54 protein-coding genes (2 of these 54 cut by a window edge) are annotated in these 56,849 nt (G+C 72.2%); 31 read left to right on the top strand and 23 right to left on the bottom strand.

The window, feature by feature from the left end:
* The 6 genes from rimO to ACWC24_RS27310 form a co-directional block, all read left to right on the top strand.
* Positions 1 to 1,465 carry the 3' portion of a 30S ribosomal protein S12 methylthiotransferase RimO gene (gene rimO / locus ACWC24_RS27335; RefSeq protein WP_450665527.1) on the top strand. The gene continues 11 nt to the left of window position 1, outside the view, so 1,465 of the gene's 1,476 nt are visible here — the last part of the coding sequence; its start codon lies beyond the left edge, outside the window; its stop codon occupies positions 1,463 to 1,465.
* Positions 1,462 to 2,382, top strand: coding sequence for a CDP-diacylglycerol--glycerol-3-phosphate 3-phosphatidyltransferase (gene pgsA, locus ACWC24_RS27330; protein WP_450665526.1), 921 nt, complete (start codon positions 1,462 to 1,464; stop codon positions 2,380 to 2,382). The genes rimO and pgsA overlap by 4 nt, the downstream gene beginning before the upstream one ends.
* The gene (locus ACWC24_RS27325; RefSeq protein WP_450665525.1) at positions 2,379 to 2,924 is read left to right on the top strand and encodes a CinA family protein; all 546 of its coding nucleotides are present in this window, start codon (positions 2,379 to 2,381) and stop codon (positions 2,922 to 2,924) included. The genes pgsA and ACWC24_RS27325 overlap by 4 nt, the downstream gene beginning before the upstream one ends.
* A gap of 109 nt (positions 2,925 to 3,033) precedes the next feature.
* Positions 3,034 to 3,414, top strand: coding sequence for a helix-turn-helix domain-containing protein (locus ACWC24_RS27320; RefSeq protein WP_152893338.1), 381 nt, complete (start codon positions 3,034 to 3,036; stop codon positions 3,412 to 3,414).
* Positions 3,415 to 3,640: 226 nt separating this feature from the next.
* Positions 3,641 to 4,111 (top strand): Dps family protein, encoded by a 471-nt coding sequence (locus ACWC24_RS27315; RefSeq protein WP_450665524.1) that lies wholly within the window; start codon positions 3,641 to 3,643, stop codon positions 4,109 to 4,111.
* Between the two features lie 128 nt (positions 4,112 to 4,239).
* Positions 4,240 to 4,524, top strand: a complete 285-nt coding sequence (locus tag ACWC24_RS27310; RefSeq protein WP_450665523.1) for a hypothetical protein — start codon at positions 4,240 to 4,242, stop codon at positions 4,522 to 4,524.
* Here ACWC24_RS27310 and ACWC24_RS27305 read toward each other — a convergent pair.
* From ACWC24_RS27305 to ACWC24_RS27295, 3 genes are all read right to left on the bottom strand, one after another.
* Positions 4,472 to 5,236, bottom strand: coding sequence for an SDR family NAD(P)-dependent oxidoreductase (locus ACWC24_RS27305; RefSeq protein WP_450665522.1), 765 nt, complete (start codon positions 5,234 to 5,236; stop codon positions 4,472 to 4,474). The genes ACWC24_RS27310 and ACWC24_RS27305 overlap by 53 nt on opposite strands.
* A gap of 32 nt (positions 5,237 to 5,268) precedes the next feature.
* A complete protein-coding gene (locus tag ACWC24_RS27300; RefSeq protein WP_450665521.1) occupies positions 5,269 to 6,111 on the bottom strand; it encodes an Fpg/Nei family DNA glycosylase in 843 nt (280 codons plus the stop codon).
* Positions 6,112 to 6,172: 61 nt separating this feature from the next.
* Positions 6,173 to 11,110, bottom strand: a complete 4,938-nt coding sequence (locus ACWC24_RS27295; protein ID WP_450665520.1) for an ATP-dependent helicase — start codon at positions 11,108 to 11,110, stop codon at positions 6,173 to 6,175.
* A 108-nt stretch (positions 11,111 to 11,218) separates the two neighbouring features.
* On the opposite strand from ACWC24_RS27295, the gene ACWC24_RS27290 reads away from it, so the two are divergent.
* The 3 genes from ACWC24_RS27290 to ACWC24_RS27280 are packed head-to-tail and all read left to right on the top strand — an operon-like array spanning position 11,219 to position 13,262.
* On the top strand, positions 11,219 to 12,157 hold the full coding sequence (locus tag ACWC24_RS27290; protein ID WP_450665519.1) for an AraC family transcriptional regulator: 939 nt from the start codon (positions 11,219 to 11,221) through the stop codon (positions 12,155 to 12,157).
* Positions 12,154 to 12,957, top strand: coding sequence for an AzlC family ABC transporter permease (locus ACWC24_RS27285; protein ID WP_450665518.1), 804 nt, complete (start codon positions 12,154 to 12,156; stop codon positions 12,955 to 12,957). Before ACWC24_RS27290 ends, ACWC24_RS27285 begins: the two co-directional genes overlap by 4 nt.
* Positions 12,954 to 13,262 (top strand): AzlD domain-containing protein, encoded by a 309-nt coding sequence (locus tag ACWC24_RS27280; RefSeq protein ID WP_450665517.1) that lies wholly within the window; start codon positions 12,954 to 12,956, stop codon positions 13,260 to 13,262. The genes ACWC24_RS27285 and ACWC24_RS27280 overlap by 4 nt, the downstream gene beginning before the upstream one ends.
* 11 nt (positions 13,263 to 13,273) lie before the next feature.
* On the opposite strand, the gene ACWC24_RS27275 is transcribed toward ACWC24_RS27280, so the two are convergent.
* Entirely contained in the window at positions 13,274 to 14,218 is a 945-nt protein-coding gene (locus tag ACWC24_RS27275) for a hypothetical protein (RefSeq protein ID WP_450665516.1), read from the bottom strand.
* A gap of 81 nt (positions 14,219 to 14,299) precedes the next feature.
* Between ACWC24_RS27275 and ACWC24_RS27270 the strand changes: the two genes are divergently transcribed.
* Positions 14,300 to 14,491 (top strand): DUF3046 domain-containing protein, encoded by a 192-nt coding sequence (locus tag ACWC24_RS27270; RefSeq protein ID WP_152893815.1) that lies wholly within the window; start codon positions 14,300 to 14,302, stop codon positions 14,489 to 14,491.
* Positions 14,492 to 14,551: 60 nt separating this feature from the next.
* Positions 14,552 to 15,859, top strand: coding sequence for an AI-2E family transporter (locus ACWC24_RS27265; RefSeq protein WP_450665515.1), 1,308 nt, complete (start codon positions 14,552 to 14,554; stop codon positions 15,857 to 15,859).
* Between the two features lie 27 nt (positions 15,860 to 15,886).
* On the opposite strand, the gene ACWC24_RS27260 is transcribed toward ACWC24_RS27265, so the two are convergent.
* Positions 15,887 to 16,645 (bottom strand): hypothetical protein, encoded by a 759-nt coding sequence (locus ACWC24_RS27260; RefSeq protein ID WP_450665536.1) that lies wholly within the window; start codon positions 16,643 to 16,645, stop codon positions 15,887 to 15,889.
* Between the two features lie 488 nt (positions 16,646 to 17,133).
* On the opposite strand from ACWC24_RS27260, the gene recA reads away from it, so the two are divergent.
* The 3 genes from recA (at position 17,134) to ACWC24_RS27245 (ending at position 20,243) form a co-directional block, all read left to right on the top strand.
* Positions 17,134 to 18,267 (top strand): recombinase RecA, encoded by a 1,134-nt coding sequence (recA, locus tag ACWC24_RS27255; RefSeq protein WP_450665514.1) that lies wholly within the window; start codon positions 17,134 to 17,136, stop codon positions 18,265 to 18,267.
* Positions 18,268 to 18,270: 3 nt separating this feature from the next.
* Complete coding sequence (gene recX, locus ACWC24_RS27250; RefSeq protein ID WP_450665513.1) at positions 18,271 to 19,029, top strand: recombination regulator RecX; 759 nt, start codon at positions 18,271 to 18,273, stop codon at positions 19,027 to 19,029.
* Positions 19,030 to 19,271: 242 nt separating this feature from the next.
* On the top strand, positions 19,272 to 20,243 hold the full coding sequence (locus ACWC24_RS27245) for a sugar ABC transporter substrate-binding protein (RefSeq protein ID WP_450665512.1): 972 nt from the start codon (positions 19,272 to 19,274) through the stop codon (positions 20,241 to 20,243).
* A gap of 151 nt (positions 20,244 to 20,394) precedes the next feature.
* On the opposite strand, the gene ACWC24_RS27240 is transcribed toward ACWC24_RS27245, so the two are convergent.
* From ACWC24_RS27240 to ACWC24_RS27185, 12 genes are all read right to left on the bottom strand, one after another.
* Positions 20,395 to 20,844 carry a hypothetical protein gene (locus tag ACWC24_RS27240; protein ID WP_450665511.1) on the bottom strand — a complete coding sequence of 150 codons (450 nt, stop codon included), beginning with the start codon at positions 20,842 to 20,844 and terminating at the stop codon, positions 20,395 to 20,397.
* 3 nt (positions 20,845 to 20,847) lie between these two features.
* Positions 20,848 to 22,491, bottom strand: coding sequence for an aa3-type cytochrome oxidase subunit I (ctaD, locus tag ACWC24_RS27235; protein ID WP_450665510.1), 1,644 nt, complete (start codon positions 22,489 to 22,491; stop codon positions 20,848 to 20,850).
* A 382-nt stretch (positions 22,492 to 22,873) separates the two neighbouring features.
* Positions 22,874 to 23,539 (bottom strand): vitamin K epoxide reductase family protein, encoded by a 666-nt coding sequence (locus ACWC24_RS27230; RefSeq protein WP_450665509.1) that lies wholly within the window; start codon positions 23,537 to 23,539, stop codon positions 22,874 to 22,876.
* Positions 23,536 to 24,129 (bottom strand): hypothetical protein, encoded by a 594-nt coding sequence (locus ACWC24_RS27225; RefSeq protein WP_450665508.1) that lies wholly within the window; start codon positions 24,127 to 24,129, stop codon positions 23,536 to 23,538. The genes ACWC24_RS27230 and ACWC24_RS27225 overlap by 4 nt, the downstream gene beginning before the upstream one ends.
* A 307-nt stretch (positions 24,130 to 24,436) precedes the next feature.
* Entirely contained in the window at positions 24,437 to 24,868 is a 432-nt protein-coding gene (locus ACWC24_RS27220; RefSeq protein WP_450665535.1) for a rhodanese-like domain-containing protein, read from the bottom strand.
* Entirely contained in the window at positions 24,859 to 25,410 is a 552-nt protein-coding gene (locus tag ACWC24_RS27215; protein WP_450665507.1) for a cysteine dioxygenase, read from the bottom strand. The genes ACWC24_RS27220 and ACWC24_RS27215 overlap by 10 nt, the downstream gene beginning before the upstream one ends.
* Positions 25,411 to 25,489: 79 nt before the next feature.
* A complete protein-coding gene (locus tag ACWC24_RS27210) occupies positions 25,490 to 25,561 on the bottom strand; it encodes a putative leader peptide (protein ID WP_324617296.1) in 72 nt (23 codons plus the stop codon).
* A gap of 130 nt (positions 25,562 to 25,691) precedes the next feature.
* Positions 25,692 to 27,293, bottom strand: a complete 1,602-nt coding sequence (locus tag ACWC24_RS27205) for an FAD-dependent monooxygenase (RefSeq protein ID WP_450665506.1) — start codon at positions 27,291 to 27,293, stop codon at positions 25,692 to 25,694.
* Positions 27,294 to 27,525: 232 nt separating this feature from the next.
* The gene (locus tag ACWC24_RS27200; RefSeq protein WP_450665505.1) at positions 27,526 to 28,434 is read right to left on the bottom strand and encodes an amino acid ABC transporter permease; all 909 of its coding nucleotides are present in this window, start codon (positions 28,432 to 28,434) and stop codon (positions 27,526 to 27,528) included.
* On the bottom strand, positions 28,431 to 29,099 hold the full coding sequence (locus ACWC24_RS27195) for an amino acid ABC transporter permease (RefSeq protein WP_351603772.1): 669 nt from the start codon (positions 29,097 to 29,099) through the stop codon (positions 28,431 to 28,433). Before ACWC24_RS27195 ends, ACWC24_RS27200 begins: the two co-directional genes overlap by 4 nt.
* 121 nt (positions 29,100 to 29,220) lie before the next feature.
* Positions 29,221 to 30,063, bottom strand: coding sequence for a glutamate ABC transporter substrate-binding protein (locus ACWC24_RS27190; RefSeq protein ID WP_450665504.1), 843 nt, complete (start codon positions 30,061 to 30,063; stop codon positions 29,221 to 29,223).
* Between the two features lie 88 nt (positions 30,064 to 30,151).
* Positions 30,152 to 30,928, bottom strand: coding sequence for an amino acid ABC transporter ATP-binding protein (locus ACWC24_RS27185; protein ID WP_450665503.1), 777 nt, complete (start codon positions 30,926 to 30,928; stop codon positions 30,152 to 30,154).
* A gap of 295 nt (positions 30,929 to 31,223) precedes the next feature.
* On the opposite strand from ACWC24_RS27185, the gene ACWC24_RS27180 reads away from it, so the two are divergent.
* On the top strand, positions 31,224 to 31,910 hold the full coding sequence (locus ACWC24_RS27180) for a response regulator transcription factor (RefSeq protein WP_450665502.1): 687 nt from the start codon (positions 31,224 to 31,226) through the stop codon (positions 31,908 to 31,910).
* A gap of 10 nt (positions 31,911 to 31,920) precedes the next feature.
* Positions 31,921 to 33,327 carry an ATP-binding protein gene (locus tag ACWC24_RS27175; RefSeq protein WP_450665501.1) on the top strand — a complete coding sequence of 469 codons (1,407 nt, stop codon included), beginning with the start codon at positions 31,921 to 31,923 and terminating at the stop codon, positions 33,325 to 33,327.
* Here ACWC24_RS27175 and ACWC24_RS27170 read toward each other — a convergent pair.
* Complete coding sequence (locus ACWC24_RS27170) at positions 33,317 to 34,315, bottom strand: TAXI family TRAP transporter solute-binding subunit (RefSeq protein WP_450665500.1); 999 nt, start codon at positions 34,313 to 34,315, stop codon at positions 33,317 to 33,319. The two genes, ACWC24_RS27175 and ACWC24_RS27170, sit on opposite strands and share 11 nt — an antisense overlap.
* 121 nt (positions 34,316 to 34,436) lie before the next feature.
* On the opposite strand from ACWC24_RS27170, the gene ACWC24_RS27165 reads away from it, so the two are divergent.
* Entirely contained in the window at positions 34,437 to 34,844 is a 408-nt protein-coding gene (locus ACWC24_RS27165) for a pyrophosphohydrolase domain-containing protein (RefSeq protein WP_450665499.1), read from the top strand.
* A gap of 108 nt (positions 34,845 to 34,952) precedes the next feature.
* On the opposite strand, the gene ACWC24_RS27160 is transcribed toward ACWC24_RS27165, so the two are convergent.
* Entirely contained in the window at positions 34,953 to 36,200 is a 1,248-nt protein-coding gene (locus ACWC24_RS27160; RefSeq protein WP_450665498.1) for a cation:proton antiporter, read from the bottom strand.
* A 2-nt stretch (positions 36,201 to 36,202) separates the two neighbouring features.
* The gene (locus tag ACWC24_RS27155) at positions 36,203 to 36,688 is read right to left on the bottom strand and encodes a cation:proton antiporter regulatory subunit (protein ID WP_450665497.1); all 486 of its coding nucleotides are present in this window, start codon (positions 36,686 to 36,688) and stop codon (positions 36,203 to 36,205) included.
* Between the two features lie 175 nt (positions 36,689 to 36,863).
* On the opposite strand from ACWC24_RS27155, the gene ACWC24_RS27150 reads away from it, so the two are divergent.
* From ACWC24_RS27150 to ACWC24_RS27135, 4 genes are all read left to right on the top strand, one after another.
* Positions 36,864 to 37,901 carry a HAMP domain-containing sensor histidine kinase gene (locus ACWC24_RS27150; protein ID WP_450665496.1) on the top strand — a complete coding sequence of 346 codons (1,038 nt, stop codon included), beginning with the start codon at positions 36,864 to 36,866 and terminating at the stop codon, positions 37,899 to 37,901.
* Positions 37,902 to 37,960: 59 nt separating this feature from the next.
* Positions 37,961 to 38,629 (top strand): response regulator, encoded by a 669-nt coding sequence (locus tag ACWC24_RS27145; protein ID WP_450665534.1) that lies wholly within the window; start codon positions 37,961 to 37,963, stop codon positions 38,627 to 38,629.
* Positions 38,630 to 38,744: 115 nt separating this feature from the next.
* Positions 38,745 to 40,271, top strand: coding sequence for a tRNA (N6-isopentenyl adenosine(37)-C2)-methylthiotransferase MiaB (miaB, locus tag ACWC24_RS27140; protein WP_450665495.1), 1,527 nt, complete (start codon positions 38,745 to 38,747; stop codon positions 40,269 to 40,271).
* A 128-nt stretch (positions 40,272 to 40,399) separates the two neighbouring features.
* Complete coding sequence (locus tag ACWC24_RS27135; RefSeq protein ID WP_450665494.1) at positions 40,400 to 41,113, top strand: class III extradiol dioxygenase subunit B-like domain-containing protein; 714 nt, start codon at positions 40,400 to 40,402, stop codon at positions 41,111 to 41,113.
* 138 nt (positions 41,114 to 41,251) lie between these two features.
* Here ACWC24_RS27135 and ACWC24_RS27130 read toward each other — a convergent pair whose 3' ends face one another.
* Complete coding sequence (locus tag ACWC24_RS27130) at positions 41,252 to 41,524, bottom strand: antitoxin (protein WP_450665493.1); 273 nt, start codon at positions 41,522 to 41,524, stop codon at positions 41,252 to 41,254.
* A 25-nt stretch (positions 41,525 to 41,549) separates the two neighbouring features.
* Positions 41,550 to 41,840, bottom strand: a complete 291-nt coding sequence (locus ACWC24_RS27125; RefSeq protein WP_450665492.1) for a hypothetical protein — start codon at positions 41,838 to 41,840, stop codon at positions 41,550 to 41,552.
* Between the two features lie 125 nt (positions 41,841 to 41,965).
* Here ACWC24_RS27125 and miaA point away from each other — a divergent pair, with 125 nt between their 5' ends.
* From miaA to hflX, 6 genes are all read left to right on the top strand, one after another.
* Positions 41,966 to 42,904: a tRNA (adenosine(37)-N6)-dimethylallyltransferase MiaA gene (miaA, locus tag ACWC24_RS27120; protein ID WP_450665491.1), complete on the top strand. Its 939-nt coding sequence runs from the start codon at positions 41,966 to 41,968 to the stop codon at positions 42,902 to 42,904.
* Between the two features lie 108 nt (positions 42,905 to 43,012).
* Positions 43,013 to 43,516, top strand: a complete 504-nt coding sequence (locus ACWC24_RS27115) for a hypothetical protein (RefSeq protein WP_450665533.1) — start codon at positions 43,013 to 43,015, stop codon at positions 43,514 to 43,516.
* Positions 43,517 to 43,585: 69 nt separating this feature from the next.
* Positions 43,586 to 44,479, top strand: coding sequence for a diaminopimelate epimerase (gene dapF / locus ACWC24_RS27110; RefSeq protein WP_450665490.1), 894 nt, complete (start codon positions 43,586 to 43,588; stop codon positions 44,477 to 44,479).
* 297 nt (positions 44,480 to 44,776) lie between these two features.
* Positions 44,777 to 46,963: a RelA/SpoT family protein gene (locus ACWC24_RS27105; RefSeq protein WP_450665489.1), complete on the top strand. Its 2,187-nt coding sequence runs from the start codon at positions 44,777 to 44,779 to the stop codon at positions 46,961 to 46,963.
* Between the two features lie 130 nt (positions 46,964 to 47,093).
* Entirely contained in the window at positions 47,094 to 48,620 is a 1,527-nt protein-coding gene (locus ACWC24_RS27100; RefSeq protein ID WP_450665488.1) for a M1 family metallopeptidase, read from the top strand.
* A 174-nt stretch (positions 48,621 to 48,794) separates the two neighbouring features.
* Entirely contained in the window at positions 48,795 to 50,288 is a 1,494-nt protein-coding gene (gene hflX / locus ACWC24_RS27095; RefSeq protein WP_450665487.1) for a GTPase HflX, read from the top strand.
* 87 nt (positions 50,289 to 50,375) lie between these two features.
* On the opposite strand, the gene ACWC24_RS27090 is transcribed toward hflX, so the two are convergent.
* The gene (locus ACWC24_RS27090) at positions 50,376 to 51,602 is read right to left on the bottom strand and encodes a trypsin-like serine peptidase (RefSeq protein WP_450665486.1); all 1,227 of its coding nucleotides are present in this window, start codon (positions 51,600 to 51,602) and stop codon (positions 50,376 to 50,378) included.
* A gap of 291 nt (positions 51,603 to 51,893) precedes the next feature.
* On the opposite strand from ACWC24_RS27090, the gene ACWC24_RS27085 reads away from it, so the two are divergent.
* The 4 genes from ACWC24_RS27085 to ACWC24_RS27070 all read left to right on the top strand — a co-directional run.
* Positions 51,894 to 53,360: a diaminobutyrate--2-oxoglutarate transaminase family protein gene (locus ACWC24_RS27085; protein ID WP_450665485.1), complete on the top strand. Its 1,467-nt coding sequence runs from the start codon at positions 51,894 to 51,896 to the stop codon at positions 53,358 to 53,360.
* 145 nt (positions 53,361 to 53,505) lie between these two features.
* Positions 53,506 to 55,572, top strand: a complete 2,067-nt coding sequence (locus tag ACWC24_RS27080; RefSeq protein WP_450665484.1) for an IucA/IucC family protein — start codon at positions 53,506 to 53,508, stop codon at positions 55,570 to 55,572.
* Positions 55,573 to 55,597: 25 nt separating this feature from the next.
* Positions 55,598 to 56,404 (top strand): GNAT family N-acetyltransferase, encoded by an 807-nt coding sequence (locus ACWC24_RS27075; protein ID WP_450665483.1) that lies wholly within the window; start codon positions 55,598 to 55,600, stop codon positions 56,402 to 56,404.
* 184 nt (positions 56,405 to 56,588) lie between these two features.
* Positions 56,589 to 56,849, top strand: the start of a protein-coding gene (locus tag ACWC24_RS27070; protein WP_450665482.1) for an ATP-dependent DNA helicase. The gene runs 1,725 nt beyond the window's last position; only the first 261 of its 1,986 coding nucleotides appear in the window; it begins with the start codon at positions 56,589 to 56,591; its stop codon lies beyond the right edge, outside the window.

Genomic DNA, 56,849 nt, shown 5'->3' with positions numbered 1-56,849 from the left:
CCGTACCGTCGCACTCGTCACCCTTGGCTGCGCCCGTAACGAGGTGGACTCGGAGGAGCTCGCAGGCCGCTTGGAGGCGGACGGCTGGGACCTCGTGGAGGACGCCGCGAACGCGGACGTCGCCGTCGTCAACACCTGCGGCTTCGTCGAAGCCGCCAAGAAGGACTCCGTCGACGCCCTCCTGGAAGCCAACGATCTCAAGGGCCGGGGCAGAACCCAGGCCGTCGTCGCGGTCGGCTGCATGGCCGAGCGGTACGGCAAGGAGCTCGCCGAGGCCCTCCCCGAGGCCGACGGGGTGCTCGGCTTCGACGACTACACCGACATCTCCGACCGCCTCCAGACCATCCTGTCCGGCGGCATCCACGCCGCCCACACCCCGCGCGACCGGCGCAAGCTGCTGCCGATCAGCCCGGCCGAGCGGCAGGACGCGGGCGCCGAGGTGGCCCTTCCCGGGCACGGCGCCCCCACGGACCTCCCCGAGGGCGTGGCCCCGGTCTCCGGGCCCAGGGCGCCCCTGCGCCGCCGTCTGGACGGCTCCCCGGTCGCCTCGGTGAAGCTCGCCTCCGGCTGCGACCGCCGCTGCTCCTTCTGCGCCATCCCGTCCTTCCGCGGCTCCTTCATCTCGCGCCGCCCGAGCGACGTGCTGAACGAGACGCGCTGGCTGGCCGAGCAGGGAGTCAAGGAGATCATGCTGGTCTCCGAGAACAACACCTCGTACGGCAAGGACCTGGGCGACATCCGGCTGCTGGAGTCGCTGCTGCCCGACCTCGCCGAGGTCGACGGCATCGAGCGGGTGCGGGTCAGCTACCTCCAGCCGGCCGAGATGCGGCCCGGCCTGATCGACGTGCTGACCTCGACCCCCAAGGTCGTGCCCTACTTCGATCTCTCCTTCCAGCACTCGGCGCCCGCGGTGCTGCGCTCGATGCGGCGCTTCGGCGACACGGACCGCTTCCTGGAGCTGCTCGACACCATCCGCGGCAAGGCGCCCGAGGCCGGTGTGCGCTCCAACTTCATCGTGGGCTTCCCGGGCGAGTCCGAGTCCGACCTGGCCGAGCTGGAGCGTTTCCTCAACGGCGCGAGACTGGACGCCATCGGCGTCTTCGGGTACTCCGACGAGGAGGGCACCGAGGCGGCGACCTACGACAACAAGCTCGACGAGGACGTCGTCGCCGAGCGGCTGGCCCGGATCTCCCGGCTGGCCGAGGAACTCGTCTCGCAGCGGGCCGAGGAGCGCCTCGGCGAGACCGTGCGGGTCCTGGTGGAGTCGGTGGACTCCGAGGACGGCGCGTACGGCCGCGGGGCGCACCAGGCCCCGGAGACCGACGGACAGGTGCTGCTCACCAGCGGCGCCGGACTGAGCGTCGGCCGTATCGTCGAGGCGAAGGTGGTCGGTACGGAGGGTGTCGACCTGGTGGCCGAGCCGCTCGTCGGCTCGCCCGCGTGTCCTGAGGAGGCGGGCAGATGACCGGTGTCCCGGCAGCAGCGGCGGGCGGCCCCGCGAGGGCGCGCACGGTGAACGAGCCGTCCGGGAAGGGCGCCGCGTCGGCGGTCGGGTCCGCAGCCGGTCGTGACTCCGCCGCGGGCCGTGAAGCCGCTGCCGGTCGCGCACCGGGCGCGGGCCGCGGTCCTGCCGCCGGTCGCGAGTCCGGTGCGGTCCGCGACTCCGTCGCCGCTCGTGGGTCCGGCGGCGATCGTGAATCCGATGCCAGACGTGAACCCGGTGCCGGGGGGCAGGGCGAGCACGAGGGCGTGCGGTCGGCACGGCGCGAGAAACTGACGGCCGCGGCCGTCAACCAGGCCAGCGTCTGGAACATCGCCAACCTGCTGACCATGCTCCGGCTGATCCTGGTGCCCGGCTTCGTGGCCCTGATGCTCGCCGACGGCGGCTACGACCCGGCGTGGCGTTCGCTCGCCTGGGCGGCTTTCGCCATCGCGATGATCACCGACCTGTTCGACGGCCATCTGGCCCGCACCTACAACCTCGTCACCGACTTCGGGAAGATCGCCGACCCCATCGCCGACAAGGCGATCATGGGTGCGGCGCTGATCTGTCTCTCCTGGCTGGGCGACCTGCCCTGGTGGGTGACCGGTGTCATCCTCGGCCGGGAGCTCGCGGTCACGCTGATCCGGTTCCTCGTCATCCGGTACGGCGTCATCCCGGCGAGCCGGGGCGGCAAGCTCAAGACGCTCGCCCAGGGCATCGCCGTCGGGATGTACGTCCTGGCGCTGACGGGATGGCTGGCCACCGCGAGGTTCTGGGTGATGGCGGTGGCGGTCGTCCTGACCGTGGTGACCGGGCTCGACTACGTGCGACAGGCCATCGTGCTGCGCAGGCAGGGAATCGCCGAGCGCAAAGCCGCGGCGGAGGAGGCGGGGGCGTGAACTCCGCAGCCGCCGACGTGGTGCGACTACTCACGGTGAAGGGCGAAACGGTCGCCGTCGCCGAGTCGCTCACCGGCGGTCTGGTCGCGGCGGAGATCACGGCGGTCCCCGGGGCCTCCAAGGCGTTCCGGGGGTCGGTGACCGCGTACGCCACCGACCTCAAGCACGGGCTGCTGGGCGTCGACGTCACTCTGCTGGCCGAGCGCGGTGCGGTGGATCCGCAGGTCGCGGCCCAGATGGCGGCGGGAGTCCGCAAGGCGCTGGGCGCCGACTGGGGCCTTGCGACCACCGGCGTCGCCGGCCCCGAACCACAGGACGGCCAACCGGTCGGGACGGTCTTCGTGGCCCTGGACGGCCCCTCCACAGCGCATTCCGTTTCCGCCGGCGGCGGAAAAGTGATGGCGCTGCGGTTGAACGGCGACCGCGCGGAAATCCGTATGGAGAGTGTACGGAGCGTACTCGCACTGTTCCTGAGGGAGCTCGCGAGCGAACAGACCGGGAATGAGCGGGCACAGGATACGGAACAGAACGGGGGGTTTTGATGTTTGCAGCCCTGAGTGAACACGACATCGCTCCCCGCACGGCCGCGGCGCAAGGCGGTACGGTGGGGCGTGAAGGATGCGGCTACGCGGTCCGAGGAGGGAGCCACCGATGATTCTGCTCCGTCGCCTGCTGGGTGACGTGCTGCGTCGGCAGCGCCAACGCCAGGGCCGTACTCTGCGCGAAGTCTCCTCGTCCGCCCGAGTCTCACTCGGCTATCTCTCCGAGGTGGAGCGGGGGCAGAAGGAGGCATCCTCCGAGCTGCTCTCCGCCATCTGCGACGCGCTGGACGTACGGATGTCCGAGCTCATGCGGGAAGTCAGCGACGAGCTCGCTCTCGCCGAGCTGGCCCAGTCCGCTGCGGCCACCCCCAGCGAGCCCGTGCCCACCCCGGTGCGCGCCATGCTGGGTTCCGTTTCGGTGACCGGCGTGCCACCGGAGCGTGTGACCATCAAGGCACCCGCCGAAGCGGTGGACGTGGTCGCCGCGTGACACCCACCACCGTGGGTGTGTGAACCGACGCACATGTGATGAGCCCCGGCCGGGGCTTCTCCGGACAGACCATCCGGAGGGGCGCTGCCGGGGCTTTCGCGTATCCCCGTGCCTTTCCGGGCCTGTCTCCCGTGCCTTTCCGTGCCCTTTCCGGGTCCGTTTGCCGGTGTCCGGCGGGGCGGTCATGGTGGAGGGACGTGGCCGGACGAGCCCGCGGAGGAGATGTATGAACGTCGTGAAGAGCCCGTTGTCCGACAACGACCTGAAGACGGTGTCCGAGGCGCTCCAGGGTGCGCTCGTCGACCTGGTGGATCTGTCGCTCGTGGCGAAGCAGGTCCACTGGAACGTCGTCGGCGCCCGTTTCCGGTCCATCCACCTTCAGCTCGACGAGGTCGTGGACAGTGCGCGCCTGCACTCCGACACGGTCGCGGAACGGGCCTCGGCGCTGGGCGTGTCGCCCGACGGACGCGCCGCCACGGTGGCCGGCGGCAGCGGTATCGGCGCCGTGCCCGAAGGCTGGATCAAGGACACGGACGCCGTGAGCACGCTCGTCGCGGCACTGGGCGCGGTGATCACACGGATGAGGGAGCGGGTGGCCGCCACCGGCGACGCCGATCCGGTCAGCCAGGACATCTTCATCTCGGTCACGGCGGATCTGGAGAAGCACCACTGGATGTTCCAGGCCGAGAACGTCTGAGAGGCGCTGACAGGCGAGGTGCGCCTGTGTGCTGTCGGTGCGCCCTCCCGGTGTCGAGGGAGGCGTTCTAGCGTCGTCCCGTAGGGGCCGGTGGGTTTCCGGCATCGGGCTGGAGGTGGTGGCGGACCATGGCAGGGCGGATACGGGCGGTGCGCTGGGGGGCGGCTCTCGGACTCGGGGCGCTGTGGTGGTGGGCCGTGCTGCGGCTCGTGCTCGCGCCGGACTCGGGTGTGCTGGAGGGCACGGTCGCGGCCGGGGGCTGGGGGTTGAGCCTGCTGCCGGTCCACTGCATGCCCAAGGCGGCGGCGCCCGCCGCGCTCGCGGCGGGACGCTGGCGCCGGGCCTGGCGGGGCGCTCCGGTCACCACGGCATCGCCACTCCGCCGTTCGGACGCAGAATCTGGCCCGTCGTGAAGGACGACGCGTCGGAGGCCAGATGGAGCACGGCATGGGCGACGTCCTCGGGCGCGCCGACCCGGCCCAGCGGTGACATCCGGCACATCAGCGCCTCGGTGTGGGCCTGGGCCGCGGCATCGTGGCGGTCGGTCATGGGCGTGCGGATCCAGCCCGGGGCGACCGCGTTGACGCGGATGCCGTGCCCGCCCAGCTCGGTCGCCAGCGTCTTCGTCAGCTGGACGACGGCCGCCTTGGCCGCGCCGTAGCAGAGCAGACCGGCACCGCCCGTGTCGACGGCGCCCGAGGCCATGGTGACGATGCTGCCGCGGATCTCCTGCGCGAGCATCAGGCGGGCCGCCTCCTGGCAGGCGTACAGCACGCCCTTGAAGTTGACGCTCATCACCCGGTCCAGGTCCTCGTCCCGGGTTTCCAGGACCGGACTGCTGTGCATGATGCCAGCGATCGCGGCCATGACGTCCAGACGGCCGCAGGACTCCACGGCCCGCTGGAGCCGGTCGCGGTCGGTGACGTCGAGATGATGGACGTGGGCGGTGCCGCCCCGCTCCTTGATCATCGTCGCCGTCTCGTGCAGGCCCTGCGCGTCCCGGTCCGCGCCGTGCACGGTGGCGCCCGCCTCGGCGAGCAGCACGGCGGCGGCGCGGCCGATGCCGCCCGCGGCGCCGGTGACGAATGCGGTGCGTCCGGTGAGGTCGTACGCCTTGACGGGCATGAGGGGACGGTACGAGCGGATCTGACGGGTCGTCAATCGGTGGCGCGGGACCGGAACCCTCCGGAGGCCGGGGCGCCCGGCGTCGGGGCCGGTCCCGGCTGGCAGGCGGGACACCAGTAGGTGGGGCGTTCCCGGGAGCCGTCGCCCTGGTCGGCCGCGCGGATCGGGGTGCCGCAGCGCAGACAGGGGCGGCGCGCCCGGCCGTACACGAACAGCTCCTGGCCGCGGTGGCCCGTGGTGCTGCGGACCGGGCGTTCGCGGTTGGCCTCCAGGAGTCTCTTGGCGAGCGCGGGGAGCCGTGCCGCGCGCTCGTCGGGCAGGGCGCCGACGGGGAGCCACGGGGTCACACCGAGCAGGAAGCAGAGCTCGCTCTTGTAGACGTTGCCGATGCCGGCGAGATTGCGCTGGTCGAGCAGGGCCTCGCCGAGGGCGCGGGCGGGGTCCGTGCGGAGGTTGGCCAGGGCCCGCTCGGGGTCCCAGTCCGGGCCCAGCAGGTCGGGGCCCAGGTGGCCGACGGCGCGGTGTTCGTCGGCGGTGCGCAGGAGCTCGAGCACCGAGAGGCGGTAGCCGACGGCCGTGTGCTCGGTGGTGCCCAGGATCGCCCGGATCTGGTGGGCCGGACCGCCGGTCCAGCGCGCACCCGGGGCGTAGATCTTCCAGGAGCCGTCCATCCGCAGATGCGAGTGCAGGGTCAGCCCGCCCTCGACGCGCGTGAGGAGGTGCTTGCCCCGCGGGGTGACGTCCAGGACGGCGCGGCCGGTGAGGTCGGCCGTGGCGAATTTCGGTACCCGCAGATCGGACCGGATCAGTACCCGGCCCGCGAGGGCGATGTGCAGACGCCGCGCGGCCTGCCAGACCGTGTCACCTTCGGGCATGGGTCAAGGGTGGCACGGTGGAGGCCTTGCGGAGTGCGGGGAAGGGTGGCTTCGGGCCGGCTCAGGCCCGTAGCCGCAGGCCCCGGGGTGTGGCGATGAAACCCGCTCCTTCCAGCAGTGTGCCTATGGGTGAGGTCAGGGCCGAGGCACCGTTGACGCGTTCCACGGTGACCGTGCCGAGGGAACCCGCCCGGGCGGCAGCGGCGAGTGCCTGTGCCGCCTCCCGCAGGCGGGGGTCGTCGGTGGCCTTGCCGTCCGGATTCTCGGGCCAGGCCAGCAGTGTCTTGCCGCCGCGCTCCATGTAGATCGCCGGCTCGCCGTCGACCAGCACCACCAGGGAGCCCGCCTTGCGGCCGGGCTTGTGTCCGGCGCCGCTCGGGGGCTCCGGCCAGGAGAGGGCGGCGCCGTAGGCGTTCGCGGGGTCGGCGGCCGCCAGGACCACGGCTCGGGAGCCGGGGGCGGGGCGGGCGCGGCGGTTCGGAAAGGCGGATCCGGCGCTGTACGGGACGCCGGGGCCACCTCGGGGGCGTCCCGCGCCGGGTCCGGCGAAGGCGTCCTGTCCGGCGAAGGCGTCCGACGCGGCGAGGGAGCCGAAATCAGCGGTGCCGAAATCAGCGGTGCCGAAATCAGCGGTGCCGAACTCCGAGGAGTCGAACTCCGAGGAGTCGAAGCTCGGGGAGCCGGGGTCGTCGCCGCCCGTGTAGGCGAAGCCGTCGGGGGAGCCGGGGACGGATGTCTGGTCCGACAGGCTCTCGCCGCGTTCGCGGGCGTTGGCCACCGCGCGCAGGCGGTCCACCGCGCCGTCCATCGCGAACTGGGCCGCGCCGAGCCCCTCGACGACATAACCGCGCCGTGCCTGACCGCTGTCCTCGAAGGCGGACAGAACGCGGTAGACCGCGGAGAACCCGCCCTCGACGCCTTCCGCGGCGACCGCCCCCCGGGTCACCACCCCGTGCCGGTCGAGAAGGGTGCGGGCCAGCGCGTGGGCACGCACGGTGGACTCCGGTTCGCGCTGCGGGAGCAGCGACCAGCGGCCGGCGACGGTCGGCGGGCCGCCGCGGGAGGCGGGGCGGGCGGCCGCCGTCAGCGAGCCGTAACGCCCGCGCGGCACGGTGCGTTTGGCGCGGTGCGCGGTGGAGCCCGCGGTGCGTCCCGAGCCGAGGAGGGAGCGCATGGGCGCGAGCGTGTCGTTCGTGAGCCGGCCGGACCAGGCCAGATCCCAGATCGTGTCGGCCAGTTGGGGATCCGTGGCGTCGGGGTGGGTGGTCGCCCGGACCTGGTCGGCGATCTGACGGAAGAACAGTCCGTAGCCCCCGGAGAGGGTGTCCAGCACGGACTGGTGGAGCGCGGTCGGTTCCAGCGGGTGGGGCGGGGGCAGCAGCAGCGGGGCCGCGTCCGCCAGATACAGGGAGATCCAGCCGTCCTTGCCGGGCAGCGCTCCCGCTCCGGCCCACACCACCTCGCCGGCGGAGGTGAGTTCGTCGAGCAGCGCGGGGGTGTAATGCGCAACGCGGGACGGCAGGATCAGTTTCTCCAGGGCGGACGCGGGCACCGACGCGCCCTGCAACTGCTCCACCGCACGCACCAGTCCGTCGATGCCGCGCAGCCCGTGCCCCTTGCCGATGTGCTGCCACTGGGGGAGGAACTGGGCGAGCGCCGGTGGGCTCACCGGCTCCAGCTCGTGCCGCAGCGCCGCGAGCGAGCGGCGGCGCAGTCGGCGCAGGACGGTCGCGTCGCACCACTCCTGGCCGATCCCGGCGGGATGGAACTCGCCCTGTACGACCCGCCCGGACGCCGCCAGTCGCTGGAGGGCGCCCTCGGTGACCGCGACGCCCAGGCCGAAGCGGGCCGCCGCCGTGATGGAGGTGAACGGGCCGTGGGTGCGGGCGTAGCGGGCGAGGAGGTCGCCGAGGGGGTCCTTGACCGGCTCGGTGAACGCTTCGGGGACACCGACCGGAAGCGCCGTGCCCAGGGCGTCGCGCAGTCGGCCCGCGTCCTCGATCGCCGCCCAGTGGTCCGCTCCGGCGACGCGGACCCGGATCGCGCGGCGGGCGGCGGCCAGTTCCGGCGCCCACCGCGGTTCGGCGCCGCGCTCGGCCAGTTCGGCGTCGGTGAGCGGCCCGAGCAGGCGCAGCAGGTCCGCGACGCCCTCGGCGTCCTTGACCCGCCGGTCCTCGGTGCGCCACTGGAGCTCGCGCTCCAGCTCGGTCAGCACGTCGGCGTCGAGCAGTTCCCGCAGCTCCGCCTGGCCGAGCAGCTCGGCCAGCAGCCGCGAGTCCAGCGAGAGCGCGGCGGCGCGGCGCTCGGCGAGCGGTGAGTCGCCCTCGTAGAGGAACTGGGCGACGTAGCCGAACAGGAGGGAGCGGGCGAAGGGGGACGGCTCCGGGGTGGTGACCTCGACCAGGCGCACCTTCCGGGACTCCAGGTCGCCCATCAGCTCGACGAGGCCGGGGACGTCGAAGACGTCCTGGAGGCATTCGCGGACCGCCTCCAGCACGATCGGGAACGAGCCGAACTCGCTCGCCACCTCCAGCAGTTGGGCGGCGCGCTGGCGCTGCTGCCAGAGCGGGGTGCGCTTGCCCGGGTTGCGGCGAGGCAGCAGCAGGGCGCGCGCCGCGCACTCGCGGAAGCGGGACGCGAACAGGGCCGAACCGCCCACCTGGTCGGTGACGACCCGGTCGACCTCGCCCTTGTCGAAGACGACGTCCGCCGCGCCGACCGGGGCCCGGTCGGCGTCGTACTCCGTACCCGCCTTCATCGGTGCCTGGTCGAGCAGGTCCAGGCTCATCAGGTCGGCGTCGGGAAGGCGCAGCACGATGCCGTCGTCGGCGTGCATGACCTGTGCGTCCATGCCGTACCGCTCGGTGAGGCGGGCGCCGAGGGCGAGCGCCCACGGGGCGTGGACCTGGGCGCCGAAGGGGGAGTGCACGACGACCCGCCAGTCGCCGAGCTCGTCACGGAAGCGCTCCACGACGATCGTGCGGTCGTCCGGGACATGGCCGCAGGCCTCGCGCTGCTCGTCCAGGTAGGTCAGCACGTTGTCCGCGGCCCAGGCGTCCAGGCCCGCGGCGAGCAGGCGCGGGCGGGCGTCCTGCTTCGGCAGCGAGCCGACCTCGCGCAGGAACGCGCCCAGCGCGCGGCCCAGTTCGAGCGGCCGGCCCAGCTGGTCGCCCTTCCAGAAGGGCAGCCGGCCCGGTACCCCGGGGGCGGGGGAGACCAGGACGCGGTCCCGGGTGATGTCCTCGATGCGCCAGGAGCTGGTGCCCAGCGTGAAGACGTCCCCCACCCGGGACTCGTAGACCATCTCCTCGTCCAGCTCGCCGACCCGGCCGCCGCCCTTCTTCGGGTCGGCGCCGGCCAGGAACACGCCGAACAGACCGCGGTCGGGGATCGTGCCACCGGAGGTGACGGCGAGGCGCTGCGCACCGGGGCGGCCGGTGATCGTGCCCGCGACCCGGTCCCACACCACGCGCGGGCGCAGTTCCGCGAAGGCGTCGGACGGGTAGCGGCCGGCGAGCATGTCGAGGACCGCGGTGAACGCCGACTCCGGCAGCGAGGCGAACGGGGCGGCGCGGCGGACCGCGGCGAGCAGGTCGTCGACCTGCCAGGTGTCCATGGCCGTCATCGCGACCACCTGCTGGGCCAGCACGTCCAGCGGATTGGCGGGGACCTTCAGGGACTCGATGGCGCCCACGCGCATCCGCTCGGTGACCACGGCGGCCTGGACCAGGTCACCGCGGTACTTCGGGAACACCACACCGGTGGAGACGGCGCCCACCTGGTGTCCCGCGCGGCCGACGCGCTGGAGGCCGGAGGCGACGGACGGCGGTGACTCGACCTGGACCACCAGGTCGACGGCGCCCATGTCGATGCCGAGTTCGAGACTGGAGGTGGCGACGACCGCCGGGAGCCGGCCCGCCTTCAGGTCCTCCTCGACGAGGGAGCGCTGTTCCTTGGACACCGAGCCGTGATGGGCGCGCGCGATGACCGGCGGGGCGCCCTGGGCCGCTCCCGAACCGCCCATGAGTTCGGCGGGCGCGTGGTGTTCGGCCAGGGGCTCGCCGGTGGCCCGCTCGTACGCGATCTCGTTGAGCCGGTTGCACAGACGTTCCGCGAGGCGGCGGGAGTTGGCGAAGACGATCGTGGACCGGTGGGACTGGACGAGGTCGGCGATCCGCTCCTCCACGTGCGGCCAGATCGAAGGGCGCTCCTTGCCCTCGGAGCCGTCGGCGACCGGGGAGCCGCCCAGCTCCGCCAGGTCCTCGACCGGGACGACGACCGAGAGGTCGAACTCCTTGCCCGACTTCGGCTGGACGATCTCGACCTTGCGGCGGGGGGAGAGATAGCGCGCGATCTCGTCGACCGGGCGGACGGTCGCCGAGAGGCCGATCCGGCGGGCCGGCCTCGGCAGGATCTCGTCCAGCCGTTCCAGGGAGAGCGCCAGGTGCGCGCCCCGCTTGGTGCCCGCCACCGCGTGCACCTCGTCGAGGATCACCGTCTCGATGCCGGTCAGCGCGTCGCGGGTGGCCGACGTCAGCATCAGGAAGAGGGACTCCGGGGTGGTGATCAGGATGTCCGGCGGCCGGGTGGCCAGCGCGCGGCGCTCGGCGGGCGGGGTGTCGCCGGAGCGGATGCCGACCTTCACCTCGGGCTCGGGCAGGCCCAGGCGCACGGATTCCTGGCGGATGCCGGTCAGCGGGCTGCGCAGATTGCGCTCGACGTCCACCGCGAGGGCCTTCAGCGGGGAGACGTACAGCACCCGGCAGCGTTTGCGGGGGTCGGCCGGGGGCGGCGCCGAGGCGAGCTGGTCCAGGGCGGCGAGAAACGCGGCCAGCGTCTTTCCCGAGCCGGTCGGGGCGACCACCAGCACGTCCGAGCCCTCGCGGATGGCCTGCCACGCGCCCGCCTGGGCCGCGGTGGGCGCGGAGAACGCCCCCGTGAACCAGCCGCGGGTCGCGGGGGAGAAGCCGTCGAGGGCTCGGTGTGCGGAGCTGACCATGCGTCCATCCTGCACCCGGCCACTGACAATCGCCCTGACCTGCGCGGATGCCCTCGGCTCGCGGACCCGGCGATCGTCGCGCGACCGGCCGTGGCGGAGAATGGGCCCATGGTGGGTTCGGGCGAGCGGGCGCGGCACTGGCAGTACGCGGAACTGCCGGGAGTCGATCTGCTGCGCGCCCGCTACGTGCGCAAGACCTTCGTGCGGCACACCCACGAGAACTTCGTGATCGCCGCCATCGCCGAGGGCGTGGAGGTCTTCCACCACGGCGGCGGCGACCAGTACGCGGGCGCCGGGGCGCTCGCCCTGGTCAACCCCGACACCCCGCACACCGGACGGGCGGGTGTGCCCGAGGGCTGGCGGTACGGGGCCGTGTACCCCTCGCCGGAGCTGGTGGCGGAGATAGCGGCCGAGACGACCGCTGTCCGGGGCACCCCGGGATTCGTCAGCCCCGTCCTCGACGATCCGTACACCGTCGCACTGGTGCACCAGGTGCTGCGCGCCGCGGACGAGGGCAACGCGCTGGCCGCCGACACCCTGCTGAGGGTCGCGGTGACCCGGCTGCTCCGGCTGAACGGCGGCCCCCTGCCACGGCGCGAGGTACGCACCGCGGGCGCCCGGACGGCGGCACGCGCGCGTGCCGTGCTGGAGGACCGGATGGCAGGGCCGCCGACCCTGGAGCAGTTGGCGGCCGACCTCGGGACCAGCCCGTTCGCGCTGCTCCGCGCGTTCCGGGACGTCTACGGGATGCCGCCGCACACCTGGCTGACCGACGCCCGGGTGCGCCGGGCGCGGCGGCTGCTGGACGCGGGGACGGCGCCGGCGGAGACCGCGCTCGCGGTCGGGTTCGCCGACCAGCCGCACCTCAACCGCCACTTCGCGCGGATCGTGGGCGTGCCCCCGGGCGCCTACCAGCGCGAACGCACGGACGCACGCGAGCGCAGGGGCGTGCACGAGCGTGAGGGCGTACGCGAGCGTGAGGGCGTATACGAGCGCAAGAACGTACAAGACGCGCGGCGGTTGCCGTCCGTATCGTCCGGGACGTGACAGAACAGACAACACTCGCGGGCAGCCGCGCCGGGCACGGGGAGAAACCCGACGGCGCCGTCGTACGGGACGCCCTCGGAGTCGGGGTCGCCGTAGGACTGTCCGGTTTCGCCTTCGGGGTGACCTCGGCCGGCAGTGGGCTCACCCCGGCGCAGACCTGTGTCCTCAGCCTCCTGGTGTTCACCGGGGCGTCCCAGTTCGCGCTGGTGGGGGCCCTCGCGGCCGGCGGCAACCCGCTCACGGCCGCCGCGGGCGCGTTCTTCCTGGGGGTGCGCAACGCGTTCTACGGACTGCGTCTGTCGCAGTTGCTGGCCCTTCCTCGCGCGGCGCGTCCGTTCGCCGCCCACTGGGTCATCGACGAGACGACCGCCGTCGCGCTGGCGCAGCCGACCCGGCGCAGTGCCCGTCTGGGGTTCACCGTCACCGGGCTCAGCCTGTACCTGCTGTGGAACCTCACCACCCTGCTCGGCGCGCTGGGCGCCGCGGCCGTCGGGGACACCGGCGCCTGGGGCCTGGACGCGGCCGGACCCGCGGTCTTCCTGGCGCTGCTGGCCCCGATGCTGAGGTCCACCACCGAGCGGGCCGTCGCGGGTGTCGCGGTCCTGCTCGGCCTCGGGCTGCTGCCGGTACTGCCCGCCGGGGTGCCCGTCCTGGTGGCCGCGCTCGCGGCGCCGGCCGTCCTCTACGCGACCGGACGCCGCCGGGGCGGGGCGCGTGACCTCGCGGAACCCGCCCCTGTGGAACCGGCCTTTGCAGAGCCCCTCGCGGAACCCGACCCTGTGGACAAGGAAAACCGTTGAACACGTGGATCGCCATCGGCGCGACCGCCCTCGGCTGCTACGTCGCCAAACTCGCCGGACTGCTCGTCCCCGCGGGGGCACTCGAGCACCCGCTCGTCCGGCGGCTCGCCGCGCTGCTGCCGGTCGCCCTGCTCGCCGCCCTCACGGCCCAGCAGACCTTCGCCGACAAGCACACGCTCGTGCTGGACGCCAGGGCCGCGGGGCTGGCCGCGGCGGCGGTGACGCTCGTGCTGCGCGCGCCGTTCCTGCTGGTCGTCGCGGCAGCCGTGCTGGTGACCGCGGGGGTGCGGGCCCTGGGCGGCTGAGCGGGGTCCGCTCAGCCGACCGAGCGGCCGTACGCCCTGAGCGTGCGCAGCGCCTCGACGGTCACCATCGGACGGGCCTCCAGAGCGGGGCCCGCGGCCCACTGCCGCCAGCGCAGCGGCCAGCCGCCGTCCTCCTGCTGCTCGCTCGCGAGGAAGTCCAGTGAGCGGCTCACCTCCTCGTCCGTGAACCACGCGCGCGCGAGGGAACGCGGGGTGCGGGCATAGTCGTGCGGGAAGTGGTGCTCGCCCGGGGCGTAGCCCGGCGCGACGGGGTACGTGTCGAGGCGGTCCGGGTCCAGGGCCGCCAGCCGGTGCTCACGCACCAGGCGGCCCAGACGGTCGGCGGCCGCCTCCGCGCGCGGGCGGTCGGGAGCGGAGTCCAGGAACGCCACGGCGGCCTCGATCTCGTAGGGGTGGGACTTCTCCAGGGATTCGACCTGCTGCCAGCAGAAGTCCGTGGCCCGGAACAGCCAGGCGTGCCACACCTCGTTGCGGTGCAGCACACCCACCACCGGTCCGGTGGACAGGAGTTCGCTGGGCGGCTGGTCCACGATCGGGACGAAGGGCGCCGCCGGGTAGCCGCGCTGGCTGGGGTGGACGGCGGGCAGGGCGCCGTCCGGTGTGGAGACGGCGGTCAGGTAGCGGCACACGCGCTCCACCCGCTGCCCGCCGCAGCGTCCGATGGAGTCCAGGACGCTCAGAGCGCGCGCCGTGTGCAGCGGCTGGCTGACCGGGCCGCGCAGATCGGGTTCCAGCGCGTTGCCGTACCCGCCGTCCTGGTTGCGGTAGGCGTCCAGCGCCGTCTCCACCGGATCGGCACCGCCGTTGAGGAAGTGATACGCGAAGAGGCGCTGCTCCAGTACGCGCGCGGTGAGCCAGACGAACTGCTCGGCGCGGAAGAGCGGGGAACGGGCCGGGGGTGTCGAGGGGGGTGCGGAAGCTCCTGTTGCGGACATGCGTCAGACCGTAGGACGGAAAGCGGTCTCGGCAAGCGGTCCCCGCGATGGCCCACCCCCAGGGGGCGGGATACTGGTGTCATGCGGTTGACGGTCTTCTGGCAGCGGATGGCGGAGCACTTCGGTGCGGGCGCCGAGACGTTCGCACGCGATCATGTGATGTCGGAACTCGGCGGGCGCACGGTGCACGAGGCACTGGCGGCCGGCTGGGCGGCCAAGGACGTGTGGCGGGTGGTCTGCACGGTGATGGGCGTACCGCAGGAGAAGCGCTGAACAGCCACGCAGATCGGTACGCGGTGACCGGTTGTCGGTGGCGTGGGCGAGACTTGGTCCGTGGCACCCACTGACGACACCGGACAGCCCGCCCCGCACGCAACCCCGTTCGGCACGACGCCACCGGCCCCGCCGGCGGACGCGGCCGCCGGGGTGGCCGCACGCATGCCCCGCTGGCTGCCGCGAGCCATGGTGCTCGCGCTCTCACTCATCGCTGTTTTCCAGCTCGGCAGTTGGGCCTTCCACCAGCTGACCGGGCTGCTGATCAACATAGTCATCGCGTTCTTCCTGGCGCTCGCCATAGAGCCCGCGGTGAGCTGGATGGCCGCCCACGGAATGCGCAGGGGGCTGGCCACCTTCCTGGTGTTCTTCGGGCTGTTGATCGTCACGGCTGGCTTCGTCGTCCTGCTCGGGTCCATGCTCGCCGGGCAGATCATCAAGATGATCGAGGGCTTCCCGGACTATCTCGACTCGGTCATCAACTGGATCAACACCACGTTCCACACCCACCTCAGACGGGTCGACGTCCAGGAGGGCCTGCTCCACTCCGACTGGCTCAGGAAGTACGCGCAGAACAGCGCCGCGGGCGTGCTGGACGTGTCCACGCAGGTGCTCGGCGGCCTCTTCCGGCTGCTGACGGTCGCACTGTTCTCGTTCTACTTCGCCGCCGACGGGCCGCGACTGCGCCGCACCATCTGCTCCGTGCTGCCTCCCGCCCGACAGGCCGAGGTGCTGCGCGCCTGGGAGATCGCCGTCGACAAGACCGGCGGTTATCTGTACTCGCGCGGGCTGATGGCGCTGATCTCGGGCGTCGCCCACTACATCCTGCTGGAGGCCCTGGGCATCCCGTACGCGCCCGTGCTCGGTCTGTGGGTGGGTGTGGTCTCGCAGTTCGTCCCCACCATCGGCACGTATCTCGCGGGCGCCCTGCCCATGTTGATCGCCTTCACCGTCGACCCCTGGTACGCGGTGTGGGTGCTGGTCTTCGTCGTGATCTACCAGCAGTTCGAGAACTACGTGCTGCAGCCCAAGCTGACCCAGAAGACCGTCGACATCCATCCCGCGCTCGCCTTCGGGTCGGTCGTGGCGGGCACCGCCCTGCTCGGCGCGGTCGGCGCGCTGATCGCCATCCCCGCGGTCGCCACGTTGCAGGCGTTCCTCGGAGCCTATGTGAAGCGGTACGCCGTCACGGACGATCCCCGGGTGCACGGGCACCGACGACGCGGCGCGGGTGCCAGTCTGCTCACGCGTGCGCGGCAGTTGGCGCGGCGGTCCCCGGACACCAGGTCCGGCGAAGGTTCCGTCCAGGAGGCCGTCCAGGAGGCCGACCGGGAGTCCGACGGGGAGTCCGGCCGGGAGACCGACTGACGCGCGGAGGTCCCGGTCGGGGGCCGGTCAGTACGTGAGGACCGCCCACACCCCGGCGGCGGCGACGGCGACGGCGTAGCAGCCGACCCCCACGGCCACGATCCGGTGCCGGACCGGCTCGCTCCAGGACGTGCGGGACAGCAGCCAGGCCAGCGCGGGCAGGACCAGGACCGCGTGCAGGCTGACCCCGTGGAGCGGCTTCAGCGAAGCCGTCGAGTGGTAGGCGGCCTCCTGATGACCGGTACGGGTGAGCACGACCCCGCGCGCGATCATCGCGGCGCCCGAGGCCAGCGCGACGAGCAGGACCGCGAACCCGGAACGCACCGCCAGTGACATGCCCGCGGGGCCCGTCGGCCGGTCCCGGAAGGACAGGACCGCGAACATGGTCAGCAGCACCACGAGGACACCCCCGCCCACCGCGAGTGTCATGGATACCGCCGTGTCGAAGGGGGTCTCCATGTTCAGATGCGAGGGCACCCGGCGCCACGCCTGGAGGGTGATCCCCCCGACCTCCACGACGCAGTCCGCGGCGAAGACGGTCAGCAGTCCGGAGCGCAGTCGGCGCCCCATGCGCAGGTACGACGTGACCCAGGCGACCGTGATCAGTGTCACGCCGAAGGACAGTCCGAAGGTCACCGGCTTGCGCCAGGAGACGGGGCCGTCCCAGGGGCCGCCGTCGACGGCGAACACCAGCAGATGCAGAAGGCCGGAGAGCGCCAGGAGCAGGCCGGTCACCAGATGGGGGCGGTCCACGGCGGGGCCCGGAGGGTCGGGGGCGCGGTCCATGACCGGACCCCGGGCGTTGCCCCGGCCGCCGTTTCCGTGGCCGTCCTCGTAGCGGGCTCCCCGGCCGGTCCGCCTGCTGCCGGGCACGGTCCCGTCGCTGCTGTTCATGGCATGAGCCTCGCGGGAACGGCGCGTGCCGTCGTCGTCCGGCCGGAGGCGATCGGCGTACGCCGGGGGAAGCAGCCGGCGGGGCCGCCCGGGCGGCCAGGGCGGCCAGGGTCCTGCCGGGCGGCCCCGGCGCCGGATCCGGGGTGCCGCCGGTGCGTGAACGTAGGCTCGGAGGTGGCGCGTGGTGTGCTTGACACGAAAATCGAACATCCATTCTTATGGAGGCTCCGGCATGGCCCTCGGGTGGCATTTAAGCCCGGTTTGGTGGGGTAGGTACCCGAGTTATCCACAGGCCGGACCGGCGTCGGGGCGCATTGTCAGTGGCAGGCGTTAGCGTCTTTGACGTGAAGCGATCGACTCAAGCAAACCGGGTGGAACCCATGGCAGGAACCGACCGCGAGAAGGCGCTCGACGCCGCGCTCGCACAGATTGAACGGCAATTCGGCAAGGGTGCGGTGATGCGCCTGGGCGAGCGCCCGAACGAGCCCATCGAGGTCATCCCCACCGGGTCGACCGCACTCGACGTCGCCCTGGGCGTCGGCGGCCTGCCGCGCGGCCGCGTGGTGGAGGTGTACGGCCCGGAGTCCTCCGGCAAGACGACCCTGACCCTGCACGCGGTGGCGAACGCGCAGAAGGCCGGCGGCCAGGTCGCCTTCGTCGACGCGGAGCACGCGCTCGACCCCGAGTACGCGAAGAAGCTCGGCGTCGACATCGACAACCTGATCCTGTCCCAGCCGGACAACGGCGAGCAGGCGCTGGAGATCGTGGACATGCTGGTCCGCTCCGGTGCGCTCGACCTCATCGTCATCGACTCGGTCGCCGCGCTCGTCCCGCGCGCGGAGATCGAGGGTGAGATGGGCGACAGCCACGTGGGTCTCCAGGCCCGTCTGATGAGCCAGGCCCTGCGGAAGATCACCAGCGCGCTCAACCAGTCGAAGACCACCGCGATCTTCATCAACCAGCTCCGCGAGAAGATCGGCGTGATGTTCGGCTCGCCGGAGACCACGACCGGTGGCCGGGCGCTGAAGTTCTACGCCTCCGTGCGTATCGACATCCGCCGTATCGAGACCCTGAAGGACGGCACCGAGGCGGTCGGCAACCGCACCCGCTGCAAGGTCGTCAAGAACAAGGTCGCGCCGCCCTTCAAGCAGGCCGAGTTCGACATCCTCTACGGCCAGGGCATCAGCCGTGAGGGCGGCCTGATCGACATGGGCGTGGAGCACGGCTTCGTCCGCAAGGCCGGCGCCTGGTACACGTACGAGGGCGACCAGCTCGGCCAGGGCAAGGAGAACGCGCGCAACTTCCTGAAGGACAACCCCGACCTGGCCAACGAGATCGAGAAGAAGATCAAGGAGAAGCTCGGCGTCGGCGTGCGACCGGAGGAGCCCGCCGCGCAGCCCGGCGCGGACGCGGCGGCCTCGGCGACCGGTGCCGCGGACGAGACCGCGAAGACCGTGCCCGCTCCCGCCGCTGCCAAGGCCACCAGGACCAAGGCCGCGGCTGCCAAGAGCTGACCCGTGACACGACGAACCGACTGGGCGGACGACGGCGGTCACGGGTACGGGGTCCCGGACGACGGCGGTCACGGCCACGGGGGGCCGGATCCCGACGCGTACGGGGGTGAGCCGGCGTCGCGCGAGGGTTCCGGGGGGCGTGGCGGACGCGGTCGTCGGCGGCGCGGTGCCACGCAGCCGTTCGGTGACCCACAGGACGAAGTCTCCTCCTCCTCGTCGAGGGCCGAGGCGGGGGAGTCTCCGGGAGACCCGGCTGAGCGGGCGCGGGCGATCTGTCTGCGCCTGCTCACCGGGACCCCGCGCACGCGAAAGCAGCTCGCGGACGCCCTGCGCAAGCGGGAGATCCCGGACGATGTCGCCGACGCGGTGCTGTCGCGGTTCGAGGAGGTCGGACTGATCGACGACGGCGCGTTCGCGGGCGCCTGGGTGGAGTCCCGGCACCACGGCCGGGGGCTGGCCAGGCGCGCCCTCGCCCAGGAACTGCGGACCAAGGGCGTCGACTCCACCCTGATCGACGAGGCCGTCGGCCGGCTCGACTCGGAGCAGGAGGAGGCGACCGCGCGCGAACTCGTCGCCCGCAAGCTGCGTGCCACCCGCGGACTCGACCGGGACAGACGGCTGCGCCGCCTGGCCGGCATGCTCGCCCGTAAGGGCTACTCCCAGGGCCTGGCCCTGCGGGTGGTCCGGCAGGCGCTGGAGGAGGAGGGCGAGGACACGGAGTTCCTCGCCGACGGGGACCACTACGGGGACCACGAGGGCTGATCCGTGGTGTGGGGGGGCACCGCCCAAGGTCCCTGCCGAGCCGTTTGACACTAGAGGCTGCTGCGTCGCGTGAGGGGTCCGTGGCGCGCAGCTTTACGTTGCGTTCCCGGGAGGGTGTCCTTCTTCGCCCCGGCTGTACCGTCTGCTGCCGTCCCGCGGTTCCGCGAACTTCCGTCGCCGTACATCCCGATGGTCGTGGCATGCCGCTGCATCCCCGAATGCGTCCGAAAGGCGGCCCAGACATGCCCGTGCCCGCTCGCCCCCGAAGAGCGCTGGTCGCCTCGGCCCTCGGTACCGGCCTGCTGCTCAGCGGATGCGGCCTGGGCCAGGAGACGGCCTCGGACGCGGTCACCGGGCCGCTCACCTTCGGCTTCGTCAACGGAGGCACCACGCAGTTCCACACCTGCCTCCAGGCGGCCGTGGAGGCGGAGGCGAAGAACAACCGGGCCACGGTCTACACGGCGGACTCGCACCAGGACGCCGCCACCGAGCTGGCCAACATCAAGGAGATGATCGCGAAGAAGGTCGACGCGCTGATCGTGCAGACCGTCGACGTCCGCGCCCTCAAGGACGACATCGCAAGGGCGAAGGCCTCGGGCATCCCGATCTTCCTGACCTCGGTCGTCCCCGACGACACGTCCGACCTGCTCGGCGCCGTGGTGGTCGACCTGAAGAAGGTCGGCAGCCTCGACGCCGGCTGGATCGGCGAGGACGCGGCCGGGAAGGACGTCCGGGTCGGCATCGTCGCGGGCGCCCCCGGCGCGGCGTCCGACCTCCTCGTGGGTGGATTCAAGGGTGCCTTGCCGGCCAACGCCGAGGTGGTCGCGACCGGGGCCGGCATGTTCGACCCGGGCCGGGCGCGGGAGGTCGCGAAAGGCATGATCAAGGCTCACCCGGACCTCGACTACGCCTTCGTCGCGAACGAGGAGATGGCCTTCGCGGTCCGCGAGGCCTTCGACGCGGCCGGCGCCGAGGACGTCAAGATCGTGACGGTCAACGGCACGGACGAGGCCCTGGCCGCCCTCAAGGACGGCCGTTTCTCCGCCACGGTCGCCAACTCGGCCGCGGACACCGGCGCGCTGGCCGTCACCGACGCCGTGGCCCTGCTGCGTGAGGACGACCGGGTCGACAGGATCGCCCGGACGCCCCTGCGCCTGGTCACCAAGGACAACGCGGACACGGCCCCGCTCTACTGCCCGTCGGACGACCGGTGAGCAGACGGTGATCGAGTTGCTGCCGACCAGTTCGAGCGACGGGCTCGGCATCCTGGGCGCAAGCGCGAACCGTCCCCTCTCGGAGCCACCGGCTCCGCCACGGCCGCAGCTCGGTGAGAGCCGGGCCGGTGACCGTGGCGGCAGCCGTCGCTCAGTTCCCGCCGCCGGAGCCCACGGCCATCGCGACGGACGTGGTGACCACGGTGACGACCAGGCCGCAGGCGAGAAGAACCGCGAAAACGTATCGGGAGCGGTCGTCGCCCCGGCCGTGCCAGGGCAGGCCGGGGGCCAGTGCCGCCCAGTGTCGGACGGTCTCCCGGACCTCGTGACGGTGCTGCACGGCGGCACGGATCCGCAGGACGGCCGTGACGGTCGCGCCCGCCGTCGCCGTTGCGCACTCCACCTGCCACGCCGCGCCGACGAAGAGCAGTACGGCGATGGCGGCGAGCGTCGTCCAGCCCGTCAGACAGGCCGCAGCCGCGGTACGGCGGGAGACCGGCCGGTCGGCGCCCGCGCGCAGGTCGGCGACGGCAGGGACGTACCAGACGCAGCCGGCGGCGGTCAGCAGCGCGGCGCCCAACGCCGGAACGGCCCCTGCCACGGCTCAGCCCACTTCCTCGAGTGCGGCGATCTCCGGGTGGTGCAGGTCGAAGGCCGGGGATTCGGAGCGGATGCGGGGCAGGGAGACGAAGTTGTGGCGCGGTGGTGGGCAGGAGGTGGCCCACTCCAGCGAGCGGCCGTAGCCCCAGGGGTCGTCGGTCTCGACCTTCGTGCCGTACTTCGCGGTCTTCCACACGTTGTAGAGGAACGGCAGGATCGACAGTCCCAGCAGGAACGAGCCGATGGTGGACAGGGTGTTGAGGGCGGTGAAGCCGTCGGCGGCGAGGTAGTCGGCATAGCGGCGGGGCATGCCCTCGACGCCCAGCCAGTGCTGGACCAGGAAGGTCAGGTGGAAACCGGCCGTCAGCGTCCAGAAGGTGATCTTGCCGAGGCGTTCGTCGAGCATCTTGCCGGTGAACTTGGGCCACCAGAAGTGGAAGCCGGCGAACATCGCGTACACGACCGTACCGAAGACCGTGTAGTGGAAGTGCGCGACCACGAAGTACGAGTCGGACAGGTGGAAGTCCATCGGCGGCGAGGCGAGGATCACGCCGGTCAGCCCGCCGAAGACGAAGGTGATCAGGAAGCCGGTGGCCCACAGCATCGGCGTCTCGAAGCTCAGGGAGCCCTTCCACATGGTGCCGATCCAGTTGAAGAACTTCACGCCGGTCGGGACCGCGATCAGGAAGGTCATGAAGGAGAAGAAGGGGAGCAGCACACCGCCGGTGACGTACATGTGATGGGCCCACACGGTCACGGACAGGCCCGCGATGGCGATGGTGGCGCTGATCAGGCCCATGTAGCCGAACATCGGCTTGCGGGCGAAGACCGGGATCACCTCGGAGACGATGCCGAAGAACGGCAGGGCGAGGACGTACACCTCCGGGTGGCCGAAGAACCAGAACAGGTGCTGCCACAGCAGCGCACCCCCGTTGGCCGCGTCGAAGACGTGGGAGCCGAACTTGCGGTCGCACTCCAGCGCGAACAACGCGGCAGCCAGCACCGGGAAGATGATCAGGACCAGGACACCGGTCAGCAGCACGTTCCAGGTGAAGATCGGCATCCGGAACATGGTCATGCCCGGCGCGCGCATGCAGATGATCGTGGTGATGAAGTTGACCGCGCCGAGGATGCTCCCGAAGCCGGACAGGGCGACGCCCATGATCCACAGGTCGGCGCCCATGCCCGGCGAGTGGACGGCGTCGGACAGCGGCGCGTACAGGAACCAGCCGAAGTCGGCGGCGCCGCCCGGGGTGAGGAAGCCGAACGCGGCGATCGACGAGCCGAACAGGAACAGCCAGTAGGCCAGCATGTTCAGCCGGGGGAAGGCCACGTCCGGGGCACCGATCTGCAACGGCATGATCCAGTTGGCGAAGCCGGTGAACAGGGGCATCGCGAACATCAGCAGCATGATCGAGCCGTGCATGGTGAAGGCCTGGTTGAACTGCTCGTTCGACATGATCTGCAGCCCGGGGCGGGCGAGCTCGGCGCGCATCACCAGCGCCAGCACGCCGCCGACGAGGAAGAACACGAACGCCGTGACCAGGTACATCGTCCCGATCTTCTTGTGGTCGGTGGTCGTCAGCCAGTCCGTCCACGCCGGCCGGGGCGCCGGCCCTGCCACAGGTCCGGATGGACCGTCTGCCACGGCGACGCCGGCACCCGGCCGTGCGGTCCCCGGCTGTTGTATCTCGTCCACCGGACGGTGTCCTCCCCATCAGTCGATGTCGGCAAGTCGATGCCGATCGGTAGATATCGATCGGCAGACGTCGACAGTCGATGTCGATCGGTTGATCTCATCGACGTGCCGGGAAGGACCTGAAGTGCGGGAATGGACCTGGCCCTCCCCGGCCGCCGTCCCATGATCGGCTGTGGGGCCCCCGGCCCGGATAGGGCCCAACAGCCCCTGTCCGGTCCCGCCGGTAGGGCCCAACGGCCCCTCTTCGCCCCGATGGAGCGCCGGCTCCCGCTCCTCCGGCCTGGCGGGCCGCCTCGACATCCGGGGAGACCCGGCCGGCAGACGGAGGGTTTCAGAGCAGCGTCTGCCAGTGGTCCCACCAGCGTGTGGCGATCAGCATCACGATGCCCAGACACCAGGTGACCGGCACCACCCAGTGGAACTCCAGCGCACCCGCGACCACTTCCCGGGGCGCGCGGACGATCCCGTGCCGAAGGTTGTGCGCGGTGGTGTACCAGAACATGACGATGGTGGCCGCCCAGGCCAGGCAGCACCACAGGCACAACGCGCCGATCTCGTACAGCGCCTGGGTCATGAGCCACATGCAGAAGCTCGCGCCGAACAGCGTGCCGACGTTCAGACCCAGCCAGAACCACCGGCGGAAACGGGCCCCGGCCAGCAGTGCGAACCCGACGGCGACGACCACCGGATAGGTGAGGAGGCCCAGCAACGGGTTCGGAAAGCCGAACACGGACGCCTGGGCGCTCTTCATCACGTCGGAGCAGGACAGGATCGGGCTGAGGTTGCACGAGGGTGAGAAGTGCGGGTCCTGTAGCAGTCGGAACTTGTCGACGGTGATCACGAAGGAGGCGAGGATGCCGAGCGCGCCGGAGACGATCAGCAGCCAGGCGAAGGCACGGGAGGCTCCGGTGCCGCCCGCCGACACGGTGCTCCGGTCACGCCCGCCACCCCCCGTCCCGGTGGTGAGGTGGTGCACGGTCGTGGTGGTGCCGGTCATCGGGATGTTCCCGCCTCACTGGTTTCAGGGGCGGGCCACGGACCCACGGTGGCCGACGAGTCGCCGCTGCCGCGCGGACCGCCGTCGCGGTCCGGTTCCGGCGCGATGCGCATGCCTTCGCGCGCTGCGCCCCGGGGCCATACGACGTCGACCGGAACGGCGTGCGCACGGGCGTACGCCACCAGATGCGCGGTGGCGTCCCGGCCGCTGGACGGCGAACCGTCCCATACGGCCAGCAGATGCCGGCATCCCGCGATCATCCGTTCGTCCGCGCCGACGCATGCGTCGCGGTCGCCCGGGTCGTACGCCAGCAGGCGCACCTGCTGGGCGAGGTCCAGCAGGGCGCCGGTGACCGTCCGGTCCTGCGCCGGCAGCGGCGTGGGCCCCATTTCCTGCGTGGGGGTGACCACGACCAGACGGTGTCCCGCCGCCCGCACCGCCCGCCCGAACGCAAGGGCACCACCGGCACCCGCGCGCACCACTCCGGACGCTCGTGCGAACTGCTGCTCCAGCCGGGCCCGCAGCTCGGCCTCCACCAGCTTCAGCGTGTCCGGCGTCAGGTCGGCGTGCCCGACCACCGAGATCATCATCCCGCTCCCCTCTCTGCCCCGCGAGGTTCTCGCTCGCCCGTTCGTCCCGCATCGCACGGCCCCGCCCGCCCCGCCCATGGGCGGGACCGCGAGACCGGGTCCACGGACGGGATCCGAGCGACACGGGCGGGACCGCGGGATCAGTGAAGTCAGCGGCCCTGACCGGCGACAAGGGCCGAACGGCCCTGTCGGGCACGGCGATGCGCCCGGCCGGGAGCGCGGCAGTGGTGCGGCCGAAGCCGTGGGAAGCCGAGGACGAGCCGGGGGCGGTGAACGCCCTGGGCTTCTTCCGGGCGGCCGCCGGCGATCAGCTCGTCGATTCCCGCAGGCCCTGGGTCACCGGAAGCCCCGCCGTCCGCCACGCCTGGAAGCCGCCGACCAGGTCGGTCGCCCGGTGCAGGCCCAACTGGTGCAGGGACGCGGCGGCCAGGCTGGAGGCGTAACCCTCGTTGCAGATCACGACGATGCGCAGATCGTGACCGGTGGCCTCCGGGGCGCGGTGGCTGCCCTGCGGGTCGAGGCGCCATTCCAGCTCGTTGCGTTCTATGACGAGCGCGCCGGGGATCAGCCCGTCCCGTTCGCGCAGCGCCGCGTACCGGATGTCCACCAGCAGTGCCTCGCCCGCCCGGGCGGCCTCGTACGCGGCCGGAGCCTCGATCCGCTCGTAGCCCTCGCGCACCCGCTCCAGCAACTCGTCGATGCCGGTCGGCCGGTGCTCGCCCGGGCCGCTCACTGCCAGTCCTGCGGACGCTCGACGTGCTCCAGCCGCAGCACCAGTCCGGTACGGCTGTAGCGGCGGATCTGCGGCAGCGGCGGGTAGTAGGCGTGTACGGAGATCGCGTGGTCGGCGGCGGACTCGTTGAGGACCTCGTGGACATGGTGGCGGCCGAAGGAGCGGCCCCGTCCCGCCGGGAGCCGGCGTTGCCGGTCGACGCCGTCGGAGAGTTCCAGGGTCTTCCAGCCGTCGGTGGGCAGGCGCGCGGCGAGCGAGTTCTCCTTGAGTTCGCCCCGCGTGGTGAGGAAGGCGCCGACCGACTCCGCGTGGTCGTGCCAGCCGGTGCCGCTGCCGGGCGGCCAGCCGATCAGCCAGGCCTCGCTGCCGCCGGGCCCGTCCAGGCGCACCCAGGTGCGGCCCTGCGGGTCGAGCGGGAGCGAGGCGATCAACTCGGTGTCGGCGGCGGTGCGCCGTACGAAGTCGAGGAGGTCCGCCTGCGTGGGGGCCTGGGCCGGTTGGGCCACGGAGGCGGAGGCGGGAGCGGGGGCAGAGGGAGTGACAGACACGGGCACCGTCCTGATCAGCGTTCGCGAGAGCGCGCGCGGCAGCCAAGGGCGGCGCGCGCGGGTGAAGAGGGGAGCGAATTCAGCTGGACGGTCGACACACGCAGCCCGCGTAGCGGACGAGGTCCATATGGACCCTCCGCCAAAGACGCACGCAGGTGTCGGTCACGATCCGGAGTAGACCATGCCGGTGCTGGACGGTCAACTCACTGTCACTATGCGGACCGCAGGGTGACAGTGAGTCGCGCGAGGGTGCGGCGCGGGCGCGCCCGACGCCCGCGCGGTCACTTCGAGGCGGAGCCGACCGTCGCCTCTCTGCGGGCCGGGCCACCGAGCGTCGCCTCGGCGGCCGCGTACAGGTCGGCGGGGCGCACGCCGCTCAGGGCGGTGACGAGATGGCCGTCGGGGCGGACGAGGAGCACGGTGTGGGCGGCCGCCCCCGGGTAGCTCTCGGCGACCAGCAGCTCCGCCGGGTGCGGCAGCGCGGTCACCGCGGCGGCGAGCCGGGGCATGATCCCGGCCGTCACCCAGTGCTTGCGCTCCCAGACACCCGTGCCCGGTGCGATCAGGACGACGAGCAGCGCCCCCCGGCCCAACCGCTCCCGCAGCGGTACGAAGGAGCCGTTCTCCGCCGTCACCCGTACGTCCGCGACCTGGGCGCCCGGCGGGGTGTCCACGGGGACCTCCCCATCCAGGAGCGGCGGTGCGAGCGGCGAGCCGGCGTACCCACCGGGTTCCCCCAGTGGGCCGCGGCCCAGGTGGCCGTCGGTGAGCAGCGCCTCGTGACCCCGGGCCGAGCCGGGGACGAAGGAACGGAGCCCGCCGCCGCCGCGCAGCAGCGGCAGTACCTGGTCCGCGGCGCGCAGCCGGGCGGCGACGACGGCGCGCCGCTCCGTCTGGTAGCTGTCGAGCAGCGTCTCGTGCGGGCCGTGGTGCCAGGCGAGCGCCAGCTTCCAGGCGAGGTTGTCGGCGTCCCTGAGTCCTTCGTCCAGCCCCTGGGTGCCGAGCGCGCCGAGCAGGTGGGCGGCGTCCCCGGCGAGGAAGACCCGTCCCACGCGCCAGCGGCGGGCCAGCCGGTGGTGGACCGTGTGGACGCCGGTGTCCAGCAGTTCGTACGGCGGTGTGGAGCCGTCCGTCCAGCCGGCCAGGGTCTCCCGGACCCGGGTCACCAGGAGTTCGGGGGTGACCAGGTCCTTGCCGGGCGGCAGCAGCCAGTCCAGCCGCCAGGCGCCGTCCGGCAGCGGGCGTCCGGTGACCTCTCCGGCCCAGGGGCCGGACGTCCGCCACGGCGGCATCCGGTGGATCAACGCTTCGTCGGTCCAGGGAAGTTCCGTGCGCAGCGCGGCCACGGCGTGTCGTTCCACCGCGGTGCGGCCCGGGAAGCGGATGTCCTGAAGCTTGCGCACCGTCGAGCGCGGACCGTCGCAGCCCACCAGGTAACTGCCGCGCCACCAGGTGCCCTTGTCGCCCCGGGCGCGGGCGGTGACGCCGGAGGTCTCCTGCTCGACGGCGTCCAGACGGCTGTTCACGGCGACCTTGACGAGCCGCTCGCCGGCGAGGGCCGTGCGCAGGGCGCCGGTCAGCACGTGCTGGGCGAGGTGCAACGGCCCGGGTTCGGCGTCGTCGAAGGTGATCTCGCGCATCACCTGCTTGCGCCGCAACGACCGCCATCCGGCCCAGCGCACGCCCGCCTCGGCGAGCGGCACCCCGGTCAGCCGTTCCACGAGCGCGGCGGTGTCCGCGCGCAGTACGACAGTGCGCGCGAGGCGGGGCTCGTCCTTGCCCGGCCCCTCGTCCAGGACGACCGAGGGCACTTCCTGACGGGCCAGCGCCAGGGCGAGCGTGAGCCCCACGGGCCCCGCGCCGACGATGATCACCGGGTCCACGGCGCGGCGCCTCCCGCCCGCGGTGATGTCCTCACGGACGTTGGTGAGCAGGAGGTCGGGGCAGGGTGCACGATCACAGAACGTATGCAACCTATTGCCGCTGCTTGCGTCAAGTGACGGAGGCCGTGGCGATCACGCCACGGCCTCCGTATCGGTCACCCGACGGCTCCTGTCGGGTGACCGCACTGGTCACGCCACTGCTCCCGGGCCGCATCGGCCACTTGAGCGAGTGTCAGATGCTGCCGCCCGCGCCGGCGCCGAAGGAGCCCCCGACCTCCGCGGCGTTGAGCTCCTCGACATCCTCGGCGCCGAGCACCTTGCCGGTGCCCCGCTTGCTGCCGCGCAGCCGGCGCTCCAGCCAGGCGGCGAAGGAGGTGAGGGCGAAGTTCAGCACGACGAAGATGATCCCCACCACGATGAAGCTGGGGACGACGTTGGCGTAGTTGGCCGCCAGGGTGCTGCGCGAGCTCATCAGCTCGGGGAAGGTGAGCATCACACCGCCCAGCGCGGTGTCCTTCACGATCACGACGAGCTGGCTGACGATGGCCGGCAGCATCACCGTGACGGCCTGCGGCAGCAGGATGCTGGTCATCGTCTGGCCCTTGCGCAGGCCGACCGCGTACGCGGCCTCCGTCTGTCCCTTGGGCAGGGAGAGGATGCCGGCCCGGACGACCTCGGCGAGGACCGAGGCGTTGTAGAGCACCAGACCGGTGACGACGGCGTAGAAAGGCCGGTCGTCGCTGGAGACGTTCGTGGAACGGACGTAGAACTCCATCGCGAACAGCATCAGCAGCAGTACCGGTACCGCCCGGAAGAACTCGACCACCACACCGGCCGGGACGCGGATCCAGCGATGGTCGGACATCCGGGCTATGCCGAAGACCGCGCCCAGCGGAAGCGCGATGACCATGGAGAGCGCGGCGGCCTTCAGCGTGTTGCCGAGCCCCGGCAGCAGGTAGGTGTTCCAGGCCTGGGCGGTGACGAAGGGCTCCCACAGGGCCCATTCGAGCTGGTTCTTGTCGTCCATCTTCCCCCACGCCCACCACAGCAGCAGGGCGAGCAGCAGGAAGAAGACGATCGACAGGGCGATATTGCGCTGTCTGGCCCGCGGGCCGGGGGCGTCGTAGAGGACCGAACTCATCGCTTCACCGCCATTCGCTTGCCGACCCAGCCGAGGAGGAGGCCGGTGGGCAGGGTCAGCACCACGAAGCCGAGGGCGAAGAGCGCGCCGATGGCGAGTGTCTGCGCCTCGTTCTCGATCATCGTCTTCATCAGGGTGGCGGCCTCGGCCACGCCGATCGCGGCCGCCACGGTGGTGTTCTTGGTCAGGGCGATCAGCACGTTCGCCAGGGGCGCGATCACCGCCCGGAAGGCCTGCGGCAGCACGATCAGCCGCAGCGACTGGCTGAAGCTCAGCCCGATCGCGCGGGCCGCCTCCGCCTGCCCCACGGGCACGGTGTTGATGCCGGACCGGATCGCCTCGCAGACGAAGGCCGCCGTGTAGGCGGAGAGGCTGAGCACCGCCAGCCGGAAGCCCTGGAGCTTGAAGTCGTCGGACGCACCCATGGTGACGCCGAAGATGTCGGCCAGGCCCAGCGAGGAGAAGACGATGATGACCGTCAGGGGGATGTTCCGCACGATGTTCACGTAGGCGGTGCCGAAACCGCGCATCAGCGGGACCGGGCTGACCCGCATCCCCGCCAGCAGGGTGCCCCAGACCAGGGAGCCGACGGCGGACAGGGCGGTGAGTTGCACCGTCGTCCAGAACGCCCCGAGGACGTCGTAACCTTCAAGAAAGTCGAACACGATCTCCCGCGCTTCCGGGTGTGTGGCGTACGTGGAGGGTGTGGCGCGCCGCCACCCGCCTGTCAGGTGGCGGGTGGCGGCGCGTCCTGGGAACCCTGCGTTGCTCGGCCGGAGCCTCGCGTCACTTGACGATGTTGCCGATCGTCGGGGCGGGCTCGCTCTTGTAGTTCGCCGGGCCGAAGTTCGCGTCGACCGCCTTCTGCCAGGAGCCGTCGCTGACCATCTTCTTCAGGGCGTCGTTGATCTTGTTGACGGTCTCGGTGTCGCCCTTCTTGACGCCGATGCCGTAGTTCTCGTTGCTCAGCTTCAGGCCGGCGAGCTTGAACTGGCCCTTGTACTTGTCCTGAGCGGCGAAGCCCGCGAGGATCGAGTCGTCGGTGGTCACGGCGTCCACGGCACCGCTCTGGAGGGCGGCGATGCACTCCGAGTAGGAGCTCACCTCCTTGAGCTGCGCGTCCGGAGCGATCGTCTTCTGCACGTTCTGCGCCGAGGTCGAACCGGTCACGGAACAAAGCTTCTTGCCGTTGAGGTCCGTGCCCTTGGAAATGGTCGAGTCGCTCTTGATCAGCAGATCCTGGTGCGCCAGCAGATACGGGCCGGCGAAGTCGACCTTCTGCTTGCGCTCGTCGTTGATGGAGTAGGTGGCCGCGATGAACTTCACGTCGCCGCGGGCGAGCGCGTTCTCCCGGTCGGCGCTCTTGGTCTGGACCCACTCGATCTTGTCGGGCGCGTAGCCGAGCTCCTTGGCCACATAGGTCGCCACGTCGACGTCGAAGCCGGCGTACGTGCCGTCGGGCTTCTGCAGGCCCAGGCCGGGCTGGTCGAACTTGATGCCGATCTTGATCTTGCCGCCGCCGGAGCCGGAGCTGCCGCCGTCGTCCTTCTTGTCGCCACCACAGGCGGTGGCGCTCAGCGCGAGGGCGAGTACGACGGCCGAGGCGGCGGTGACCTTGCGGAGCTTCATGGTGAACATCCTTCGGTGGTGAGGGAAAGCGGGCCGTCGGGTGCGGGTGACGCGGATCGTCGGGGCACGACGGGCGTGCCGGGCGCGGTCAGTGGTGCAGGATCTTCGACAGGAAGTCCTTGGCGCGGTCGCTGCGCGGGTTGCTGAAGAACTGCTCGGGCACGGCCTGTTCGACGATGCGGCCGTCCGCCATGAAGACCACGCGGTCCGCGGCCGAGCGGGCGAAGCCCATCTCGTGGGTGACGACGATCATGGTCATGCCGTCCCGGGCGAGCTGCTGCATGACCTCCAGCACCTCGTTGATCATCTCTGGGTCGAGAGCCGACGTCGGCTCGTCGAAGAGCATGACCTTCGGGTCCATCGCCAGCGCCCGCGCGATGGCGACGCGCTGCTGCTGCCCGCCGGAGAGCTGCGCGGGGTACTTGTCCGCCTGCGCGCCCACACCGACCCGGTCCAGCAGCGCCCGCGCCTTCTCCTGGGCCTGCTGCTTGTTCGCCCTGCGGACCTTGATCTGGGCCAGCGTCACGTTCTCGAGCACGGTCTTGTGCGCGAAGAGATTGAAGGACTGGAAGACCATCCCGACGTCGGCACGCAGCCGGGCCAGCTCCCGGCCCTCCTGGGGCAGCGGCCTGCCGTCGATCGTGATCGTGCCCGAATCGACGGTCTCCAGACGGTTGATGGTGCGGCACAGGGTGGACTTGCCGGACCCCGAGGGCCCGATGACCACGACCACCTCGCCGCGGGCGATCGTCAGATCGATGTCCTGGAGCACGTGCAACGCGCCGAAATGCTTGTTGACGCTCTTCAGGACGACCAGTTCGTCGGTCGCGGCCGTGTTCTCCTCGGCCACCGATACTTCGGTCATCGCTTCAAGGCTCCGTCCTCCTCGGTTTCGCAGGACAGTAGTGATGCGGTACGACCAGCGTCATTACATCTGAGGGGAATCTGAGCATCACGATCCGATAGCAATCGGACACGTGTCGTAGCAGTTGCGCCCGGGGTGCGTATCGGCCGCGTAACGGAACGTGCCCGAGGCCGGAACCCCCTTGACGTCGTCGTCGTCCATCAGCGTGACTGCCATCGTGCACGCGCGCGTGCACGCGTTGTATCCAACGACTTCGTAGCGACGTCGTACGACCGATGAACCGGAGGGGGCGGGGGTGAGACTGCTCCTCGTCGAGGACGACAACCATGTCGCCGCCGCGCTGTCCGCGGTCCTGGCGCGGCACGGTTTCGAGGTCACGCACGCCCGCAGCGGGGAGGAGGCCCTTCAGGCGCTCGTCCCCGAGGGCTCCGGCTTCGGGGTGGTCCTGCTGGACCTGGGCCTGCCCGACCAGGACGGCTACGAGGTGTGCGGCAAGATCCGCAAGCGCACCGCCACACCGGTGATCATGGTGACCGCCCGCGCCGACGTGCGCTCGCGCATCCACGGCCTCAACCTCGGTGCCGACGACTACGTGGTCAAGCCGTACGACACCGGTGAGCTGCTCGCCCGTATCCACGCCGTCAGCCGGCGCGCCGTGCCCGAGGACGCCGCCGGCGGCACCGACAGCGCGCTGCGTCTGGGGTCCGTGCTCATCGAACTGCCCACCCGCCAGGTCAGCGTGGGCGGCTCGGTCGTCGCGCTGACCCGCAAGGAGTTCGACCTGCTCGCGCTGCTCGCCCAGCGTCCCGGCGTCGTCTTCCGCCGCGAGCAGATCATCAGCGAGGTCTGGCGCACCAGTTGGGAGGGCACCGGCCGCACCCTGGAGGTGCATGTGGCGTCCCTGCGCGCCAAACTGCGCCTGCCCGCCCTGATCGAGACGGTACGCGGCGTGGGCTACCGGCTCGTCGCCCCGGACGCCTAGCGGGGACGGCTTGCGCACCCGTCTGCTGCCGCTGCTCATCGTCCTGATGGCGGCCGTGCTGCTCGCCCTCGGAATCCCGCTCGCCGTCAGCGTGGCAGCCGCCCAGCAGCAGAAGGTCGTCGTCGACCGCATCGACGACACGGCGCGCTTCGCGGCCCTCGCCCAGTTCGTCACCGAGGTGCCCGGCGGTTCCCGTACCAAGGCGCGGGACGAGCGCAAGGAGACGCTCAACACCGAACTCGCCAGCTACTACAAGGTCTACGGCATTCGTGCCGGGGTGTTCTACCGCACCGACACCCCCATGGCCCAGGCCCCCGCCGACTGGTTCCTCCCCCAGGCGGGCGAGGTGCGGGAGGCCTTCGGCGAAGCGCTGCTCAGCCGCCGCAGCCACGACCCCGAGCAGGTGTGGCCCTGGCAGCGACGCCATCTCGTCGTCGCGTCGCCGGTCATCCGGGACGGCGACGTCGTCGCGGTGGTGGTCACCGACTCGCCCACCGGGGCGATGCGGGCCCGGATCCTGCACGGCTGGCTGATCGTCGGCGCGGGCGAGATCGCCGCGATGCTGCTCGCCGTCGGCGCCGCGCTGCGGCTGACCGGCTGGGTCCTCAGACCGGTACGGGTCCTGGACGCCACCACCCACGACATCGCCACCGGACGCCTGAAGTCCCGGGTCGCGGTGGGCGGCGGACCCCCGGAACTCAGAAGGCTGGCCCGCTCGTTCAACGAGATGGCGGACAACGTCGAGGACGTGCTGGAGCAGCAGCGCGCGTTCGTCGCCGACGCCTCGCACCAGTTGCGCAACCCGCTCGCGGCCCTGCTGCTGCGCATCGAACTGCTCGCCCTCGAACTGCCCGAGGGCAACGAGGAGATCGCCTCCGTGCGGACCGAGGGCAAGCGCCTGGCGCAGGTCCTCGACGACCTGCTCGACCTGGCGCTCGCCGAGCACGCCGACGCGGACCTCACGCTCACCGACATCGGCGCGCTGACCGCCGAGCGGGTCGCGGCCTGGTCGCCGACCGCCGACGCCAAGGGGGTACGCCTGGTGGGCGACTGCCCGCCCGTCACCGCCTGGACCGACCCGGTCACGCTGTCCAGCGCGCTGGACGCGGTCATCGACAACGCGGTGAAGTTCACGCCCGGGGACGAGACCGTCGAGGTGAGCGTCGCCTCCCACGGCGACACCTCGACCGTCGTCGTCACCGACAACGGCCCCGGACTCACCGAGGAGGAGCTCGGCCGGGTCGGCGACCGCTTCTGGCGCAGCGGCCGGCACCAGAACGTCAAGGGCTCCGGCCTCGGCCTGTCGATCTCCCGGGTCCTGCTGGCGGCCGGCGGCGGCACGATCTCCTACGGCCACCACGAGCCGAGCGGACTGCGGGTGACGGTGACGCTGCCGCGGTCGGAACCTACGGCTTGACCGACCGGTAGTAGCGCCGGGCGCCCTCGTGGAGCTGGAGCGGATCGGTGTAGATCGCCGTGCGCAGGTCGACCAGCTGGGCCGAGTGGACGTGCGCGCCGATGCCGTCCCGGCTCTTGATCACGGTCCGGGTCACCCACTCGGTGAGCCGGGGATCCACGTCCGCCCGGGTGATCAGCAGGTTGGACACCGCCATCGTCGGCACGACCGCGCCGTTCTGCACGGTCGGGTAGGCCGACTCCGGCATGTTGGTGGCGCGGTAGTACCGGGTGACGTCGCCCTCCCCGTGCAGCTTCGTCACGAGCTCGGGCTGTATGGGCACGAACCGGAGGGAGAAGCCCTCGGCGAGCGTGCGCACGCCGTCCGTCGGCAGGCCGCCGGACCAGAAGAACGCGTCGATCCCGCCGGACCTCAGCCGGTCGGGCGCGGTGCCGATGCCGTCGGGCTCGGGGGTGATGTCCTTGCGCGCGTCGATGCCGGCCGCCCGGAGCACCCGGTCGGCGATGAGCCGCACCCCGGACTCGGGCGGGCCGATGGCCACGCGCCTGCCTCTCAGGTCCGCCACGGAGTGGATGTCCGAGTCGCGCGGGACGACGAGCTGGACGTAGTCGTCGTAGAGGCGGGCGACCCCGCGCAGCCCGGCTGCCCCCTTGCCGCCGTTCGCCTCGTACGTCTCCACCGCGTCCGCCGCGGCGATGGTGAAGTCGGCCTGTCCGGAGGCCACGCGCGCGACGTTCTCCTGCGAACCCTCGCTGGTCCGCAGCTTCACCGTCAGGTCGGGCATGTCCCGGTCCAGCTCGCTGCGCAGCAGCCGGCCGTACTCCTGGTAGACACCGCTCCGGGTCCCGGTGCTGAACGTGATCGTCCCGCCCGGCGGCTCCTCGCCGAGCGGCACCAGCCACCACAGCAGCAGCCCGAGGGCCACGAAACCGGCGGCCGCGCCCTGGAGGGCCCGGCGCCTGCCGATACGGGGGATCACCTTGGACATGGGCGCGATCCTGCCAGCACGGGCGCGGTGCTGGCCAGGGGCCGAGGGGACAAGGCAGGAGGCGACCGGGGCGGGGATCGGCCGGCCGGGACCGTCGGAGGTGGTCGGTACAGTCGGGCGCATGAGCACCTCGCCCGCCGACCTGGTCCGTGAGTTCCACCGCGCCTTCGGACTGGACGCCCGCAGCGTCCCGACCCAGGTGTCCGAGCAGCTCGCCGCGCACCGGGGCGAGCTGCTCGCGGAGGAGGCCGCCGAGGTGGCCGAGGTCTCGGTCGTCGGCCCGCTCGACAGCCTCGCCCACGAACTGGCCGACGTCGTCTACGTGGCGTACGGCACGGCCCTCGTCCACGGCATCGACCTCGACGCGGTGATCGCCGAGATCCACCGCTCCAACATGACCAAGCTGGGCCCGGACGGCCAGGTCGCCCGCCGCGCGGACGGCAAGGTCCTGAAGGGCGACCACTACGAGGCACCGGACGTGTCGGGCGTGCTGCGCCGCCAGGGATGGGTGCCCGAAGGCGCCGCCTGAGACGCTCCCCGCCGGGCAGGCTCCTAGCTGAGCGGGCTCCCCGCCGGCCAGTCTCCCCGCCGAGCGGGCCCCGCCCGCCGGGGCCCGCCGCGCCCGGTTCCCCTGAGCTCAGTCGCCCACGGCGGTCCCGGTCCGGGCCTCTTCCGCCGCCGTCCCCTCCGTCGCGCGCGGCGCTTCGTCCAGGGCCGCCCGCCGGCCTGCGCCGCGACGGCTCCACCAGGTCGCGAGGGGCTCCGTGTAGCGCGCGGTGAGCGGGCCGAGGACGACCAGCAGAAGGACGTACGCCGTGGCCAGCGGCCCCAGGGACGGCTCGATGCCGGCCGTGACCGCCAGGCCCGCGATGACGATCGAGAACTCGCCGCGGGCCACCAGCGCTCCACCGGCCCGCCAGCGCCCCTTGACCGAGATGCCCGCGCGCCACGACGCCCAGTACCCGGTGGCGATCTTCGTCGCCGCGGTGACGACGGCGAGGACGAGGGCGGGCAGCAGGACCGGGGGGATGCTCGCCGGATCCGTGTGCAGACCGAAGAACACGAAGAAGACGGCGGCGAACAGGTCGCGCAGCGGACTCAGCAGGGTGTGCGCGCCCTCCGCGGCCTCCCCGGACAGCGCGATGCCGACCAGGAACGCGCCGACCGCCGCCGACACCTGGAGCTGCTGCGCCACGCCCGCCACCAGGATGGTCAGCCCCAGTACGACGAGCAGCAGCTTCTCCGGGTCGTCGCTGGAGACGAAGCGGGAGACGACCCGCCCGTAGCGGACCGCGACGAACAGCACCAGCCCGGCGGCCCCCAGCGCGACGGCCAGCGTGACGCTCCCGGCGGCCAGCCCCGCCCCGGCGACCAGCGCGGTGACGATGGGCAGGTACACCGCCATCGCCAGGTCCTCCAGCACCAGGACGCTCAGGATCACCGGGGTCTCCCGGTTGCCGACCCGGCCGAGGTCGCCGAGCACCTTGGCGATCACCCCGGACGACGAGATCCAGGTGACCCCCGCCAGCACCACCGCGGCCACCGGGCCCCAGCCGAGCAGCAGGGCCGCCGCCGCGCCGGGCAGGGCGTTGAGCGCGCAGTCGACCAGCCCGGACGGGTAGTGCGCCTTGAGGTTGGAGACCAGATCGCTCGCCGAGTACTCCAGACCCAGCATCAACAACAGCAGGATGACGCCGATCTCGGCGCCGGTGGCGACGAACTCCTCGCTCGCGCCGAGCGGCAGCAGCCCGCCCTCGCCGAAGGCGAGCCCGGCCAGCAGGTACAACGGGATGGGCGAGAGACGGAAGCGGGCGGCCGCCCGGCCGAGCAGGCCGAGCGCGAGGATGATGGAACCGAACTCGATCAGCAGGACTGCTGAGTGCACACTCACTCCCGTCCGAGGATGGCCGCCGCCGAGTCGACGCCCTCACGGGTGCCGATGACGATGAGGGTGTCGCCGCCCGCCAGCCGGAAGTCCGGCGCCGGGGACGGGGTGGCCCCGGCCCGCCGCAGCACCGCCACGATCGACGCGCCGGTCTCGGTCCGCATCCGGGTCTCGCCGAGCAGGCGTCCGTTCCAGTACGAGCCGGCCGCGATCTCGATGCGCTCGGCCACCAGGCCCAGGTCGGTGGTGTACAGCAGGTTCGGACTGTGGTGGGAGGGCTTCAGCGCGTCGATCAGGGTCCCGGCCTCCGCGCCGGTCAGCCGCAGCGAGTGGGCGCAGGAGTCCGGGTCGTCCGTGCGGTACATGTTCACCGTGCGGGTGCCGTCGCGGTGTGCCACCACGGACAGGTGGCGCTGTTCCCGCGTCACCAGGTCGTACTGGACCCCGATGCCCGGCAGCGGCGTCGCCCGGAGGCGTGGAGCAGACACGTTTCTTCCCCTTGCTGATCGTTCTTGTCGACCGTCCTGCCGACGGCGACGGACCTCGGCGAGGGTCCCGCCGACGGCGACGGACCTCGTCGCGGGTCCCGTCGGTCGCCCGGCGGACGGATCGTGCGCGGGACCCCGGAGCCGCCATGCTGCCATTCGCCCGTACGGTGGCGATATGGGTGTCATGACGGATGTACGGGGACGGCGCGGGGCGGAGAAGCTGGTGGGCCCCGGTGGTGGGAGCGGGTCGGCGGAGATGGCGAGAGGCGGGTACCGGAGCTTGTCGCTGTTCTGGCGGATCTTCTCGCTCAACGCCACGGGCCTGGCCGTGGCCGCCGCGCTGCTGCTGGGACCGGTCACCGTGTCGACCCCGGTGCTGCCGCGCGAGGCACTGGTCGTCGCCGTGGGGCTCGCGGCCCTCCTGGTGGGCAACGCCGCCGTGCTGCGGATCGGGCTCGCCCCGCTGCGCCGGCTCGGCAACGCGATGGCCACCGCCGACCTGCTGCGTCCGGGACCGCGGGCCCCCGTCGCCGGTCCCGCCGAGACCGCGGCGCTGATCACCACGTACAACACGATGCTCGACCGGCTGGAGCGCGAGCGCGCCACCAGCGCCGCGCGGGCGCTGTCCGCGCAGGAGCGCGAGCGCCGGCGCGTCGCCCGGGAGCTGCACGACGAGGTCGGTCAGACCCTGACCGCGGTCCTGCTCCAGCTCAAGCGGGTCGCCGACCGGGTGCCCGAGGAGCTGCGCGCGGAGGTGGGACAGGCGCAGGAGGCGACCCGGGCGGGTCTCGACGAGGTCCGCCGCATCGCGCTTCGGCTGCGCCCCGGCGTGCTGGAGGAACTAGGCCTGGCCAGTGCCCTGCGCGCGCTCGCCGCCGAGTTCAGCACGCCCGGCGTGACGGTGAGCCATCGGGTCGCCGGGGAGCTGCCCCCGCTGACCGAGGAGTCGGAGCTCGTGCTCTACCGGGTCGCCCAGGAAGGCCTCACCAACACCGTCCGGCACTCCGGTGCCGACCAGGCCGAGATCCGGCTGCACCCCGTCACGGACGGCGTCGAACTCCTCGTACGCGACAACGGCACGGGCCTGGAGGAAGGGCGGGAGGGAGCCGGAATCCGCGGGATGCGAGAGAGGGCCCTGCTGATCGGCGCGACGTTGTCCCTGACACCGGCGCCCGGACGCGGTACCGACATCCGTCTGCGGGTGCCCCGATGAGCCACCACGCCCCGACGCCTCCGACGCCTCCCACGTCCCAGACGTCCGCGCCGCCCCGGATGCCCCCGGCCCGGCCCGGCGCCCCGATCCGGGTGCTGCTCGCCGACGACCACACGCTCGTACGACGTGGCGTACGCCTCATCCTGGAGAGCGAGCCGGACCTCACGGTGGTCGCCGAGGCGGGCGACGGCGCCGAGGCGGTGGCCCGGGCCCGCGCCGGAGACATCGACCTGGCCGTCCTCGACATCGCGATGCCCCGGATGACCGGGCTCCAGGCGGCCCGCGAACTCTCCCGTCGACTGCCCGGCCTGCGCATCCTGATCCTGACGATGTACGACAACGAGCAGTACTTCTTCGAGACGCTCAGGGCCGGTGCCGTCGGCTACGTCCTGAAGTCCGTGGCCGACCGCGACCTGGTCGAGGCCTGCCGGGCGGCCGTGCGCGACGAACCGTTCGTCTACCCGGGCGCGGAACGGGCACTGGTCCGCTCCTACCTGGAGCGACTGCACCGCGGCGACGGCCTGCCCGAGCGGGTCGTCACCGACCGCGAGGAGGAGATCCTCAAGCTCGTGGCCGAGGGGCACACGTCGAAGGAGATCGGCGAGCTGCTGTTCATCAGCGCGAAGACCGTCGAGCGCCATCGGGCCAACCTGCTGCACAAGCTGGGGATGCGCGACCGGCTGGAGCTCACCCGGTACGCGATCCGGGCGGGCCTCATCGACCCGTGACCGGCCCGTGGCGCCTCACCTCGTCCACGCGCAGCCCCCGGGGACGACGGCTGCGGGGGCGGCGGCCCCGGAACACCCGGGCGGGGCTGTCGTCGGCACCGCCTACTCTGGAGGCATGACCAGCAGCAGCGACCGGAGCCTCGCAGTGGACGTCGAAGGAACCAAGAGTTACGAGATCCGCACCTACGGGTGCCAGATGAACGTCCACGATTCCGAGCGGTTGTCCGGGCTGCTCGAAGACGCCGGCTACGTGCGCGCGCCCGAGGGGTCGGACGGCGACGCGGACGTCGTCGTCTTCAACACCTGCGCCGTCCGTGAGAACGCCGACAACCGGCTCTACGGCAACCTCGGCCGCCTCGCGCCGATGAAGACGAAGCGCCCCGGCATGCAGATCGCCGTCGGCGGCTGCCTCGCGCAGAAGGACCGCGACACCATCGTGAAGAAGGCGCCCTGGGTGGACGTCGTCTTCGGCACGCACAACATCGGCAAGCTGCCCGTCCTGCTGGAGCGCGCCCGCGTGCAGGAAGAGGCACAGGTCGAGATCGCCGAGTCGCTGGAGGCCTTCCCCTCCACGCTGCCGACCCGGCGCGAGAGCGCCTACGCGGCCTGGGTGTCGATCTCCGTCGGCTGCAACAACACCTGCACCTTCTGCATCGTTCCGGCGCTGCGCGGCAAGGAGAAGGACCGACGCACCGGCGACATCCTCGCCGAGATCGAGGCCCTGGTCGGCGAGGGCGTCAGCGAGATCACCCTGCTCGGCCAGAACGTCAACGCGTACGGCTCGGACATCGGCGACCGCGAGGCCTTCAGCAAGCTGCTGCGGGCCTGCGGGAGCATCGAGGGCCTGGAGCGCGTCCGCTTCACCTCCCCGCACCCGCGCGACTTCACCGACGACGTCATCGCCGCCATGGCCGAGACCCCGAACGTGATGCCGCAGCTCCACATGCCGATGCAGTCCGGCTCGGACACGGTCCTGAAGGCGATGCGCCGGTCGTACCGCCAGGACCGTTACCTCGGCATCATCGAGAAGGTCCGCGCCGCCATCCCGCACGCCGCGATCACCACCGACATCATCGTGGGCTTCCCCGGCGAGACCGAGGAGGACTTCGAGCAGACCCTCCATGCCGTCCGCGAGGCCCGCTTCTCGGCGGCCTTCACGTTCCAGTACTCCAAGCGCCCCGGCACCCCGGCCGCCACCATGGACGACCAGATCCCCAAGGAGGTCGTCCAGGCCCGCTACGAGCGCCTCGTCGCGCTCCAGGAGGAGATCTCCTGGGACGAGAACAAGAAGCAGGTCGGCCGCGTCCTGGAGCTGATGGTCGCCGAGGGCGAGGGCCGCAAGGACGGTGCCACCCACCGTCTGTCCGGCCGCGCCCCCGACAACCGCCTGGTCCACTTCACCAAGCCGGACCAGGAGGTCCGCCCCGGTGACGTGGTCACGGTCGAGATCACGTACGCGGCCCCACACCACCTCCTCGCCGAGGGACCCACGCTCGACGTGCGGCGCACGCGCGCGGGGGACGCCTGGGAGAAGCGCAACGCCGAGAAGGCGGCTCCGGCCGGCGTCATGCTCGGGCTGCCGAAGATCGGCGCACCGGCCCCGCTGCCGGTCGCCACGGGCAGCGGCTGCGGCTGCGACTGACCACCGCGGGCGGGCTCGGACGGCGGTCGGTCGGCAGGGCGGGGAGGCGTGAAGGCGGCGCGGCCGGGAAGCGGCGGTCGTGCAGCGGAGCAGCCAGGCCCCGTGAGTGCTCGGCTACCCTGCGGATCATGCTCGTCGCCGCCGCAGTCTGCCCCGCCCCGCCCCTGCTCGTGCCCGAGGTCGCCGCGGGCGCCGCGTCCGAACTGGACGCCGCCCGTGCCGCCTGCGTGGACGCGCTGGGACTGCTCGCCGCCGCACGGCCGGACCGGCTCGTGGTCGTCGGACCCGCCGACCAGGTCGCACGCGGCCCCTACCCGGAGGGCGCGCGGGGCTCGTTCCGCGGCTTCGGCGTGGATCTCGACGTGACACTGGGCCGCGACCGGGGAACGCCCGGCGAGCGCCCGCTGCCGCCCTCCCTCGCCGTGGCCGCGTGGCTGCTGGAGCGGACCGGCTGGTCGGACGCCCCGATCGAGGGACTCGGCGTCGGGGAGCCCCTGGCGCCCGAGCGTTGCGTCGAGGCCGGCCGGGGCCTCGTCGCCGCCGGCGAGCGGCTCGCGCTGCTCGTGATGGGCGACGGCAGCGCGTGCCGGACGGTGAAGGCACCGGGCTATCTCGACGCACGGGCGGAGCCGTTCGACGCGGCGGCCGCGCGTGCCCTGGGGGCGGCGGACGTCGCCGCCGTCAAGGCGCTGGACGCCGAGCTGGCGTACGAGCTCAAAGCCTCGGGCCGGGCTCCCTGGCAGGTCCTGGCCGGTGCGGCCGAGGACGCGGGCCTCTCCGGCGCGCTGCTGTACGAGGACGCGCCCTACGGGGTCGGGTACATGGTCGCCGCGTGGTCGTAGAGCGCTGACGGGCGCCGGGCCGGGCCCACCTCGTACGGCGGACGGCGATCGACGAACGGCGATCGGCGGACGGCGGCGAGCGTCGATGCGGCGCGGCCGTCCGCCGATCGCCGTGCCGTCCCGGGCGTTCCCGGAGCCTCAGGAGGCCGGAGGAGGTGTCCCGGGCGGGGTGGCGGGGTCGCCGCCGGCCGTCTCCGGGCCCTTCTTGTGCGCGAGCCGGTCCATGGCGCCCTTGGCCTTGCCCGTGCCCGTCTGGATCTTGTCGCTGTACTTGCCCTTGGTCTTCTCGTCGACCACCTTCGCGGCCTTGTCCAGACCGTGGGTGATCTTGCCCCCGTGCTGATGCGCGAGGTCGGAGACCTTGTCCTTCGCCGGGGCGATCTTGGCCTTGAAACTGTCCTTCAGACCCATGGGGTCACCTTCCCTCACGGCGCGGTCACCGGCGGGCGCCCTCGCCCGCCGCACGGTCGGCCACGTCCTCGGCGGACGGCTGCTTCGGGATCCCGACGGGGTCGGCCACGGCAACGGCGACGGTGACGCCCGCGTCCCCGTCCGCCCCCGCCGATCCGGCGGGCGCCGCCACCTCGGGACCGGGCGCGGTCGCCTCGGTCCGCTCCTCGGCGACCGCCGACTCCCTGCCGGCCTCCTCGGTGGCCCGGCCCGCGACCTTCGCCGTGGCCTCCTCCGTGGCTTTCGACCTCCAAAGAAGTCGAGCAAAAGCACCCATATCAACTCCATACGTTACTCGCGCGGACGAAACGCCGCGTCACCCGGTGCCGTCCGATCGTGCCGTCCGGGGGCCGTCGCGTAACTCGTTCGAGGGCGGGTCGCGAGGTTTGCGAGACTGGTGCGGTGAGCAGCGCACCCCTCGCCCCCCGAGTCATCGCCGTCGTCGGACCCACCGCGGCCGGAAAGTCCGATCTGGGCGTCTTCCTGGCCCAGCGGCTCGGCGGCGAGGTCGTCAACGCCGACTCCATGCAGCTCTACCAGGGGATGGACATCGGTACCGCCAAACTGACGCAGCGGGAGCGCGGCGGCGTCCCCCACCACCTCCTCGACGTCTGGGACGTGACCGTCACGGCCTCGGTCGCCGAGTACCAGCGGCTCGCCCGGGAGCGGATCGACGCGCTGCTCGCCGAGGGGCGCTGGCCGATCCTGGTCGGCGGCTCCGGCCTGTACGTGCGCGGTGCCGTCGACAACCTGGAGTTCCCCGGCACCGACCCCGAGGTCAGGGCCCGTCTGGAGGAGGAGCTGACCCTGCGCGGCTCCGGCGCGCTGCACGCCCGGCTGGCCGCGGCCGACCCCGAGGCGGCCCGGGCGATCCTGCCCGGCAACGGGCGTCGTATCGTGCGGGCCCTGGAGGTGATCGAGATCACAGGCCGGCCCTTCACCGCCAACCTCCCCCGTCACGACTCCGTCTACGACACCGTGCAGATCGGCGTCGACGTGGCCCGCCCCGAGCTCGACGAGCGCATCGCGCGCCGGGTCGACCGGATGTGGGAGGCGGGGCTCGTGGACGAGGTCCGCGCGCTGGAGGCGCGCGGCCTGCGCGAGGGGCGTACGGCGTCGCGTGCGCTCGGCTACCAGCAGGTGCTCGCGGCGCTCGCGGGGGAGTGCACGGACGACGAGGCGCGGGCGGAGACCGTCCGTGCCACCAAACGCTTCGCGCGCCGTCAGGATTCATGGTTCAGGCGCGATCCGCGGGTGCACTGGTTGAGTGGGGCTGCGGCGGATTTCACAGAACTTCCCCAGCTTGCGATGGCGTTGGTCGAACGACCGGTTACAGCCTGATCACGTGATGGCATCGGGACGCCCAGGCCGTCATCCAGGCCTGTTGCGTCATGCCATCATCGAGCTTCGATCGACCAAGTGGAGTCCGAGTTGGGAGGGCGCGTGGCGATGGAGGCCGGCCCTCGCGACACCGCACGAGACACCGAGCCCGTCATCATCGACCGTGGTGATGCGGAGCAGGAAGTGGATCGGCTGAGTCCCGACGGCCCCGACGAGATCCAGGGCGGTGTGACCGCCGACGGTCCCGAGCCCGAGGAGATGTTCGCGAGCGGACCCGAGGTCGAGGTCGAGCTGCGTCCGCAGCGTCGGCTGCGCATCTGGCAGCTCGCGCCCATCGTGGCCCTGGCCGCGACCGGCTCCCTGATGTTCGCCTTCCCGCTGGCCTTCGACTTCGGCGACAGCGGCGCGGTGATCGCCATGCTCGGCCTGCTGATCTCCTCCTGCGCGGCCGGCTGGGGCATGATGGCCGCCCTCCGGGTCGGACACACCTGGCCCGGACTGCCCGCCCGGGGCTCCGGACGCCGGCCCGACTGGCGGATGGTGCTCATGTACGCGGTGCTGGTCGCAGCGGTCGTGGTCCTCGCCGTCTGGCGGGTCGCCCGGCTGCGCTGACCCGCCGTCCCCGGCGGGCGGCCCTCCTGCCGCCGTCGGAGTGGCACGCCCACCCCGTACGATCGAGGGATGAGCTCGCGGATCGCCTTCCTCAAGGGTCACGGCACCGAGAACGACTTCGTGATCGTCCCGGACCCCGACAACGTCATCGACCTGCCCGCGGCCGTCGTGGCCGCCCTGTGCGACCGCCGCGCGGGCATCGGCGGCGACGGCCTGCTGCACGTGGTGCGGTCCGCCGCGCACCCGGAGGCCAGGTCCATGGCGGCCGAGGCCGAGTGGTTCATGGACTACCGCAACGGCGACGGCTCGACCGTCGAGATGTGCGGCAACGGCGTACGGGTGTTCGCCCGCTATCTCCAGCACGCCGGCCTGGTCACCGAGGGCGACCTCGCGGTGGCCACGCGCGGGGGCGTGAAGACGGTGCACATCGCCAAGGCGACGGCCGACGGCGGTCCGGCCGCGGGCGACATCACCGTCGGCATGGGCAAGGCGGTCCTCCCCGACGGGGACGTCACCGTGACCGTCGGCGAGCGCAGCTGGCCCGCGCGGAACGTGAACATGGGCAACCCGCACGCGGTCGCCTTCGTCGACGACCTCGCGCACGCCGGTGACCTCCACACCCGGCCGCCGTTCCACCCCGCTTCCGCCTACCCGCACGGGGTGAACGTCGAGTTCGTGGCCGACCGAGGCCCGGGCCACGTGGCGATGCGCGTCCACGAGCGCGGCGTCGGCGAGACCCGCTCGTGCGGCACGGGCGCCTGCGCCGTCGCCGTGGCGGCCGCCCGCAGGGACGGCGCCGACCCGGCCGTGACCGGAACTCCGGCGACGTACGCCGTCGACGTGCTCGGCGGGCGGCTGCTGATCACCGAGCGGCCCGACGGAGAGATCGAGATGACCGGTCCCGCGGTGATCGTCGCCGAAGGCGAGATCGACTCGGACTGGCTGGAAAACGCGGTTCGCTGAGCGAGTGGCGGGCTTGGCATCCCAGCCGCGGAACCCGTCGCGGGCACGATGTGTCCACTTGAGCGACAGACGTACGTACGAAAGCACGGCCGACCTCAACTCGCTTGGCGGGAAAGCGTAAACCTCGTTTTCATCGCTCGAATGGGTGATCCGTTTCACGCTCGGCGAGAGACGGTCGGCCGCACGTGGTGGGCTCGGTAGCATCAAGCACCGGTTCGGACGGGGGACCGTAGTCGTCCCCCGAGCCGTGCCCGCCCTGGGGCACCCGTCCGCCGGTCCACGCAGCCGGAGGTGCCCATGAGTGCGGAGGCCACGAACCCCGCGACCCCAGGCCCGGTGACGCCGGCCGTCGCCGTTCCCGCGGCGCCCGTCGCGCCGCGCCGGAGGGCCCGCCCCCGGATCGACCTGCGCCGCCTCGGCCGGGCCGCCCTGCTCGGCCCCGCCTCCCGTGACCGGCTGCCCGACGCGATCAGCCATGTCGCCGAGGCGCACCGCGCCCACCATCCCGACGCAGACCTGGAAGCACTGCGCCGCGCCTACGTGCTCGCGGAGTCCTCGCACCGCGGCCAGATGCGCAAGAGCGGTGAGCCGTACATCACCCACCCGCTCGCCGTGACCCTCATCCTCGCCGAACTCGGCGCCGAGACCACGACGTTGACGGCCTCGCTGCTCCACGACACCGTCGAGGACACCGAGGTCACGCTCGACCAGGTGCGCGAGGAGTTCGGCGAGGAGGTGCGCTACCTCGTCGACGGCGTCACGAAGCTGGAGAAGGTCGACTACGGCGCCGCCGCCGAGCCCGAGACCTTCCGCAAGATGCTCGTCGCCACCGGCAGCGACGTCCGCGTGATGTCGATCAAACTCGCCGACCGGCTGCACAACATGCGCACCCTCGGCGTCATGCGCCCCGAGAAACAGGCCCGCATCGCCAAGGTCACCCGGGACGTCCTCATCCCGCTCGCCGAGCGGCTCGGCGTCCAGGCGCTCAAGACCGAACTGGAGGACCTCGTCTTCGCGATCCTCCACCCCGAGGAGTACCGGCACACCCGCGAACTGATCAGCGAGGACGCGGCCCGCCCCGACGCCCCGCTCGCCGAGATCGCCCACGAGGTACGCGGGGTCCTGCGCGAGGCCGACATCCAGGCCGAAGTCCTCATCCGGCCACGGCACTTCGTCTCCGTGCACCGCGTCGCCCGCAAGCGCGGCCGACTGCGCGGCGCCGACTTCGGCCGGCTGCTGGTCCTCGTCAACGAGGACGCCGACTGCTACGCCGTACTCGGTGAACTGCACACCTGCATGACGCCCGTCGTCTCGGAGTTCAAGGACTTCATCGCCGTCCCCAAGTTCAACCTGTACCAGTCGCTGCACACCGCCGTGGCCCGCGGGGACGGCCAGGTCGTCGAAGTCCTCATCCGCACCCACCAGATGCACAAGGTCGCCGAGGCCGGGGTCGTCGCGCTCGGCAATCCGTACGCTCCGCCCTCGGAGGAGCAGGCCGTGATCGACGGCGAGCGCGTCGACCCCACCCGGCCCGGCTGGCTCTCCCGTCTCCTGGACTGGCAGGAGGCCGCACCCGACCCCGACACCTTCTGGTCCACCCTGCGCGAGGACCTCGCCCAGGACCGTGAGATCACCGTCTTCCGGCCCGACGGCGGCGCGCTCGGCCTGCCCGAGGGAGCCAGCTGCGTCGACGCCGCGTACGCGCAGTACGGCGAGGACGCGCACGCGTGCATCGGCGCCCGCGTCAACGGTCGGCTGGCGACGCTGAGCACGGTCCTGAAGGACGGTGACACCGTCCAACTGCTCATGGGCCAGGACCCGGCCTCCGAGCCCTCGAGGAAGTGGCTGGAGCACGCGCACACGCCCGCCGCCCGGATCGCCATCCAACGCTGGCTCGCCACGCACCCGGTGAGCGAGGACGACGACACGGAGATCCGCGACGAGGCCGACGCCGGGGGCGCGGCACGAGCGGCCGAAGCGGCGGGAGGCGCGGACGGCGGACCGGCCGGCACCGGGGGCGGGTCCCGCCCCGCCGCGAGTGCGGTGGTCGACCTGCCCGGCGCGACCGTACGACTGGCCGGCTGCTGTACGCCCGTACCGCCCGACGAGGTCACCGGCTTCGCCGTGCGCGGAGGAGTGGTGACCGTGCACCGCGTGGAGTGCGCCGGGGTGACGCGCATGAAGGACGCGGGACGTCCCGAAACGGGCGTGCACTGGGGGGACACCACCGCGTGCCGGGTCACCCTGGTCGCTGAATCGTTCGGCCGCCCCCACCTCCTGGCCGACCTCACCGAGGTCATCGCCCAGGAAGGCGCCGAGATCGTCTCCGCGACCGTGGAACCCCCGAGCCAGCAGCGCGTACGCCACACCTACACCCTGCAACTCGCCGACGCGGCCCACCTGCCCGCCCTGATGCGGGCGATGCGCAACGTGCCTGGCGTGTTCGACGTGAGCCGCGCGCAGCATCACGCGCCGGCGATCTGAGCACACCCGGCCGCGCCCCACCGCACCTCGTCGCGCCTCACCGCACCATGAGTGCGCCTGAATTACCCGTTCGGGTGGGTTCGACGCGCGCCGTCACCAGAGTGCATGCATGCGCTGGTAGCCGTGGTGCATGTCGCACACCCTCCGCAACCGGGCTTCCCGGCCGCGTACCCGGGCCCCCCGACGGCTGACGGCAGCACTGCTCGCCTCGGCCGTCTCCGTCTGCCTCGTCGCCGCGAGCGCCCCGCCGGCCCCGCTCGGCGTCGGCGACCGCATCTTCCCGTACCTGGGCAACCCCGGCTACGACGTGGCGTCGTACGACCTCTCCTTCACCTATCCCGGCCGCAACGACAAGCCCCTCCAGGCCGTCACCACCATCGACGCCTGGACGACCGCCTCGCTGGACCGCGTCAACCTCGACTTCGCCCACGGCACGGTCCGCTCGGTCGAGATCGACGACGTGCCCGCCTCCTTCACCACCGCCGGCGACGACCTGGTGATCACTCCCGAGACACCGCTGCCCGCGGGCAGTTGGATGCGCATCACCGTGCGGCACACCAGCGATCCCCGGCCCGTCAAGGGCCGGGACGGCGGCTGGGTGCGGACCGCGGACGGACTCGCCATGGCCAACCAGGCCGACGCCGCCCACCTGGTGTTCCCGTCCAACGACCACCCGTCCGACAAGGCGATGTTCACCATCCGGGTCACCGCGCCCAACGCCTACACCGCCGTCGCCAACGGGATCCCCACCGGGGTCGAACGGGTGGGCGGGTCGACCACCTGGACCTACCGCACCCAGCACCCCATGGCGACCGAGCTCGCCCAGGTGTCCATCGGCCGCTCCAGCGTCCTGCACCGCCGGGGGCCGCACGGACTGCCCGTCCGGGACGTCGTCCCCACCAAGGACCGCGCCGTGCTCGAACCGTGGCTCAAGAAGACGCCCGACCAGATCGCCTGGATGGAGAGCAAGGTCGGGCCCTACCCCTTCGAGACCTACGGCCTGCTCATGGCCCAGGCCTCCACCGGCTTCGAACTGGAGACACAGACGCTCTCCCTCTTCGAACGAAACGTGTTCACCGATCCCGCCTACCCCAAGTGGTACGTCGAGTCGGTCATGGTGCACGAGCTGTCCCACCAGTGGTTCGGCGACAGCGTCACCCCGCGCACCTGGTCGGACGTGTGGCTCAACGAAGGACACGCCACCTGGTACGAGTCCCTCTACGCGCAGGAGAAGGCGCACAAGCCGATGGAGGCGCGGATGAAGGCGGCCTACACCGCCTCCGACCACTGGCGCGCGGCCGGCGGACCGCCCGCGGCCCCCAAGCGGCCCGACCCCGGTCAGAAGATCGGCATCTTCCGGCCCAACATCTACGACGGCGCCGCCCTCGCCCTCTACGCGCTGCGCCAGGAGATCGGCCGCGAGCGCTTCGAGCGCCTGGAGCGGATCTGGGCGCAGACCCACCGGGACGGCACCGTCACCACCGCCGAATTCGTACGCCTCGCCTCGAGCGTTGCGGGACGCGACCTGACCGGGTTCTTCAGGGCGTGGCTCTACGGGAAGAAGACCCCGCCGATGCCTGGCCACCCGGACTGGAAGTCCACCGCCCCGGCCTCCGCCCCCGCCCCCGCGCGCACCGGCCGGCACAGCGCGCGATAACACGGTGACGGCACGGCTCGTCCCGTGCGACCATCGACGGGCCGGCGGCGCGCCCCGGCGGTCCGCCCTCCGTGTCACGAGTGGCCGGGAATCTCCCGGGGTACTCGAACGTTGTGAGGTGTGACGGATCGCGCTCCGTCGCCGAACCCGAATCACGACCGACGTAAGGATCCAATGACCTCCTCTTCTTCCTTTTCCCAGGACACCAAGCGCTTCGCGCACGCCTACCCCGAAGGTCTTCGGGCCGATGCCCTGATGGAAGAGGACGTCGCCTGGAGCCACGAGATCGACGGGGACCGGGACGGCGATCAGTTCGACCGCTCCGAGCGCGCGGCCCTGCGCCGCGTGGCCGGTCTCTCCACCGAGCTCGAGGACGTCACCGAGGTCGAGTACCGCCAGCTCCGCCTGGAGCGGGTCGTGCTCGTCGGTGTCTGGACCACCGGAACCGTGACCGACGCGGAGAACTCCCTCGCGGAGCTCGCCGCGCTCGCGGAGACCGCGGGAGCGCTCGTGCTCGACGGCGTCATCCAGCGCCGCGACAAGCCCGACGCGGCCACCTACATCGGCTCCGGCAAGGCCCAGGAGCTGCGCGACATCGTCCTCGAGACGGGCGCGGACACTGTCATCTGCGACGGTGAGCTCAGCCCGGGTCAGCTGATCCACCTCGAGGACGTCGTCAAGGTCAAGGTCATCGACCGTACGGCCCTGATCCTCGACATCTTCGCCCAGCACGCGAAGTCCCGAGAGGGCAAGGCGCAGGTCGCGCTCGCGCAGATGCAGTACATGCTGCCCAGGCTGCGCGGCTGGGGTCAGTCGCTGTCCCGCCAGATGGGCGGCGGCAAGGGCGGCGGCCTCGCCACCCGTGGTCCCGGTGAGACCAAGATCGAGACGGACCGGCGCCGGATCCGCGAGAAGATGGCGAAGATGCGCCGGGAGATCGCGGAGATGAAGACCGGCCGTGAGATCAAGCGGCAGGAGCGACGCCGCAACAAGGTGCCGTCCGTCGCCATCGCGGGCTACACCAACGCCGGGAAGTCCTCGCTGCTCAACCGTCTCACGGGCGCCGGCGTCCTGGTCGAGAACGCCCTGTTCGCGACCCTGGACCCGACCGTGCGCCGGGCCGAGACCCCGAGCGGTCGGCTGTACACGCTGGCCGACACCGTCGGGTTCGTCCGGCACCTGCCGCACCACCTGGTCGAGGCGTTCCGCTCCACCATGGAGGAGGTCGGCGACGCCGACCTGATCCTGCACGTGGTGGACGGCTCGCACCCGAACCCGGAGGAGCAGCTGGCCGCCGTGCGCGAGGTGATCCGGGACGTCGGCGCCACCCAGGTGCCCGAGATCGTCGTGATCAACAAGGCCGACGCGGCCGACCCGCTGACGCTCCAGCGGCTGATGCGGATCGAGAAGCGTTCCATCGCCGTCTCGGCCCGTACCGGCCGAGGCATCGCGGAGCTGCTCGCGCTGATCGACAACGAGCTGCCCCGGCCCTCGGTCGAGATCGAGGCGCTCGTGCCGTACACGCACGGCAAGCTGGTCGCCCGCACCCACTCCGAGGGCGAGGTGATCTCCGAGGAGCACACCCCGGAGGGCACCCTGCTCAAGGCCCGGGTGCACGAGGAGCTCGCGGCGGACCTCGCGCCGTACGTGCCCGCTCCCGCACTCTGACCGACTGAGTGAAGGCCCGCCCCCTGGAGGCGTTCTCCGAGGGGGCGGGCCTTCGCGCACGACGAGCCAATAGCCAGTGGCCAGTGGCTAGTGGGCGAACTTGTCGCTGACCGAGTCGTACACCTTCTTGGCCACCGGGCCCAGCCGGGGACCCGCCAGCCAGCCGGCCGTCACCGGGCCGATCGAGGTGTTGGACACCAGCGCGGGCTTGCCGTCCGCACCGGTCGCGACCCAGCCGCCGCCCGAGGAGCCACCGGTCATCGTGCACCCGATCCGGTACATCGTCGGGTCCGACGTGTTGATCGACAGCCGACCCGGCTTGTCCTGGCACCGGTAGAGCGTCTGACCGTCGTACGGCGGCGCCGCCGGGAAGCCCGTCGCCGTGATGCTCCTCACCTTCGGCACGGCCGGGGCGTCGAAGTTCACCGGGAGCGCCGAACCGACCGTCTCCTCCAGGGACTTGCCCGTGCCGCCCTTCTCCGGCGTCACATGGATGACGGCGTAGTCGTACGGGGCTCCGTCGCCGCCCGTGGGACCGCCCCCGTCGATCCACTGGTCCGAGGTCTGGGCCCAGTCGGCCCACCACACGCCGTAGGGAGCGACCTCCTCCTTGGGCGCGGTCTTCAACTGCTCCGCCGTGTCACCCGAGTTGTTGTACGACGGCACGAACGCGAGGTTGCGGTACCAGCCGCCCTTCTTGCCGGCGTGCACGCAGTGGCCCGCCGTCCACACCAGGTTGGACTTGCCGGGATGGGCCGGATCCTGCACGACCGTCGCCGAGCAGACCATCGTGCCCTCCGGGGAGTCGAAGAACACCTTGCCCGCCTCCGGGGCGTTGGCGTGGTACTCGGGCGCCACCGACGTGGCCCGCACGGGAGCGGGCGTCGGGTCGGTCACGCCCTGGTCACCCGAGAGGTCGTTCTCGTCCACGCCCTGGTCGGGGTCGTCGGCGCCCCGCATCCGGTCCGAACTCCACAGCCCCTCGATGATCGGGTTGACGTAGTCCTGCGCCTCGCGCAGCCAGTCGTCCTTGTCCCACTTCTTCCAGGCGCCGCCCTTCCACTTGTCGATGTCGATCCCGTGCTTCTTGAGCTTGTCCCTGATGTCGTCCGGGATCTTGATCTTGTCGTCGCCGCCGGAGGTCGCGGAGGCCGACGCGGACGCCTGGATCCCGGCGTCCGTCCCGCCCGACGAGCACGCGGTGGCGGTGAGCGCCAGCGCCGAGGCCAGGGCGACGGCGGCCGGCACGGGGGAGATCCTGCGGCGCGCCTTCCCTCCACGTCGAGCGGTGAACGACGGCCGTATGGATCGCATGGTCTGACTCCCCCTGAACGGAAACGACTTGGCGTGTGGCGCACGCCGTGGGAACGGCAACACACACTATGCGGTCGCTGTGGGGGAGCGCCGACGGATCGGCAACGGTTCGGCTACAAGGCATGTGACCTGCCCGGTCGTCGGGGGAGCTGCCGAATCGGCGGCCTTTCGCGCCCGGCTTTCACGCCTGGCTGTCCCCTCCTCGCAGGACCCGGCACGGCAATGATCTTGAAGCGGGCCGTAACCCGGCGGGCGGTCCGCGGTTGTTACCGGTGGGGACTGCGCGGGGGCATGCGGGGAGGAGTGGGAGCCGTGGCGGTGGCCGAGGGAATCCTGCGGCGGCAGTCGGCACGCGAGTCGGCGGCGCGCACCTACGCACGCGCCCTTCCGATCGTGCCGGTGCGGGCCCGCGGGCTGACCATCGAAGGCGCCGACGGCCGCCGCTATCTCGACTGTCTCTCCGGCGCCGGGACCCTCGCCCTGGGGCACAACCATCCGGTCGTCCTGGACGCGATCCGCAGGGTTCTCGACTCGGGCGCGCCGCTGCACGTCCTGGACCTGGCGACCCCCGTCAAGGACGCATTCGTCACCGAGCTGTTCCACAACCTGCCCCCCGGACTCGCCGACCGCGCCCGCGTGCAGTTCTGCGGGCCGGCCGGCACGGACGCGGTAGAGGCCGCGCTCAAGCTCGTACGGGCCGCGACCGGCCGCTCCGGCGTCCTCGCCTTCACCGGCGCCTACCACGGCATGACGGCCGGAGCCCTCGCCGCGTCCGGTGGGGCCTGTGACGTCCGCGTCACCCGCCTGCCCTATCCGCAGGACTACCGCTGCCCGTTCGGCGTCGGCGGTCCGAGCGGCGCCGAACTCGCCGCCCGCTGGACCGAATCCGTCCTCGACGACCCCAAGTCGGGGGTGCGGCAGCCCGCCGGGATGATCCTCGAACCCGTCCAGGGCGAGGGCGGGGTGATCCCCGCGCCGGACACCTGGCTGCGGCGCATGCGGCAGATCACCGCCGACCGGTCCATCGCGCTGATCGCCGACGAGATCCAGACCGGAGTCGGCCGGACCGGCGCCTTCTGGGCCGTGGAGCACAGCGGTGTCACCCCCGACGTGATGGTGCTCTCGAAGGCCATCGGCGGCAGCCTCCCCCTGGCTGTCGTGGTCTACCGCGACGACCTCGACGTCTGGGAACCCGGCGCCCACGCAGGCACCTTCCGAGGCAACCAACTCGCCATGGCCGCGGGCACCGCGACCCTTCGCTACGTCCGCGAACACCACCTCGCCGAACGGGCGGCCACCCTCGGTTCGCGCATGCTGGCCCGACTTCGGGACCTGGCCCGGGAGTTTCCGTGCATCGGGGACGTGCGGGGGCGCGGGCTGATGATCGGCGTCGAACTGGTGGACGCAGAAGCAGAGGCTGAGGCAGAGACAGACGGAGACCGGGGAGGGGACGGGGGCGGGGACGGGGGCGGAGTCGCATCCGCGAGCGGGCCGCGCCCGGCGGCCCCCGAACTCGCGGCCGCCGTCCAGCGGGAGTGCCTGAGACGCGGCCTGATCGTCGAACTCGGCGGCCGTCACTCCAGTGTCGTGCGCCTGCTTCCGCCGCTGACCATCACCGACGACCAGGCCTCCGCCGTCCTCGATCGCCTGGCCGACGCGGTGGCGTCGGCGGCAAGGGAGCGCGGGACGCCGGACCGGGCGCCGGTGCCACGGGGCCGCCGACCGCGTCAGGGCGACCGCGCCGAACGCGCGGGGTAGCGAGCGACCAACGGCTCACCCGTGCGGCCGGTGTTCCGTGCCGGGCGTGCCGGGCCGCGTTCCCGTCGGGGCCACGCCCCCGCGGCAGCCACCCCGGATGCCGGTCGCCGCCGCGCCAAGCCAGAAACACCCGTGAGGAACCGACTTGAACACCATCCCCCATGTCACTTCCGTGCCGATGCCGGACCCCTCCGAGGCGCGGATCCAGTCCGCCGTGGACACGGGTCTCGGTGAAGGCACCGTCCCCCGGCAGCAGGAACAGGAAGAGGTCCAGCGGACGGACGGACGTCCCACGGTGGACAGGTTCCCGACTGTGGACGGATTCCCGACCGCGGACGCACCCGGGACTGCGGACGACCTCCTGCAACATCCCGACCCGCACACCGCCGCCGAGGCCGCCGCCGTCGAGAACCTGCTGCGCTGCTGGGTACGCGAGTCCGGCCTGTCCGCACCCGACGCCGGCATCCTGCGCATCCCCCTCCCCGCCAGTTCCACCGCCCTGCTCGTCCCCGTCCGCTACTGGTCCCCGACCGGCTGGCACCGCTTCGGTCCTCCGCGCCTGGCCGGCACGCCTGCCCAGTCCCCACCCGCCGACGCGGTCACGATCGCCGCCCTGCTCACCCGCGAGACGCCCGCGACGTCCCGCCCCCGAGCCGCCGCCGACCACGGCACCGGGCCCGACGCCGTTGCGGACGGCAGCACGGGTCCCGACGCCGACGCCGGGACATCCGCGGACCTGGTAGCCCAGGTCGCCGACTCGGTCCGGCGTACCGCCGTGTTCGTCCGCGCGCGCAGGGAACGGCCCGCCGACGCCACCGACCTCTTCCTCGCGGCCGAGCAGGCACTCGTGCTGGGGCACCCGATGCATCCGACCCCGAAGAGCCGTGAGGGCCTCTCCGCGGCCGAAGCCCGGCTGTACTCACCCGAGTTGCGCGGATCGCACCCCCTGCACTGGCTGGCCGTCGACCCCGCGGTCCTCGCCACCGACTCCGCCTGGACCGAGCGCGGTCGTCCTGTCTCCGCGGCCGCCCTCACCGCGGAACTCGCGGGAGCCGGGCTGCCCCTGCCCGACGGCTGTGCGGCCCTGCCCCTGCACCCGTGGCAGGCCAGGGAGGTCCGCCACCGGGCCGGGACCGCGGCCCTGTTCGAGGCCGGTCTGCTCCGGGATCTCGGACCGCACGGTTCACCGTGGCACCCCACTTCCTCGGTGCGCACCGTCCACCGGTCCGGCGCACCCGCCATGCTCAAACTCTCCCTCGGCCTGCGCATCACCAACTCGCGCCGGGAGAACCTCCGCAAGGAGCTGCACCGCGGCGTCGAGGTGCACCGCCTGCTGCGCGCGGGACTGTCCGAGCGGTGGCAGGCCGTGCACCCGGGCTTCGACATCGTCCGCGACCCCGCCTGGCTCGCCGTCGACGGCCGGGACGGCGACCCGGTGACCGGACTCGACGTGGTGATCAGGCACAACCCGTTCACCCCTTGGGCCGACGTCGCCTGCGTCGCCGGGCTCGTCTCGCCCCGCCCGTACGACCGCCCGGCCCCGGACGGGATCCCGGGCGGTGCCGGGCACCAGGGTGCGGGCGGCCCCGGGGCGCGGTCCCGGCTGGCCGAGCTCGTCACCCGCCTCGCCGGCCGGACCGGCCGCCCCCGCGGAGCCGTGGCCGCCGAGTGGTTCCTGCGCTACCTCGAACAGGTCGTACGGCCCGTGCTGTGGCTCGATGGACACGCGGGCATCGCGCTGGAGGCGCACCAGCAGAACACGCTGCTCCTGCTGGACGGCGACGGCTGGCCCACCGGCGGCCGGTACCGCGACAACCAGGGCTACTACTTCCGGCAGTCCCGGCGCGCGGAACTCGACGCCCAACTGCCCGGCATCGGAGAGCACAGCGACACCTTCGTCTCCGACGAGGTCACCGACGAGCGCTTCGTGTACTACCTCGCGATCAACAACGTCCTGGGTCTCATCGGCGCGTTCGGATCCCAGCACCTCGCCGATGAGCGGCTGCTGCTCGCCGCCCTCCGCCGTTTCCTCCGGTCCGTCGCCACCGGCCCCGCCCGGCTGCGCACCTCCCTGCCCGCCCGTCTCCTCGACTCACCCGTCCTGCGCTGCAAGGCCAACCTGCTGACCCGGCTGCACGGCCTCGACGAACTCGTCGGCCCGGTGGACACCCAGTCCGTCTACGTCACCATCGCCAACCCCCTGCACGCCTGACCCCACTCCTGAGAGGAGCGTCGCCGTGCCTGCCACCGACGCCGGTTCAGAAACCGGCACCCTCCCCGTCGCGGACACCGCGAGCGTCACGGATGTCGCGGACACCGCAAACACCGAGGACACCGAGGACACGCTGGAACTGCGGCTGCCCGACGAGTTGCTCGCGCTCATCGCGCAGGAGGGGGCCGGGCCCTGCCTGGGACGGAGTCCGGGCGGGGTGACCGGCACGGCGCGGCCGGGGCCGTACGGGACGACCGGCGGCGATCTGCTCGGTGGTGTCGCCGACTGGGGGCCGGTCACCACCCCCGCCGGTGAGTTCCGTCTCGTGCCGGTCGGCGTCGACCGGGACCTCGCCCTGATCGGCGCCTGGATGAACGATCCGGCCGTCGCGGCCTTCTGGCACCTGGCCGGCCCGCGTGCCGCGACGGAGGACCACCTCAGGGCCAGGCTCGCCGGCGACGGGCGTGACGTGCCCTGTCTCGGACTGCTGGACGGCGTCCCGATGAGCTACTGGGAGATCTACCGGGCCGACCTCGACCCGCTCGCCCGGTACTACCCCGCGCGCCCTCACGACACCGGGATCCACCTGCTGATCGGAGGCGTCACGGACCGTGGGCGAGGGCTCGGCAGCACCCTGCTCAGAGCCGTCGCCGACCTCGCCCTCGACCGGTGTCCCGCCGCCGCACGCGTCGTGGCCGAACCCGATCTGCGCAACACGCCCTCCGTCGCGGCATTCCTGAGCGCCGGTTTCCGGTTCTCCGCCGAGATCGACCTGCCCGCCAAACGGGCCGCGCTCATGGTCCGGGACCGCGGCCACCGCCACCTCATGTGACGTCCCGCCGCCGCCCCGCCACACCGGCGCGCACTTCGCCCCGACCTCGACCCCGACGCGAGAAGCCCCACACCTTGACTCCCCCCTCAGCCCCGCGACCGACCCGGCCCGTGCCTGCGCCGTCGGCCACGATCCCCTGCTTGATCGCCCGTTTGTCAGTGCCGAGCCGTAGGGTGGTCGAGCTATGACGAAGCCCTCCCTCCCCGAACTCCTGCACGCTGCCGTCACCGCTGTCGGCGGCACCGAGCGCCCCGGCCAGGTGACCATGGCCGAAGCCGTCGAGGCGGCGATCGACGACGGTTCCCATCTGCTGGTCCAGGCCGGCACCGGCACCGGAAAGTCGCTCGGCTATCTCGTGCCCGCGCTCGCGCACGGGGAGCGGGTGGTCGTGGCGACCGCCACCCTGGCCCTCCAGCGTCAGCTCGTGGAGCGGGACCTGCCCCGC

It is taken from the genome of Streptomyces sp. NPDC001443, from assembly GCF_053597355.1.
Note: the sequence above shows the minus strand (reverse complement) of the source record. Positions and strands in the feature narration are given on the sequence as shown.

Coding starts and splice junctions, on each gene's coding strand:
- ACWC24_RS27165 (WP_450665499.1), top strand. CDS start 34,437: ATGAGCACCTCGCCCGCCGACCTGGTCCGTGAGTTCCACCGCGCCTTC.
- ACWC24_RS27230 (WP_450665509.1), bottom strand. CDS start 23,539: ATGACCGGCACCACCACGACCGTGCACCACCTCACCACCGGGACGGGG.
- ACWC24_RS27085 (WP_450665485.1), top strand. CDS start 51,894: ATGCGGGGAGGAGTGGGAGCCGTGGCGGTGGCCGAGGGAATCCTGCGG.
- ACWC24_RS27105 (WP_450665489.1), top strand. CDS start 44,777: ATGAGTGCGGAGGCCACGAACCCCGCGACCCCAGGCCCGGTGACGCCG.
- ACWC24_RS27315 (WP_450665524.1), top strand. CDS start 3,641: ATGAACGTCGTGAAGAGCCCGTTGTCCGACAACGACCTGAAGACGGTG.
- ACWC24_RS27135 (WP_450665494.1), top strand. CDS start 40,400: ATGCTCGTCGCCGCCGCAGTCTGCCCCGCCCCGCCCCTGCTCGTGCCC.
- ACWC24_RS27295 (WP_450665520.1), bottom strand. CDS start 11,110: ATGGTCAGCTCCGCACACCGAGCCCTCGACGGCTTCTCCCCCGCGACC.
- ACWC24_RS27320 (WP_152893338.1), top strand. CDS start 3,034: ATGATTCTGCTCCGTCGCCTGCTGGGTGACGTGCTGCGTCGGCAGCGC.
- pgsA (WP_450665526.1), top strand. CDS start 1,462: ATGACCGGTGTCCCGGCAGCAGCGGCGGGCGGCCCCGCGAGGGCGCGC.
- ACWC24_RS27150 (WP_450665496.1), top strand. CDS start 36,864: ATGGGTGTCATGACGGATGTACGGGGACGGCGCGGGGCGGAGAAGCTG.
- ACWC24_RS27245 (WP_450665512.1), top strand. CDS start 19,272: ATGCCCGTGCCCGCTCGCCCCCGAAGAGCGCTGGTCGCCTCGGCCCTC.
- miaB (WP_450665495.1), top strand. CDS start 38,745: ATGACCAGCAGCAGCGACCGGAGCCTCGCAGTGGACGTCGAAGGAACC.
- ACWC24_RS27100 (WP_450665488.1), top strand. CDS start 47,094: ATGTCGCACACCCTCCGCAACCGGGCTTCCCGGCCGCGTACCCGGGCC.
- ACWC24_RS27310 (WP_450665523.1), top strand. CDS start 4,240: ATGGCAGGGCGGATACGGGCGGTGCGCTGGGGGGCGGCTCTCGGACTC.
- ACWC24_RS27225 (WP_450665508.1), bottom strand. CDS start 24,129: ATGATGATCTCGGTGGTCGGGCACGCCGACCTGACGCCGGACACGCTG.
- ACWC24_RS27275 (WP_450665516.1), bottom strand. CDS start 14,218: ATGTCCGCAACAGGAGCTTCCGCACCCCCCTCGACACCCCCGGCCCGT.
- ACWC24_RS27115 (WP_450665533.1), top strand. CDS start 43,013: ATGGAGGCCGGCCCTCGCGACACCGCACGAGACACCGAGCCCGTCATC.
- ACWC24_RS27145 (WP_450665534.1), top strand. CDS start 37,961: ATGCCCCCGGCCCGGCCCGGCGCCCCGATCCGGGTGCTGCTCGCCGAC.
- ACWC24_RS27270 (WP_152893815.1), top strand. CDS start 14,300: ATGCGGTTGACGGTCTTCTGGCAGCGGATGGCGGAGCACTTCGGTGCG.
- ACWC24_RS27305 (WP_450665522.1), bottom strand. CDS start 5,236: ATGCCCGTCAAGGCGTACGACCTCACCGGACGCACCGCATTCGTCACC.
- ACWC24_RS27290 (WP_450665519.1), top strand. CDS start 11,219: ATGGTGGGTTCGGGCGAGCGGGCGCGGCACTGGCAGTACGCGGAACTG.
- ACWC24_RS27130 (WP_450665493.1), bottom strand. CDS start 41,524: ATGGGTCTGAAGGACAGTTTCAAGGCCAAGATCGCCCCGGCGAAGGAC.
- ACWC24_RS27190 (WP_450665504.1), bottom strand. CDS start 30,063: ATGAAGCTCCGCAAGGTCACCGCCGCCTCGGCCGTCGTACTCGCCCTC.
- dapF (WP_450665490.1), top strand. CDS start 43,586: ATGAGCTCGCGGATCGCCTTCCTCAAGGGTCACGGCACCGAGAACGAC.
- recA (WP_450665514.1), top strand. CDS start 17,134: ATGGCAGGAACCGACCGCGAGAAGGCGCTCGACGCCGCGCTCGCACAG.
- ACWC24_RS27125 (WP_450665492.1), bottom strand. CDS start 41,840: ATGGGTGCTTTTGCTCGACTTCTTTGGAGGTCGAAAGCCACGGAGGAG.
- ACWC24_RS27170 (WP_450665500.1), bottom strand. CDS start 34,315: ATGTCCAAGGTGATCCCCCGTATCGGCAGGCGCCGGGCCCTCCAGGGC.
- ACWC24_RS27200 (WP_450665505.1), bottom strand. CDS start 28,434: ATGAGTTCGGTCCTCTACGACGCCCCCGGCCCGCGGGCCAGACAGCGC.
- hflX (WP_450665487.1), top strand. CDS start 48,795: ATGACCTCCTCTTCTTCCTTTTCCCAGGACACCAAGCGCTTCGCGCAC.
- ACWC24_RS27090 (WP_450665486.1), bottom strand. CDS start 51,602: ATGCGATCCATACGGCCGTCGTTCACCGCTCGACGTGGAGGGAAGGCG.
- ACWC24_RS27185 (WP_450665503.1), bottom strand. CDS start 30,928: ATGACCGAAGTATCGGTGGCCGAGGAGAACACGGCCGCGACCGACGAA.
- ACWC24_RS27300 (WP_450665521.1), bottom strand. CDS start 6,111: ATGCCCGAAGGTGACACGGTCTGGCAGGCCGCGCGGCGTCTGCACATC.
- ACWC24_RS27260 (WP_450665536.1), bottom strand. CDS start 16,645: ATGGACCGCGCCCCCGACCCTCCGGGCCCCGCCGTGGACCGCCCCCAT.